The 56,387-nt window shown below is 53.0% G+C and carries 58 protein-coding genes, 1 other RNA gene and 1 pseudogene (2 of these 60 running past the window's edge); 29 read left to right on the top strand and 31 right to left on the bottom strand.

Translation table 11 applies throughout. The features are described 5' to 3' along the window. The 4 genes in view from ubiI to ACMYSL_RS04650 are tightly spaced (at most 28 nt apart) and all read right to left on the bottom strand, a layout consistent with a single transcriptional unit that may run on beyond the window. Positions 1-595 carry the beginning of an FAD-dependent 2-octaprenylphenol hydroxylase gene (gene ubiI / locus ACMYSL_RS04665; RefSeq protein ID WP_304253523.1) on the bottom strand. Its footprint begins 608 nt before the window's first position, so the window shows 595 of its 1,203 coding nt (coding positions 1-595); its start codon is at positions 593-595; the stop codon falls past the left edge of the window. Positions 596-605: 10 nt separating this feature from the next. Beyond that, positions 606-1,784: a 2-octaprenyl-6-methoxyphenyl hydroxylase gene (gene ubiH, locus ACMYSL_RS04660; protein ID WP_434661563.1), complete on the bottom strand. Its 1,179-nt coding sequence runs from the start codon at positions 1,782-1,784 to the stop codon at positions 606-608. After that, positions 1,781-3,097, bottom strand: coding sequence for a Xaa-Pro aminopeptidase (gene pepP / locus ACMYSL_RS04655; protein ID WP_434661562.1), 1,317 nt, complete (start codon positions 3,095-3,097; stop codon positions 1,781-1,783). The genes ubiH and pepP overlap by 4 nt, the downstream gene beginning before the upstream one ends. A 28-nt stretch (positions 3,098-3,125) precedes the next feature. Then, positions 3,126-3,704: a YecA family protein gene (locus ACMYSL_RS04650; RefSeq protein WP_142670565.1), complete on the bottom strand. Its 579-nt coding sequence runs from the start codon at positions 3,702-3,704 to the stop codon at positions 3,126-3,128. Between the two features lie 163 nt (positions 3,705-3,867). Between ACMYSL_RS04650 and zapA the strand changes: the two genes are divergently transcribed. The 3 genes from zapA to ACMYSL_RS04635 all read left to right on the top strand — a co-directional run bounded on the left by zapA (position 3,868) and on the right by ACMYSL_RS04635 (position 5,130). Next, positions 3,868-4,197: a cell division protein ZapA gene (gene zapA, locus ACMYSL_RS04645; protein ID WP_110276727.1), complete on the top strand. Its 330-nt coding sequence runs from the start codon at positions 3,868-3,870 to the stop codon at positions 4,195-4,197. Between the two features lie 41 nt (positions 4,198-4,238). Continuing rightward, positions 4,239-4,422: non-coding RNA, 6S RNA (gene ssrS / locus ACMYSL_RS04640), on the top strand. A 111-nt stretch (positions 4,423-4,533) separates the two neighbouring features. Further along, positions 4,534-5,130 (top strand): 5-formyltetrahydrofolate cyclo-ligase, encoded by a 597-nt coding sequence (locus tag ACMYSL_RS04635; RefSeq protein ID WP_434661560.1) that lies wholly within the window; start codon positions 4,534-4,536, stop codon positions 5,128-5,130. Between the two features lie 378 nt (positions 5,131-5,508). On the opposite strand, the gene serA is transcribed toward ACMYSL_RS04635, so the two are convergent. Beyond that, on the bottom strand, positions 5,509-6,741 hold the full coding sequence (gene serA, locus ACMYSL_RS04630) for a phosphoglycerate dehydrogenase (RefSeq protein ID WP_112216549.1): 1,233 nt from the start codon (positions 6,739-6,741) through the stop codon (positions 5,509-5,511). A 269-nt stretch (positions 6,742-7,010) separates the two neighbouring features. Continuing rightward, a complete protein-coding gene (gene rpiA, locus ACMYSL_RS04625) occupies positions 7,011-7,670 on the bottom strand; it encodes a ribose-5-phosphate isomerase RpiA (RefSeq protein ID WP_110276730.1) in 660 nt (219 codons plus the stop codon). 168 nt (positions 7,671-7,838) lie between these two features. Between rpiA and argP the strand changes: the two genes are divergently transcribed. The 5 genes from argP to ACMYSL_RS04600 all read left to right on the top strand — a co-directional run bounded on the left by argP (position 7,839) and on the right by ACMYSL_RS04600 (position 14,338). Beyond that, positions 7,839-8,732 (top strand): DNA-binding transcriptional regulator ArgP, encoded by an 894-nt coding sequence (argP, locus tag ACMYSL_RS04620; RefSeq protein ID WP_110276731.1) that lies wholly within the window; start codon positions 7,839-7,841, stop codon positions 8,730-8,732. 200 nt (positions 8,733-8,932) lie between these two features. Beyond that, positions 8,933-11,077 carry a methylmalonyl-CoA mutase gene (gene scpA, locus ACMYSL_RS04615; protein WP_434661559.1) on the top strand — a complete coding sequence of 715 codons (2,145 nt, stop codon included), beginning with the start codon at positions 8,933-8,935 and terminating at the stop codon, positions 11,075-11,077. After that, on the top strand, positions 11,070-12,062 hold the full coding sequence (gene meaB / locus ACMYSL_RS04610; protein ID WP_434661557.1) for a methylmalonyl Co-A mutase-associated GTPase MeaB: 993 nt from the start codon (positions 11,070-11,072) through the stop codon (positions 12,060-12,062). Before scpA ends, meaB begins: the two co-directional genes overlap by 8 nt. A 13-nt stretch (positions 12,063-12,075) precedes the next feature. Continuing rightward, complete coding sequence (scpB, locus tag ACMYSL_RS04605; protein ID WP_434661556.1) at positions 12,076-12,861, top strand: methylmalonyl-CoA decarboxylase; 786 nt, start codon at positions 12,076-12,078, stop codon at positions 12,859-12,861. A gap of 10 nt (positions 12,862-12,871) precedes the next feature. Continuing rightward, positions 12,872-14,338 carry an acetyl-CoA hydrolase/transferase family protein gene (locus ACMYSL_RS04600; RefSeq protein WP_434661555.1) on the top strand — a complete coding sequence of 489 codons (1,467 nt, stop codon included), beginning with the start codon at positions 12,872-12,874 and terminating at the stop codon, positions 14,336-14,338. On the opposite strand, the gene srsR is transcribed toward ACMYSL_RS04600, so the two are convergent. The 7 genes from srsR to epd form a co-directional block, all read right to left on the bottom strand. Then, positions 14,335-15,231 (bottom strand): LysR family transcriptional regulator SrsR, encoded by an 897-nt coding sequence (gene srsR, locus ACMYSL_RS04595; protein ID WP_142512828.1) that lies wholly within the window; start codon positions 15,229-15,231, stop codon positions 14,335-14,337. The two genes, ACMYSL_RS04600 and srsR, sit on opposite strands and share 4 nt — an antisense overlap. Before the next feature lie 119 nt (positions 15,232-15,350). Continuing rightward, positions 15,351-16,118, bottom strand: a complete 768-nt coding sequence (locus ACMYSL_RS04590) for an oxidative stress defense protein (RefSeq protein WP_434661554.1) — start codon at positions 16,116-16,118, stop codon at positions 15,351-15,353. A 90-nt stretch (positions 16,119-16,208) separates the two neighbouring features. Continuing rightward, positions 16,209-16,844: an arginine exporter ArgO gene (argO, locus tag ACMYSL_RS04585; RefSeq protein WP_181484914.1), complete on the bottom strand. Its 636-nt coding sequence runs from the start codon at positions 16,842-16,844 to the stop codon at positions 16,209-16,211. Between the two features lie 189 nt (positions 16,845-17,033). Beyond that, positions 17,034-17,891, bottom strand: coding sequence for a small-conductance mechanosensitive channel MscS (gene mscS, locus ACMYSL_RS04580; protein ID WP_110276739.1), 858 nt, complete (start codon positions 17,889-17,891; stop codon positions 17,034-17,036). Positions 17,892-18,078: 187 nt separating this feature from the next. Continuing rightward, on the bottom strand, positions 18,079-19,158 hold the full coding sequence (gene fbaA, locus ACMYSL_RS04575; protein WP_112216558.1) for a class II fructose-bisphosphate aldolase: 1,080 nt from the start codon (positions 19,156-19,158) through the stop codon (positions 18,079-18,081). A gap of 97 nt (positions 19,159-19,255) precedes the next feature. After that, entirely contained in the window at positions 19,256-20,419 is a 1,164-nt protein-coding gene (gene pgk, locus ACMYSL_RS04570) for a phosphoglycerate kinase (protein ID WP_110276741.1), read from the bottom strand. A gap of 51 nt (positions 20,420-20,470) precedes the next feature. Next, positions 20,471-21,490: an erythrose-4-phosphate dehydrogenase gene (gene epd / locus ACMYSL_RS04565; RefSeq protein ID WP_182234900.1), complete on the bottom strand. Its 1,020-nt coding sequence runs from the start codon at positions 21,488-21,490 to the stop codon at positions 20,471-20,473. A gap of 274 nt (positions 21,491-21,764) precedes the next feature. Here epd and ACMYSL_RS04560 point away from each other — a divergent pair. Continuing rightward, positions 21,765-21,854 (top strand): annotated as a pseudogene (locus tag ACMYSL_RS04560) (prohibitin family protein); the annotation flags it as partial. Between the two features lie 47 nt (positions 21,855-21,901). Here ACMYSL_RS04560 and ACMYSL_RS04555 read toward each other — a convergent pair. The 7 genes from ACMYSL_RS04555 to tkt form a co-directional block, all read right to left on the bottom strand. Further along, on the bottom strand, positions 21,902-22,618 hold the full coding sequence (locus ACMYSL_RS04555) for a nucleoside/nucleotide kinase family protein (RefSeq protein WP_434661552.1): 717 nt from the start codon (positions 22,616-22,618) through the stop codon (positions 21,902-21,904). Next, on the bottom strand, positions 22,615-23,124 hold the full coding sequence (locus ACMYSL_RS04550; RefSeq protein ID WP_110276744.1) for an MltR family transcriptional regulator: 510 nt from the start codon (positions 23,122-23,124) through the stop codon (positions 22,615-22,617). Before ACMYSL_RS04550 ends, ACMYSL_RS04555 begins: the two co-directional genes overlap by 4 nt. Before the next feature lie 15 nt (positions 23,125-23,139). Continuing rightward, entirely contained in the window at positions 23,140-24,111 is a 972-nt protein-coding gene (glpX, locus tag ACMYSL_RS04545; RefSeq protein ID WP_182234903.1) for a class II fructose-bisphosphatase, read from the bottom strand. Then, positions 24,108-25,385, bottom strand: a complete 1,278-nt coding sequence (locus ACMYSL_RS04540) for a zinc-binding dehydrogenase (RefSeq protein WP_434661551.1) — start codon at positions 25,383-25,385, stop codon at positions 24,108-24,110. Before ACMYSL_RS04540 ends, glpX begins: the two co-directional genes overlap by 4 nt. 25 nt (positions 25,386-25,410) lie before the next feature. Next, positions 25,411-26,787: a PTS mannitol transporter subunit IICB gene (locus tag ACMYSL_RS04535; protein WP_304253542.1), complete on the bottom strand. Its 1,377-nt coding sequence runs from the start codon at positions 26,785-26,787 to the stop codon at positions 25,411-25,413. Between the two features lie 27 nt (positions 26,788-26,814). After that, positions 26,815-27,258: a PTS mannitol transporter subunit IIA gene (cmtB, locus tag ACMYSL_RS04530; RefSeq protein ID WP_304253544.1), complete on the bottom strand. Its 444-nt coding sequence runs from the start codon at positions 27,256-27,258 to the stop codon at positions 26,815-26,817. Positions 27,259-27,586: 328 nt separating this feature from the next. Continuing rightward, positions 27,587-29,578 (bottom strand): transketolase, encoded by a 1,992-nt coding sequence (tkt, locus tag ACMYSL_RS04525; protein ID WP_182234907.1) that lies wholly within the window; start codon positions 29,576-29,578, stop codon positions 27,587-27,589. 278 nt (positions 29,579-29,856) lie between these two features. On the opposite strand from tkt, the gene ACMYSL_RS04520 reads away from it, so the two are divergent. Then, on the top strand, positions 29,857-30,615 hold the full coding sequence (locus ACMYSL_RS04520; RefSeq protein WP_181484898.1) for a M48 family metallopeptidase: 759 nt from the start codon (positions 29,857-29,859) through the stop codon (positions 30,613-30,615). A 220-nt stretch (positions 30,616-30,835) separates the two neighbouring features. On the opposite strand, the gene speB is transcribed toward ACMYSL_RS04520, so the two are convergent. The 5 genes from speB to ACMYSL_RS04495 form a co-directional block, all read right to left on the bottom strand. Beyond that, entirely contained in the window at positions 30,836-31,756 is a 921-nt protein-coding gene (speB, locus tag ACMYSL_RS04515; protein ID WP_434661548.1) for an agmatinase, read from the bottom strand. 152 nt (positions 31,757-31,908) lie between these two features. Continuing rightward, positions 31,909-32,640, bottom strand: coding sequence for a hypothetical protein (locus ACMYSL_RS04510; RefSeq protein WP_434661547.1), 732 nt, complete (start codon positions 32,638-32,640; stop codon positions 31,909-31,911). Between the two features lie 151 nt (positions 32,641-32,791). Next, a complete protein-coding gene (speA, locus tag ACMYSL_RS04505; protein WP_181484896.1) occupies positions 32,792-34,768 on the bottom strand; it encodes a biosynthetic arginine decarboxylase in 1,977 nt (658 codons plus the stop codon). After that, entirely contained in the window at positions 34,761-34,907 is a 147-nt protein-coding gene (gene yqgB, locus ACMYSL_RS04500) for an acid stress response protein YqgB (RefSeq protein WP_130624344.1), read from the bottom strand. The genes speA and yqgB overlap by 8 nt, the downstream gene beginning before the upstream one ends. Before the next feature lie 85 nt (positions 34,908-34,992). After that, the gene (locus ACMYSL_RS04495) at positions 34,993-35,142 is read right to left on the bottom strand and encodes a hypothetical protein (protein WP_434661544.1); all 150 of its coding nucleotides are present in this window, start codon (positions 35,140-35,142) and stop codon (positions 34,993-34,995) included. A 466-nt stretch (positions 35,143-35,608) separates the two neighbouring features. Between ACMYSL_RS04495 and metK the strand changes: the two genes are divergently transcribed. The 8 genes from metK (at position 35,609) to ruvX (ending at position 42,853) form a co-directional block, all read left to right on the top strand. Then, positions 35,609-36,763 (top strand): methionine adenosyltransferase, encoded by a 1,155-nt coding sequence (gene metK / locus ACMYSL_RS04490; RefSeq protein WP_110273091.1) that lies wholly within the window; start codon positions 35,609-35,611, stop codon positions 36,761-36,763. A gap of 388 nt (positions 36,764-37,151) precedes the next feature. After that, complete coding sequence (locus tag ACMYSL_RS04485; RefSeq protein ID WP_434661542.1) at positions 37,152-38,546, top strand: sugar porter family MFS transporter; 1,395 nt, start codon at positions 37,152-37,154, stop codon at positions 38,544-38,546. 75 nt (positions 38,547-38,621) lie between these two features. Then, entirely contained in the window at positions 38,622-39,122 is a 501-nt protein-coding gene (locus ACMYSL_RS04480) for a SprT family zinc-dependent metalloprotease (protein WP_434661540.1), read from the top strand. 94 nt (positions 39,123-39,216) lie between these two features. Then, on the top strand, positions 39,217-39,924 hold the full coding sequence (gene endA, locus ACMYSL_RS04475) for a deoxyribonuclease I (protein WP_434661538.1): 708 nt from the start codon (positions 39,217-39,219) through the stop codon (positions 39,922-39,924). A gap of 91 nt (positions 39,925-40,015) precedes the next feature. Then, a complete protein-coding gene (rsmE, locus tag ACMYSL_RS04470) occupies positions 40,016-40,747 on the top strand; it encodes a 16S rRNA (uracil(1498)-N(3))-methyltransferase (RefSeq protein ID WP_434661536.1) in 732 nt (243 codons plus the stop codon). Between the two features lie 20 nt (positions 40,748-40,767). After that, positions 40,768-41,715 carry a glutathione synthase gene (gshB, locus tag ACMYSL_RS04465; RefSeq protein WP_434661534.1) on the top strand — a complete coding sequence of 316 codons (948 nt, stop codon included), beginning with the start codon at positions 40,768-40,770 and terminating at the stop codon, positions 41,713-41,715. 158 nt (positions 41,716-41,873) lie between these two features. Beyond that, positions 41,874-42,437, top strand: a complete 564-nt coding sequence (locus tag ACMYSL_RS04460) for a YqgE/AlgH family protein (RefSeq protein WP_112217183.1) — start codon at positions 41,874-41,876, stop codon at positions 42,435-42,437. Continuing rightward, on the top strand, positions 42,437-42,853 hold the full coding sequence (ruvX, locus tag ACMYSL_RS04455) for a Holliday junction resolvase RuvX (RefSeq protein ID WP_112217182.1): 417 nt from the start codon (positions 42,437-42,439) through the stop codon (positions 42,851-42,853). The genes ACMYSL_RS04460 and ruvX overlap by 1 nt, the downstream gene beginning before the upstream one ends. Before the next feature lie 55 nt (positions 42,854-42,908). On the opposite strand, the gene ACMYSL_RS04450 is transcribed toward ruvX, so the two are convergent. Further along, positions 42,909-43,562, bottom strand: coding sequence for a LuxR C-terminal-related transcriptional regulator (locus ACMYSL_RS04450; protein ID WP_181484887.1), 654 nt, complete (start codon positions 43,560-43,562; stop codon positions 42,909-42,911). A gap of 348 nt (positions 43,563-43,910) precedes the next feature. After that, positions 43,911-44,891 carry a type IV pilus twitching motility protein PilT gene (locus ACMYSL_RS04445; RefSeq protein ID WP_434661531.1) on the bottom strand — a complete coding sequence of 327 codons (981 nt, stop codon included), beginning with the start codon at positions 44,889-44,891 and terminating at the stop codon, positions 43,911-43,913. Between the two features lie 16 nt (positions 44,892-44,907). Between ACMYSL_RS04445 and ACMYSL_RS04440 the strand changes: the two genes are divergently transcribed. The 8 genes from ACMYSL_RS04440 (at position 44,908) to ACMYSL_RS04405 (ending at position 51,363) form a co-directional block, all read left to right on the top strand. After that, positions 44,908-45,612 carry a YggS family pyridoxal phosphate-dependent enzyme gene (locus ACMYSL_RS04440; protein ID WP_182234917.1) on the top strand — a complete coding sequence of 235 codons (705 nt, stop codon included), beginning with the start codon at positions 44,908-44,910 and terminating at the stop codon, positions 45,610-45,612. 17 nt (positions 45,613-45,629) lie between these two features. Continuing rightward, positions 45,630-46,196 carry a YggT family protein gene (locus ACMYSL_RS04435; RefSeq protein ID WP_434661528.1) on the top strand — a complete coding sequence of 189 codons (567 nt, stop codon included), beginning with the start codon at positions 45,630-45,632 and terminating at the stop codon, positions 46,194-46,196. Next, positions 46,193-46,483 (top strand): DUF167 family protein YggU, encoded by a 291-nt coding sequence (yggU, locus tag ACMYSL_RS04430; protein ID WP_110273080.1) that lies wholly within the window; start codon positions 46,193-46,195, stop codon positions 46,481-46,483. The genes ACMYSL_RS04435 and yggU overlap by 4 nt, the downstream gene beginning before the upstream one ends. 12 nt (positions 46,484-46,495) lie before the next feature. Continuing rightward, on the top strand, positions 46,496-47,089 hold the full coding sequence (locus tag ACMYSL_RS04425; RefSeq protein ID WP_434661526.1) for an XTP/dITP diphosphatase: 594 nt from the start codon (positions 46,496-46,498) through the stop codon (positions 47,087-47,089). Next, positions 47,082-48,218 (top strand): radical SAM family heme chaperone HemW, encoded by a 1,137-nt coding sequence (gene hemW, locus ACMYSL_RS04420; RefSeq protein ID WP_434661524.1) that lies wholly within the window; start codon positions 47,082-47,084, stop codon positions 48,216-48,218. Before ACMYSL_RS04425 ends, hemW begins: the two co-directional genes overlap by 8 nt. Positions 48,219-48,524: 306 nt before the next feature. After that, positions 48,525-49,511 carry a TRAP transporter substrate-binding protein gene (locus tag ACMYSL_RS04415; RefSeq protein WP_181484881.1) on the top strand — a complete coding sequence of 329 codons (987 nt, stop codon included), beginning with the start codon at positions 48,525-48,527 and terminating at the stop codon, positions 49,509-49,511. A gap of 47 nt (positions 49,512-49,558) precedes the next feature. Then, on the top strand, positions 49,559-50,062 hold the full coding sequence (locus ACMYSL_RS04410) for a TRAP transporter small permease (RefSeq protein ID WP_110273076.1): 504 nt from the start codon (positions 49,559-49,561) through the stop codon (positions 50,060-50,062). Continuing rightward, entirely contained in the window at positions 50,062-51,363 is a 1,302-nt protein-coding gene (locus ACMYSL_RS04405) for a TRAP transporter large permease (protein ID WP_434661522.1), read from the top strand. The genes ACMYSL_RS04410 and ACMYSL_RS04405 overlap by 1 nt, the downstream gene beginning before the upstream one ends. Positions 51,364-51,445: 82 nt before the next feature. Here ACMYSL_RS04405 and ACMYSL_RS04400 read toward each other — a convergent pair whose 3' ends face one another. From ACMYSL_RS04400 to trmB, 4 genes are all read right to left on the bottom strand, one after another. Then, on the bottom strand, positions 51,446-52,450 hold the full coding sequence (locus ACMYSL_RS04400; protein ID WP_434661520.1) for a DUF1202 family protein: 1,005 nt from the start codon (positions 52,448-52,450) through the stop codon (positions 51,446-51,448). 306 nt (positions 52,451-52,756) lie between these two features. Then, a complete protein-coding gene (locus ACMYSL_RS04395) occupies positions 52,757-53,476 on the bottom strand; it encodes a DUF2884 domain-containing protein (protein ID WP_434661518.1) in 720 nt (239 codons plus the stop codon). A 50-nt stretch (positions 53,477-53,526) separates the two neighbouring features. Next, positions 53,527-53,853 carry a YggL family protein gene (locus ACMYSL_RS04390; protein ID WP_110273073.1) on the bottom strand — a complete coding sequence of 109 codons (327 nt, stop codon included), beginning with the start codon at positions 53,851-53,853 and terminating at the stop codon, positions 53,527-53,529. Then, positions 53,853-54,572, bottom strand: coding sequence for a tRNA (guanosine(46)-N7)-methyltransferase TrmB (gene trmB / locus ACMYSL_RS04385; RefSeq protein WP_110273072.1), 720 nt, complete (start codon positions 54,570-54,572; stop codon positions 53,853-53,855). Before trmB ends, ACMYSL_RS04390 begins: the two co-directional genes overlap by 1 nt. A 136-nt stretch (positions 54,573-54,708) precedes the next feature. Here trmB and mutY point away from each other — a divergent pair, with 136 nt between their 5' ends. The 3 genes in view from mutY to mltC are tightly spaced (at most 48 nt apart) and all read left to right on the top strand, a layout consistent with a single transcriptional unit that may run on beyond the window. Continuing rightward, on the top strand, positions 54,709-55,767 hold the full coding sequence (gene mutY, locus ACMYSL_RS04380) for an A/G-specific adenine glycosylase (protein ID WP_434661515.1): 1,059 nt from the start codon (positions 54,709-54,711) through the stop codon (positions 55,765-55,767). A 27-nt stretch (positions 55,768-55,794) separates the two neighbouring features. Continuing rightward, the gene (locus tag ACMYSL_RS04375; RefSeq protein WP_182234923.1) at positions 55,795-56,070 is read left to right on the top strand and encodes an oxidative damage protection protein; all 276 of its coding nucleotides are present in this window, start codon (positions 55,795-55,797) and stop codon (positions 56,068-56,070) included. Between the two features lie 48 nt (positions 56,071-56,118). Continuing rightward, on the top strand, positions 56,119-56,387 hold the 5' portion of the coding sequence (mltC, locus tag ACMYSL_RS04370; RefSeq protein WP_167492723.1) for a membrane-bound lytic murein transglycosylase MltC. 817 nt of this gene lie beyond the right edge of the window; the window shows 269 of its 1,086 coding nt (coding positions 1-269); its start codon is at positions 56,119-56,121; its stop codon lies beyond the right edge, outside the window.

Here is a 56,387-nt window from a genome sequence, read left to right as displayed (position 1 = left end):
CGTGCGGCTCTGCGGTACGAATAGTGGCAACCAGCGCATGATGATGATAATCCCAGTAAGTCAGAGGAATATCGGCTTTGTTGCGCAACCATGAATTGGCACCGTCAGCGCCAACCACCAGCCGGGCGGTTAACATGCTGCCGTCCTGCAGGCTCAGAAAAGCCTCGTTCTCGCCCCATGCGACCTGCTGCAGTTGAGCCGGGGCCAGCAGGGTGACATCGGAACAGCGCTGAGCTTTCTGCCACAGGGCATGGTGCACCACAGCGTTTTCGATAATATGCCCGAGGTGGCTGAATCCCATGCTCTGGTCATCAAAGCTGATGCGACCAAAACTGTCTTTGTCCCACACTTCCATACCGTGGTAGCGGCTGGCGCGCTGGGCGACAATATCCTGCCAGACATCCAGTTTGCTCAGCAGCTTCTCGCTGGCGGCGTTAATCGCCGATACCCGCAACGCCGGCGGCGCATCCATATCCAGCGGCTGAGGAGTTGCCTGTTCCAGCACCGCCACGCGCAGCCCGCTCCCCTGCAAACCGCAGGCAACCGCCAGGCCCACCATCCCACCGCCAACAATGGCGACATCAACACTTTGCACGTTTAACTCCTTAACGGGGGACCCAACCGAGGGTACGCTGCGCCAGCGCATCTCGCGCCGGGGTAAATAATTCCATCGCCATCAGGCCCAGGTTACGCCCCGCGACCAGCGGCGCCCAGCGATTGGCGAACAGATGCACCAGCCCGTCAGTCACACCAATGGTGGCAGCTTTATCATCGGCACGCCGCGCCTGATAGCGACTCAGAAGTGAATAATCACCCGAGTCCTGACCAGCGGCCTGCGCCTGCGCCAGCATTTCCGCCAGGCTCATCACATCGCGCAGACCGAGATTAAAACCCTGTCCGGCAATAGGATGTAACGTTTGTGCCGCATTGCCGACCAGCGCCAGACGATGCGCAACCGTGCGGGTGGCCGAAGTCAGCGATAGCGGATAAACGCTGCGCTTTCCGGCATGGGTAATTTGACCGAGTCGCCAGCCAAACGCTTGCTGAAGCTCATGGCAAAAACGTTCGTCAGACCAGCTCAGTACCTCTTCTTGCCGCGACTGCGGATGACACCACACCAGCGAGCAGCGCCCCTGCGACATCGGCAGCATCGCCAGCGGGCCGTGTTGGGTAAAGCGTTCGAAGGCGCGGCCGTTGTGAGGCAGGGCGGTGCTAACGTTGGCAATAATTGCCAACTGTTCATAGGGTTGCTGCTGCCAGCTAATGCCACAACGAGCCCCCAGAGTGGAGCGAGAGCCGTCGGCCGCCACCAGCAGTTTACCGTGGAGAACCTCGCCGCTGTCCTGGGTCAGGCTTACGCCCTCCTCGCAGCGGCTGACGTCTTCAACTTTTGCCGGGCAGTGCAACGTAATGCCCGGCGCTTTGCGCAGTTGCGCAAACAAGCGCTGGCCCACATCGTGCAGCTCAACCACCTGGCCTAATGCCGCCAGGCCATACTCCTGAGCATCGAGCGTCACAAAGCCCGCATGACCGCGATCGCTGACGTGGACACGCTGAATAGGCGTAGCGCAGTCGGCAATCTCTTGCCAGATACCCACCCGAGCCAGTTGTTGGCAGGTGCCGGCGGCCAGGGCGATTGCGCGGGCATCAAAGCCCGAATGCTGCGCGGATTCCGGCGCTGTCGCTTCCACCAAATGCACCGGCAACGTGCCGCTGGTGAAGCGAGAAATGGCTAACGCCAGCGTCGCGCCGGTCATTCCGCCGCCAACGATCAGCACGCTCATAGCTCGCGCGCCGCCGCCATCAGCGCCTCAATATCATCGGCTTTTTTCACGACGCCTGCGGTGAGATTTTCATTGCCGTCTTCGGTGATAACAATGTCATCTTCGATACGAATGCCGATACCGCGATACTGAGCCGGCACATCGGCATCCATCGCAATATAGAGTCCCGGTTCGATGGTCAGCACCATCCCCGGTTCGAGGATGCGCGAACGGTCTACGTCATAGTTGCCGACATCATGCACGTCGAGGCCAAGCCAGTGGCTCAGACCATGCATAAAGAAAGGACGATGGGCGTTGTTGGCAATCAGCTCGTCGATATCCCCTTTGAGGATCCCCAGACGCGCCAGGCCAGTAATCATAATCCGCACGACCTGCTGATTAACCTCGTGAATTGAGGTGCCGGGACGATAGAGCTTCAGCGAGGTTTCCAGCGATTCGAGGACGATATCGTAAATCTCGCGCTGCGCCGGGCTGAACTTGCCGTTAACCGGGAAAGTTCGGGTGATGTCGCCCGCGTAGCCACGATATTCACAGCCTGCATCGATCAATACCAGATCGCCGTCGTGCAGTTCACATTCGTTTTCAGTGTAGTGCAGGATGCAGCCATTTTCGCCGCCACCAACGATGGTGTTGTAGGAAGGGAAGCGCGCGCCGTGGCGGTTGAATTCGTGAAGGATTTCGCCTTCAAGGTGATACTCAAACATGCCCGGGCGACATTTTTCCATGGCGCGGGTGTGGGCCAGCGCGGAAATCTCACCAGCTCGCCGCATCACCTCAAGCTCTTCCGCCGACTTAAACAGGCGCATTTCATGCACCATCGGCCGCCAGTCAATCACCGAGTTCGGCGCTTGCAGATTCTGACGCACGCCTTTGCGCAGTTTTTCCAGCGCGTTGAACACGATTTCGTCTGCGTAAGCGTATTCACCCTGTGCAAAATAAATAGCATCAAGGCCGTTAAGTATCTGGAATAGTTGCTGATTGATTTCACTAAATGCCAGGGCGCGATCGACGCCGAGTTTTTCCGGCGCAGCGTCCTGACCAAGACGACGACCAAACCAAATTTCCGCCGTCAGATCGCGGACACGGTTAAACAATACGCTGTGATTATGCGTTTCGTCGCTTTTAATCAAGATAAGGAGCGCTTCTGGCTCGTTAAAGCCGGTGAAGTACCAAAAGTCGCTGCTTTGCCGGTAGGGATATTCCGAATCTGCGCTGCGTACCGCTTCCGGTGCTGCGAAAATTAGCGCTGCGCTGCCTGGCTGCATCTGTGCCAGCAGAGCCTGGCGACGAGAGAGAAATTCCTGCTGAGTCATGACGCCCCCTGAACGATTTAATCAATGATTAGTGTAATGTCGGCTTTTGAACTTCCGGCGCAGTAGGCTTTTGCGTAGAGAAGGTATCGTGGCACAGCAGCGCGGCAACGCGTACGTACTCGATAATCTCTTCGAGGGACATTTCCAGTTCTTCCTGGTCTTCATCCTCGTCGTAGCCTAACTGGGCAATGTTGCGCAGATCGTCGATGGCTTCGCCGGTTTCATCTTTGACCTTATCTAACTTAGGCTGCGTCACGCCCAACCCGAGCAGAAAATGGTTCACCCAACCCGCCAGCGCATCGGCGCGATCGAAAACGCTCACCGCGTCTCCATCCGGCAAATAGAGCTGGAACAGAAAGCCGTCATCTTCCAGCGCATCGCTGGTGGCGGAATGCATGTTACGCAGCGCCTGTGCCAGCTCATGACCAAAAGCAAGACCTTCGTTGGTCAAGTCATGTACCAACGGCTGCCAACTGCTGTCTTTATTGCCACCGCACAGGATCCCGCTGATCAAACCGTGCATTTCGGCAGGGGTTAATCCCACCCCTTGTTGGTTCAGTAACTGGTCTACGTCGTTGTAACCAGGCATTTCGTTCTGTATAGACATGCGCATTCGTCATCGTTGGGAGGAATTCATGATATGCTACCACTTTGGACCCTGGTGAACCAGAATGGGGCTTGTATCTTCATTCCAGGGTAGCTATAGTGTCGCCCCTTCGCAGACCCGGGCAGGGCGTGAAGGCAGCGCAGTCAATCAGCAGGAAGGTGGCATGTCTGCACAACCCGTAGATCTCCAAATTTTTGGCCGTTCACTACGAGTGAATTGCCCGCCTGAACAAAGGGATGCCTTAAACCAGGCAGCTGACGACCTGAATCAGCGGTTGCAAGATTTAAAAGAACGCACTAGAGTCACAAATACTGAGCAGCTGGTTTTCATCGCCGCGTTGAACATCAGCTACGAATTGGCTCAGGAAAAAGCGAAAACCCGCGACTACGCCGCCAGCATGGAACAGCGTATTCGGATGCTTCAGCAGACCATCGAACAAGCGTTGCTTGAGCAAGGTCGCATAAGCGAAAGACCCGGGCAGAAGTTTGAATAACACTTTGCATTTAACTGTGTTAGAGTAATCGCAAGAACAAAATTTCTCTGAGATGTTTGCAAGCGGGCCAGTCCCCTGAGCCGATATTTCATACCACAAGAATGTGGCGCTCCACGGTTGGTGAGCATGCTCGGTTCGTCCGAGAAGCCTTAAGACTGTGACGACACATTCACCTTGAACCAAGGGTTCAAGGGTTACAGCCTGCGGCGGCATCTCGGAGATTCCCTTCTTTATCGTTCCATCCCCCCAGTTTCATTTTCGGCTTTTGCCGCCTGGTGTATTACACTTGCTTCGTTCGTCTCCTTTGTTCTCGTAACGCTTTTCAGGCTGCCCGGTATGACTCAAATTTCAGATATCCCACTAAGCCGACAACAAATTCGCCAGCAGACTCGCCTGCGCCGACGTGCATTAACGCCAGAGCAGCAAACGCAGTTTGCGCTTCAGGCCGCTGACCGAATGATGGCCTATCCACCGGTTTTACTGGCGCATACCGTGGCAGTGTTTCTCTCATTTGATGGAGAACTGGATACACAACCGCTGATTGATCAGCTGTGGCGGGCGGGTAAACGGGTTTATCTTCCGGTGCTCCACCCTTTCAGCCCGGGTAATCTTCTGTTTCTGCACTACCATCCGAGCAGCAACCTGGTAGTGAATCGCTTGAAAATCCGCGAGCCAAAGCTTGATGTGCGCGACGTCCTCCCCCTTAGCCAACTGGATGTGCTGATTACGCCGCTGGTGGCGTTTGATGCCGTCGGACAGCGACTGGGTATGGGCGGTGGATTTTATGACCGGACGCTGCAAAACTGGCGGCAGCATCATCTACAGCCGGTCGGCTACGCCCACGACTGCCAGCAGGTCGAAGCGTTACCAACGGAGCAGTGGGATATCCCGCTGCCCGCAGTGGTTACGCCAGCAAAAACCTGGCTCTGGTAGAGCGTCGGTCCCATTGACATTGCTTTTTTTTTAACCTAAATTCTCGGGTAAAGGGTGAGGGAGGCGAACCTCCCTCCTGCTTCCTCTCTGTTAATATACCGGCCAGGCAATGATTAACAAGATAAGCAACATGATGAATAGTCTCATCATCGTCCCTTTCCTTTTAGAGCCCCTGCTTCGGTAGGGGCTTTCCCGTTTCAGCCTCATGCTGCGCCCTTATCGTAATTCCCTTTCTTTCAGGCACAACGACATCTATCGGCTTTAATCGCCGTTTACGGCAAGCCTCGCAAAGAGTTTGTAGGAGCGCGGGAAATTTCAGAAATGAGGAGTTCGGAAAGGAAAAGGGGCAGGTCAAAACCTGCCCGCTGACAAAAATGATTAGAACAACAGACGTGCGCGAATCGTACCTGGAATAGCTTTCATTGCCTGCAGCGCCTGCTGCGCGACATCTTCTTCCGCTTCAATATCAATAACCACATAGCCCATCTGCGGGGTGGTTTGCAGATACTGGGCCGCGATGTTAATGCTCTGAGCAGCAAAAATCTGGTTGAGAGCAGTCAGTACGCCCGGACGGTTTTCATGGATGTGCAGCAGACGGCGACCGCCGTGCAGCGGCAGCGACACTTCCGGGAAGTTAACCGCAGAAAGCGTTGAACCGTTATCGGAGTACTTCGCCAGCTTGCCAGCCACTTCCAGGCCGATATTTTCCTGTGCTTCCTGGGTTGATCCGCCAATGTGCGGAGTCAGGATCACGTTGTCGAATTCGCACAGCGGCGAATTGAACGGGTCGGTATTGGTCGCCGGTTCAGTCGGGAATACGTCAATCGCTGCGCCCGCCAGGTGTTTGCTTGCCAGTACATCGCACAGCGCCGGGATATCAACCACGGTACCGCGAGAGGCGTTAATCAGCAGTGCGCCCGGTTTCATCAGCGCCAGTTCTTCTGCGCCAATCATGTTCTTGGTGGAGGCGTTTTCCGGCACGTGCAGGCTCACCACATCGCTCATATTCAATAGATCAGAGAGATGCTGAACCTGAGTGGCATTACCTAATGGCAGTTTGCTTTCAATATCATAGAAATAAACGTGCATTCCCAGCGATTCTGCCAGAATACCCAGCTGGGTACCGATATGACCATAGCCGATAATACCCAGTTTTTTGCCGCGCGCTTCAAAGCTGCCGACAGCCAACTTGTTCCAGACACCACGGTGCGCTTTGGCGTTTGCCGCCGGTACGCCACGCAGCATCAGCAGCAGTTCGCCGATCACCAGTTCAGCAACAGAGCGAGTATTTGAGAACGGCGCGTTAAACACCGGAATACCGCGTTTTGCCGCCGCATTCAAATCAACCTGATTGGTACCGATACAGAAACAACCGACCGCAACCAGCTTTTCCGCCGCCGCGAAGATCTCTTCAGTCAGGTGAGTACGGGAACGCAGGCCGATGAAATGGGCATCACGGATCGACGCTTTCAGCTCTTCGCTGTCCAGCGCGCCTTTGTGAAATTCGATGTTGGTGTAGCCTGCTGCGCGGAGGTTATCCACCGCTTTTTGATGCACACCTTCAACCAGTAGAAATTTAATCTTGTCTTTTTCCAGTGATACCTTAGCCATTTCCCCGTCCTGTTTTTGTCTTATCTGATGTCGTGCGGAACGAAAGTTCTTCTCAGCAACATATCAAAAAAAACTATTGCGGCAATATGAACGTTTGCGTCGACGACCTGAAGAAATATCACACAGAGGGAAATGACAGGACAAAACACCAGAAAGTAAAAGAAAGGTAGATTGTTAATGACACCAGCCGCATAAATGTGACAGAAGTCACCAAAATCGTCCTGACAAAAAAATATTTACGAGGGAGCCATTCACTCCCCCTGATCAGACTATTTAGTGATAGTTTTTACACCATCGGCGGTTCCGATCAACGCCACGTCAGCGCCACGATTGGCGAACAAACCAACGGTAACGACGCCTGGAATGCCGTTAATCGCATTTTCCAGCGCGATAGCATCCAGAATCTCCAGGCCAAATACATCGAGGATCACGTTGCCGTTATCGGTCACCACGCCCTGACGATATTCCGGACGACCACCAAGCTTAACCAGTTCACGCGCGACGGCACTACGCGCCATCGGAATCACTTCAACCGGCAGCGGGAATTTGCCCAAAATATCGACCTGTTTAGACGCATCAGCGATACAAATAAACTTATCCGCGACCGAGGCGATAATCTTCTCACGCGTCAGCGCTGCGCCACCGCCTTTGATCATCTGCATATGGCCGTTGATTTCATCAGCACCGTCAACGTAAACGCCAAGACTATCCACTTCGTTGAGATCAAACACATGGATGCCGAGGCCTTTCAGTTTTTCAGTCGAAGCATCAGAGCTGGAAACCGCGCCTTCAATCTGCCCTTTCATGGTGCCCAGCGCATCAATAAAATGCGCCGCCGTGGAGCCAGTGCCGACTCCAACAATGGTGCCAGGTTGTACATACTGCAATGCCGCCCAGCCTACCGCTTTTTTCAGTTCATCTTGCGTCATGATTATGGTCCGAGATGTGAATTCCTGTGGCGCATTATAGAACATCAAGGGTGCCATTGTCCCTGCGACGGGGATCACACAACTGAGTAGATCATTTTTCGTCTTCATCAAAAACAAATTTATGTCATAGTGCAAGTTAACGAAAAGTACTAGGGGTACGCCAGATCAATGAAACGACCGGACTACAGAACACTACAAGCGCTGGACGCGGTAATCAGGGAACGAGGGTTTGAGCGCGCCGCGCAGAAGCTTTGTATTACACAGTCCGCCGTCTCTCAGCGTATCAAACAGCTGGAAAATATGTTTGGGCAGCCGCTGCTGGTGCGTACCGTCCCGCCGCGTCCGACCGAACAAGGGCAAAAGCTATTGGCCCTGCTGCGCCAGGTTGAGCTGCTGGAAGAAGAGTGGTTGGGCGATGAGCAGACCGGTGCTACGCCGCTGCTGCTGTCATTAGCGGTCAACGCCGACAGCCTGGCGACCTGGCTGCTGCCCGCGCTTTCCAGCGTACTTTCCGACTCGCCTATTCGTCTGAACCTGCAGGTCGAAGATGAAACCCGGACCCAGGAACGCCTGCGCCGTGGCGAAGTGGTTGGTGCAGTCAGTATCCAGCCGCAGGCGCTGCCAAGCTGTCTGGTCGATCAGCTCGGGGCTCTGGACTACCTGTTCGTCGCCTCCAAAGAATTTGCACAACGCTATTTCCCGAACGGCGTGACCCGCTCGGCGCTGCTCAAAGCCCCGGTAGTCGCATTCGATCATCTTGATGATATGCATCAGGCCTTTTTGCAACAGAACTTCGACTTACCACCGGGTAGCGTACCCTGCCATATCGTTAACTCCTCTGAGGCCTTTGTGCAACTGGCCCGTCAGGGGACAACCTGCTGTATGATCCCGCACTTGCAGATTGAGAAAGAGCTGAACAGCGGCGAACTTATTAACCTCACCCCTGGCCTGTTCCAGCGCCGGATGCTCTACTGGCACCGTTTCGCGCCAGAAAGCCGCATGATGCGCCGGGTCACCGATGCGCTGATCGCTTACGGCCACAAAGTGTTAAGACAAGATTAAGCCTCGCCAGCAGGCCGGATCCATCCGGCCTGCATGACCCACCATCTCCACATCACGTCTTTGAAATACATCACAAAATAAAATATTCCATGCGGCAAAAAACGACGCATTGATGGCTATTTTTTGCTGGCGACAAGGATCGTTAAAAAGCTCACCGTATTCGCAATACCTTATTTTAATTGTGGAATACGGAGCACAAAATGTCAGACTTGCAGGAGTGGCGGACACTCGCCAATAAGGAACTGAGTCGACGGGAAAAAACCGTTGAGTCTTTGGTAAAACAGACGGCAGAAGGGATTGCCATCAAACCACTGTATACCGAAGCCGACCTCGATAATCTGGAGGTCACTGGCACGCTTCCCGGCCTGGCACCTTACGTTCGCGGCCCGCGAGCTACCATGTATACCGCCCAGCCGTGGACCATCCGTCAGTACGCCGGTTTCTCCACCGCCAAAGAGTCCAACGCCTTTTACCGCCGCAACCTCGCCGCCGGGCAAAAAGGGCTTTCCGTCGCTTTCGATCTCGCCACCCATCGCGGCTATGACTCCGACAACCCGCGCGTGGCAGGCGACGTCGGTAAAGCGGGCGTCGCCATTGATACCGTCGAAGATATGAAGGTGCTGTTCGACCAGATCCCGCTGGATAAAATGTCGGTATCGATGACCATGAACGGCGCGGTGCTGCCGGTGCTGGCGTTTTACATCGTGGCGGCGCAGGAGCAGGGCGTGGCGCCGGAACTGCTTACCGGGACGATCCAGAACGATATTCTGAAAGAGTACCTGTGCCGCAACACCTATATTTACCCGCCGAAGCCGTCGATGCGCATTATCGCCGACATTATCGCCTGGTGTTCAGACAACATGCCGCGCTTTAACACCATCAGCATCAGCGGCTATCACATGGGCGAAGCTGGCGCTAACTGCGTGCAGCAGGTGGCGTTCACCCTCGCCGACGGCATCGAGTACATCAGGGCCGCACTCTCCGCCGGGCTGAAAATCGACGATTTCGCCCCGCGCCTGTCGTTCTTCTTCGGCATCGGCATGGATCTGTTTATGAACGTCGCCATGCTGCGCGCCGCACGCTATCTGTGGAGCGAGGCGGTCAGCGGTTTTGGCGCGACCAATCCAAAGTCGCTGGCGCTGCGCACCCACTGCCAGACCTCCGGCTGGAGCCTGACCGAGCAGGATCCGTACAACAACGTGATCCGCACCACCATCGAAGCGCTCGGCGCTACGCTCGGCGGCACTCAGTCGCTGCACACCAACGCCTTCGACGAGGCGCTCGGTTTGCCCACCGACTTTTCCGCCCGCATCGCACGCAATACGCAGATCATCATTCAGGAGGAGTCGGAGATCTGCCGCACCGTCGATCCGCTGGCCGGTTCTTACTACGTGGAGTCGCTGACCGATCACATCGTCAAGCAGGCGCGGGCCATCATCGAAAAGATCGACGAAGCAGGCGGAATGGCAAAGGCCATCGAAGCGGGCCTGCCGAAGCGGATGATCGAAGAAGCGTCCGCCCGCGAGCAGTCGCTGATCGACCAGGGCAAGCGCGTTATCGTCGGCGTCAACAAGTACAAGCTGGAGAAAGAGGACGAAACGGCGGTACTGGAAATCGACAACGTTAAAGTGCGCAACGAGCAAATCGCCTCGCTGGAACGTATCCGCGCCACCCGTGACGATACGGCAGTAAAATCCGCGCTGAGCGCCCTCACCCACGCCGCCCAGCATAATGAAAACCTGCTCGCCGCCGCCGTTAACGCCGCCCGCGTTCGCGCCACGCTCGGTGAGATTTCCGACGCGCTGGAAGCCGCATTTGACCGTTATCTGGTGCCCAGCCAGTGCGTCACCGGAGTCATTGCGCAAAGCTACCATCAGTCCGACAAATCCGCTGGCGAGTTTGACGCCATTGTTGCGCAAACTGACCAGTTCCTGGCAGAGAACGGCCGCCGTCCGCGTATTCTGATCGCCAAGATGGGCCAGGATGGCCACGATCGCGGAGCCAAAGTGATCGCCAGCGCCTATTCCGATCTTGGCTTCGATGTCGATCTCAGCCCGATGTTCTCCACGCCCGATGAGATCGCCCGTCTGGCGGTGGAAAACGATGTGCACGTGGTTGGCGCGTCGTCGCTGGCGGCGGGCCACAAAACGTTGATTCCTGAACTGGTTACGGCACTGAAAAAATGGGGTCGTGATGATATCTGCGTCATCGCCGGCGGCGTGATCCCGCCGCAGGATTACGCCTTCTTGCACGAGCATGGTGTGGCAGCAATTTACGGCCCCGGCACGCCGATGCTGGAGAGCGTGCGCGACGTGTTGACGCGGATTAGCCAGCATCATGATTAACGAATCCACCCTTGCTGATGCCATCCGTCGGCTGCGGCTGGGGGAGCGCACCACGCTCGCCCAGGCCATGACGCTGGTAGAGAGCCAGCATCCCCGTCATCAGGCGCTGAGTACGCAATTGCTGGACGCCATTATGCCGTTCACCGGTAACGCCCTGCGTTTGGGCATCACCGGTACGCCGGGAGCCGGAAAAAGCACCTTTCTGGAAACCTTTGGCATGTTGCTAATCCGTGAGGGGTTAAAGGTGGCGGTAATTGCCGTTGACCCCAGCAGTCCGGTTAGCGGCGGCAGCATTCTCGGCGATAAAACCCGAATGGTCGAGCTATCGCGCTCAGACAGCGCGTTTATTCGGCCGGTTCCCTCAAGCGGGCACCTTGGCGGCACAAGCCAGCGCGCTCGAGAACTAATGCTGTTGTGCGAAGCGGCGGGTTACGACGTGGTGATCGTCGAAACCGTCGGCGTCGGGCAGTCAGAGACGGAGGTCGCCCGCCTGGTGGACTGCTTTATCTCGCTGCAAATCGCCGGTGGCGGCGACGACCTCCAGGGCATCAAAAAAGGGATCATGGAGATGGCGGATCTGGTGGTCATTAACAAAGACGACGGTGATAACCGCGCCAGCGTCGCCATCGCCCGCCATATGTACGAATCCGCGCTACATATATTGCGCCGCAAATACGCTGAGTGGCAGCCGCGCGTTCTGAGCTGTAGCGCGCTGGAAAAACGCGGTATAGAAGAAATCTGGCTCGCCATCCTCGACTTCAGAACGGCACTGACCGCCAACGGCAGTCTGGAAAAACTGCGTCAACAACAGGCGGTGGAGTGGCTGCAAAAGCAGACGGAAACGGAAGCGCTGCACCAGCTCTTTGCCCGTACCGACTTCGAGCACTACTTCCAGCAGACGCTACAGGCCGTCAAAAATAACAGCCTCTCGCCGCGCACCGGACTGCGGCAGATCAGCGAATTTCTCCAGAATCATTACTTTTAATGCAAGGATATTTATGTCTTACCAATATGTTAATGTGGAAATCATCCAGAAAGTTGCGGTCATTGAGTTCAACTATACGCGCAAGCTCAATGCCCTGAGCAAGGTGTTTATCGACGATCTGATGCAGGCGCTAAGCGATCTCAACAAGCCGGAAATTCGCTGCGTTATTTTACGTGCCCCGAGCGGAGCAAAGGTATTCTCCGCAGGCCATGATATCCATGAGTTGCCCGCCGGTCGGCGCGATCCGCTTTCGTATGACGATCCGCTACGCCAAATCACCCGCATGATCCAAAAATACCCGAAGCCAGTGATCTCAATGGTTGAAGGCAGCGTCTGGGGCGGTGCGTTTGAGATGATCATGAGTTCCGATCTGATTATTTCTGCCAGCACCTCAACCTTCTCAATGACCCCGGTCAACCTCGGCGTACCGTACAACCTGGTCGGCATCCACAACCTTACCCGCGACGCAGGTTTCCATATCGTTAAAGAGCTTATTTTCACCGCCCTGCCGATTACCGCCCAGCGCGCGCTGGCGGTCGGCATTCTCAACCACGTCGTAGAGGTTGAAGACCTGGAAGATTTCACCCTCCAGATGGCGCACCACATCTCGGAAAAAGCGCCGCTGGCCATTGCGGTAATAAAGGAAGAGCTGCGCGTGCTTGGCGAAGCGCACACCATGAATTCCGATGAGTTTGAGCGTATTCAGGGGATGCGCCGCGCCGTTTACGACAGTGAGGATTATCAGGAAGGCATGAGCGCGTTTATGGAAAAACGTAAACCTAATTTCATCGGCCATTAAGGAGAGCAAAATGAAACGGATGAGCGCCGATGAAGCAGCGGAGATTATCCAGCACGACCAGATGGTTGCGTTCAGCGGGTTCACGCCCGCCGGTTCGCCCAAGGCCCTGCCTGCTGCCATTGCCCGCCGCGCCAGCGAACTGCATCAGGCGCAACAGCCTTTTCAGATTCGTTTGCTAACCGGGGCGTCAATTAGTGCAGCGGCGGATGATGCCTTATCAGAAGCCGACGCCGTCTCGTGGCGCGCTCCGTATCAGACCGCCTCCGGCCTGCGGCAAAAAATCAATCAGGGGAGAGTGAAATTTGTCGACCTGCACCTGAGCGAAGTGGCGCAGATGGTCAACTACGGCTTCTTTGGCGATATTGACGTTGCGGTGATCGAGGCTTCAGCCATTGCGCCGGATGGACGAGTCTGGCTCTCCAGCGGGATCGGCAACGCGCCAACCTGGCTGCTGCGGGCGAAAAAAGTGATCATTGAGCTAAATCACTACCACAGCCCGCGAGTTGCTGAGTTGGCTGATATCGTGATCCCCGGCGCGCCGCCGCGTCGCAATAGCGTCTCTATTTTTCACACCATGGATCGCGTAGGCAGCCAGTACGTACAGATCGATCCGAAAAAGATTGTTGCGGTGGTGGAGACCGAGTTGCCCGATGCAGGTAACGCACTAGAGAAGAACAACCCTTTCTGCCAGCAAATCGCCGATAATGTAGTGACATTTTTGCTCAATGAGATGGCGCAGGGACGGATCCCGCCTGAGTTTCTGCCGCTACAAAGCGGGGTTGGCAATATCAACAACGCGGTGATGGCGCGGCTTGGCGAAAACCCGGATATTCCGCCGTTTACGATGTATTCAGAGGTTTTGCAGGAGTCGGTGGTACATCTGCTGGAAAGCGGAAAAATCACCGGGGCCAGCGCCTCAAGCCTGACGGTCTCCGCCGATTCGCTACGTAAGATTTACGACAATATGGACTTCTTCTCCAGCCGCATCGTACTGCGCCCGCAGGAGATCTCCAATAATCCGGAGATCATCCGCCGTTTGGGGGTTATCGCGCTGAACGTTGGGCTGGAATTTGATATCTACGGCCACGCCAACTCCACCCACGTGGCCGGGGTGAATCTGATGAACGGCATCGGCGGCAGCGGCGATTTCGAGCGCAACGCGTATCTCTCCATTTTCATGGCGCCGTCAATTGCCAGAGACGGGAAGATCTCGACGATTGTACCGATGTGCAGCCATGTCGATCACAGCGAGCACAGTGTGAAAGTCATCATCACCGAGCAAGGGATCGCCGATCTGCGCGGGCTATCGCCGCTACAGCGGGCGCACACGATTATCGAAAATTGCGCGCATCCACTCTATCGAAACTATCTGCATCGCTATCTGGAAAATGCACCGGGCGGGCATATCCATCACGACCTCCGTCACGCGTTCGATCTGCACCATAACTTAATCGAATACGGCTCAATGCTCGGTTAATTCGCCGTGCCGTCACGATCTTCAGTAATGTGTTGAAGCATCGTGGCGGTATAGCGATGGTTTTTCAGCGAGTAGAGATACTCCTGCATATACATTGGGCTACCGGGCGCGTCGAAGTACTTCAGCTTCGCCGGGTTCACCAGACGCCAGGCAAAATGCGGGATCACCGTCAGAAACTGTCCGCGCTCCACGGCGCTGATCTTGGCCATAAAGCTGTAAGGCCGATAGATGACCGTGGGATTAATTCCGCATGGGCGCATATAAGCATCCAGCATCGCCTCAAAATTCGCCCGGTTCTGGAAGCGCATTTGCAACCAGGGTAGCTCACGCAAAAGCTCTTGCGGTGGCTTATCTTCGTAACGACGGGAAACAAGAAACCCTAGCCGCAAAGGTGCAAGCTCGGTGATGGTCAGATTTTCCAGCTCCTGAACGCGAGCAGAAACGTGCTGTGGCGAGATAATAAAATCGAGCTGATGGTCAAACAGATTATCAATCACCCCATTTTCGCTGAACTCCACCGCCTGTGCGGTGACGCCATCGTATTTGTCGCCGAGGCTTATCAACTGATCAAAAATAATGGTGGGATACGTGTTGTCGATACCGATGACAATATTGCGCGAACGGTGCGTCGAGTGATGGATTTCGTTATCAATTGCTGATAAGCGCTGATAAATCGGAAACAGCTTCTGATAAAGCTCCTGCCCTGCCTTATTCAGGCTGATGCTGTTATCTTTACGGGTAAACAACGTATAGCCAATTTGATCCTCCAGCGCGGCGATGCTTTTGCCAAAGGGGGAAGCGGTCATATGTATTTTTTCCGCCGCTCTGGCGATGTTATTGGTCTGCGCCAACAGAATAAAATTGCGCATTTTTTTCGAAATAAAGATATCCATGTTTACCTCATCAAGGGACAGGGATATATCCTCACTTCATCAGGGGAAAGACTTTTGTCGTGCTCCCATTTTTACAGATGGTCACAGAAAAAACCCGGCACGAATGCCGGGTAACGGAATTACTGTGCCGCTTTTGGCTCTTCAGCAGGTTTCGCTAGCGCAGCGGATGCTGGCGTAGGCTGGGTCGGTTGCAGTTCAAACACCACATCAACCTGGTCATCAAACTGAATCGTCGCCTGCTCATAGGTTTCCTGGGCAGAAACCGGTGCTGCATCGGCCTTCATCATCCGCACCATCGGGCTTGGCTGATAGTTAGAGACATGATAACGCACGCTATAGACTGGCCCCAGTTTACCGTGGAAGCCTGTCGCCAACTCTTGCGCCTGATGAATGGCATCATCAATCGCCGCTTTACGCGCTTTGTCTTTGTAAGCATCCGGCTGCGCAACGCCCAACGACACGGAGCGAATTTCATTCAGACCGGCTTTTAACGCCCCATCCAACAGGCCGTTTAGCTTATCTAACTGACGCAGCGTGACCTCAACGGTACGCACTGCGCGATAGCCCTTGAGAATGCTTTTGCCATTCTGATAATCATAATCAGGCTGGGTGCGCAGGTTGGCCGAGTTAATATCTTTTTTTCCAATGCCGCTCTTTTCCAGGAAGGAAAGATACTGAGCCACGCGCTCATCGGCCTGTTTCTTTGCCGATGCCGCGTCTTTCGCGGAAACGTTGACTTCAATCGCCAGGGTTGCGATATCAGGAACCGCAGCGACGCTGGCGGTGCCTGAAGTAACAATATGTGGGCCGTTTGGCAATTCATTTGCCTGAACTGCCATTGCGCTAAATCCGAGTGCCGCCGCCAGGGCCATGACTTTTAACTTCACTGTCGTTTCTCCATCTTACATTGGTCGTCCATACACAGACGCATGCCTGCAAGCTTAGCGCGTACGCGCGGAAAGTCCATCGGACAAGACTTAGTTAAGCAGCATCTGCACATGCGCCAGGCCGTCTTTCGCCAGCTGTAGCGCAATCACCCACATCACCAGACCAACCAGCACGTTAATAATGCGCTGTGCCTTTGCCGTGCGCAGACGCGGGGCCAGCCAGGCAGCCAGCAGAGCCAGACCAAAAAACCATAAGAATGAAGCACTGATAGTGCCTAACGCGAACCAGCGCTTTGGCTCCATCGCTAACTGTCCGCCCAGGCTGCCGAGCACCACGAAAGTATCAAGATAAACGTGCGGGTTGAGCCAGGTCACCGCCAGCATTGTGACGATGATTTTCCAGCGCCCCTGCTTCATGACTTCCGCACTGGCCAGTTCCAGATTGCTGCTAAAAGCCGTTTTCAACGCACCGAAACCGTACCACAATAAAAAGGCCACACCGCCCCAGGTTACCAACGCTAACAGCCACGGAGACTGCATCAACAGCGCGCTACCACCAAATATACCGGCACAGATTAGCAGCAGATCGCTGATAGCGCATAGCAGCGCAATCATCAGATGGTACTGGCGGCGAATGCCCTGATTCATCACAAACGCATTTTGGGGTCCGAGAGGCAAAATCATTGCCGCCCCCAGGGCAAGCCCCTGAAAGTAATAAGATAACATGTTGAATTTTTCCGCTGAGGTCGTTAATGCGGCTGACTATAGCGCGATATCATTATTAGCGGAAATTGATATTATTAATCATTAATTAGAAAGGCTAATGATCAGGGATTTTCCAGGATTTTACTCTACAAACTAAAAAGGCTCACCATCAGGGACGGCGAGCCTTAATCGCTAAACCTGGCGTGAAAATTACTCCGCCGGGTCTTTTACCTGCTTCAAATTCACATCCATCTGCGGATACGGAAAGCTGATACCGTTAGCGTCGAAGTCACGCTTAATACGCTCCAGAACATCCCAATACACGTTTTGCAGATCGCTGCTTTTACTCCATACACGAATCACATAGTTTACCGATGAAGCGCCCAGTTCATTCAGGCGCACGGTCATTTCGCGATCTTTAAGGATACGCTCATCTGATTCAATGATAGCCGTAATCAGTTGCTTCACTTTATCGATATCGGCATCGTAAGCCACGCCAATAATAAACTCGTTGCGACGTACTGGCTCGCGGGAGAAGTTAATGATATTCCCGGCAATGATTTTACCGTTCGGAACCACCACAATCTTGCCATCCGCGCTACGAAGTGTTGTGGAGAAAATCTGCACGTTCAGCACGGTACCCGCGATACCGCCAAGGTCAACGTATTCACCCGCACGGAATGGGCGGAATACGACCAGCAGAACACCAGCAGCAAGGTTAGACAGAGAGCCTTGTAGCGCCAGGCCGACGGCCAAACCGGCAGCACCGAGAACTGCGATGACTGAGGCAGTTTGCACGCCGACGCGACCCAAAGCAGCAATCAGCGTAAAGGCAATAACGGCGTAACGTACCAGCGCAGAAAGAAAATCGGCAACGGTGGCGTCAATATGTCGCGCCCGCATCAGGCGATTCACCGTATTGGACACAATCCGCGCCACGATCATACCAACAATGATAATCGCGATAGCCGCTACGATGTTGACGGCATAGCTCAGCAGTAATTCCTGATTGCGCACCAGCCACGAACTGGCGTTATTTATGCTATCGACAACGTTCAAATCTTCCATTTAACATTCCTTATGGATACCCGTACGGGAAATAAAAAACCAAACCTGAAATAACAGGTAGGTTAAGGGTAAACAAAAAGTGTACGTTTTGCCAAACTGATCACATTTATTTAGCAACATTTCATGTCGTTCAGATAATAAAAAAGCCCGCATTTCTGCGGGCTTCAGAGTAAGAAACAGCGTTTTCTTACAGAACGTCGATCGCGTTCAGTTCTTTAAATGCCTGCTCCAGACGTGCCACCATGGTCACCTGAGCAGCACGCAGCCATGCGCGCGGATCGTAGTATTTTTTGTTCGGCTGGTCTTCGCCTTTCGGGTTACCCAGCTGGCCCTGCAGATAAGCTTCGTTCGTTTTGTAGTAGCCCAGAATACCTTCCCAGGTCGCCCATTGGGTGTCGGTATCGATGTTCATTTTCACTACGCCGTAGCTTACGGAGTCTTTGATTTCCTGAGCAGAAGAACCGGAACCGCCGTGGAAGACGAAGTTCAGGCTGTTGTGCGGCAGGTTATGTTTCTTAGAAACATAGTCCTGAGAATCGCGCAGGATAGTCGGGGTCAGTACCACGTTACCCGGCTTATAAACGCCGTGTACGTTACCGAAGGAAGCCGCGATGGTGAAACGCGGGCTGATTTTGCTCAGCTCGGTGTAAGCGTAATCAACGTCTTCCGGCTGGGTGTACAGTGCAGAAGCGTCCATGTGGCTGTTATCCACACCGTCTTCTTCGCCACCGGTGCAACCCAGTTCGATTTCCAGAGTCATGTCCATTTTGGCCATACGAGCCAGGTATTTAGAACAGATCTCAATGTTTTCGTGCAGAGTTTCTTCAGACAGGTCAATCATGTGAGAAGAGAACAGCGGTTTGCCTGTAGCTGCGAAGTGTTTTTCACCCGCGTCCAGCAGACCGTCGATCCACGGCAGCAGTTTCTTAGCGCAGTGGTCAGTGTGCAGGATAACTGGAACACCGTAGTGCTCTGCCATCTGATGTACGTGATGCGCACCAGAGATAGCACCCAGGATTGCTGCGCCCTGAGGAACGTCAGTTTTCACGCCTTTGCCCGCGATGAACGCTGCGCCGCCGTTAGAGAACTGAACGATAACCGGAGAACGAACTTTTGCAGCAGCTTCCAGAACGGCGTTGATGGAATCAGTACCCACGCAGTTTACTGCTGGCAGAGCAAAGTTGTTTTCTTTAGCTACCTGGAACACTTTCTGAACGTCGTCGCCAGTGATGACGCCCGGTTTTACGAAATCAAAAATTTTAGACATGTTACGTAGTCCTGTATCTGTATCTTCGACCGTTGAAGAAGGTTCGCGAGCGTTTAAGCGCGCTGAAAAACAGGCGGGTCACCCCGCCTGAACTGAATTACTTCTTAGCGCGCTCTTCGAGCATAGCTACTGCTGGCAGGACTTTGCCTTCCACGAATTCGAGGAATGCGCCGCCGCCAGTGGAGATGTAGGAGATTTTGTCAGCAATGCCAAACAGGTCGATTGCTGCCAGGGTATCGCCGCCGCCTGCGATGGAGAAGGCTTCGCTATCAGCGATAGCGTTCGCAACGATTTCAGTACCTTTGCGGAAGTTCGGGAATTCAAACACGCCAACCGGACCATTCCACAGAATAGTTTTGGCATTTTTCAGGATTTCAGCCAGCTGCTGTGCAGAAGCGTCGCCCAGGTCCAGAATCTGTTCGTCATCTTTGATGTCGTTAACAGATTTCAGGGTTGCTGCTGCGGTTTCTGAGAACTCGGTTGCCACGCGCACATCAGTCGGGACCGGGATGTCGCAGGTTGTCAGCAGGCGCTTAGCTTCGTCAACCAGGTCTGCTTCGTACAGGGATTTACCGACATTGTGGCCTTGAGCGGCAACGAAGGTGTTAGCGATACCGCCACCCACGATCAACTGGTCAGCGATTTTTGACAGGGAATCCAGAACGGTCAGTTTAGTGGAAACTTTAGAACCACCAACGATAGCGACCATCGGGCGAGCTGGTTCTTTCAGCGCTTTGCCCAATGCGTCCAGCTCTTCAGCCAGCAGCGGACCTGCGCAAGCCACGTCAGCAAATTTACCGATGCCGTGAGTAGAAGCCTGTGCACGGTGAGCGGTACCGAATGCATCCATTACGAATACGTCACACAGCGCAGCGTATTTTTTAGACAGCGCTTCGTCGTCTTTCTTTTCGCCTTTGTTGAAGCGAACGTTTTCCAGAACAACCAGTTCACCAGCGGCCACTTCAACGCCGTCCAGGTAATCTTTAACCAGACGTACCGGGTTAGACAGTTTGTCTTTCAGGTAGTTAACAACCGGCAGCAGAGAGAATTCTTCGTTGTACTCGCCTTCGGTAGGACGACCCAGGTGGGAAGTTACCATCACTTTCGCACCCTGTTTCAGGGCCAGTTCGATGGTCGGCAGAGAGGCACGGATACGCGCATCGCTGGTTACTTTCCCTTCTTTAACTGGTACGTTCAGATCCGCACGGATAAAAACGCGTTTACCAGCAAGATCCAGATCGGTCATCTTAATTACAGACATGGTGAATCCTCTCGTTGATTCTTGATAAAGTTTTGCAAGCGCTTACGCGCCTTACCTGAAACCTTGTGCGGCCATCGCTAACGTGGTGTCGAGCATCCGGTTAGCAAAGCCCCATTCGTTATCGCACCAGACCAGCGTTTTGATCAAATGCGCGCCGCTTACCCGCGTTTGCGTACCATCAACAATGGCGCTATGCGGATCGTGGTTGAAATCTATCGAGACTAACGGTAATTCCGTATAGTCAACTATACCATGAAATGTACCCTGTGCTGCTTTTTGCAGCAACTGGTTGACTTCACTTGCTTTTACTGGTTTCTTCACCGTCACGCTGAGGTCGATAGCCGTCACATTAATGGTCGGCACACGCACCGCAATCGCTTCGAAACGATCGTTAAACTGGGGGAAAAAACGCGTAATCCCCGCAGCAAGCTTAGTATCAACCGGGATAATCGACTGACTGGCTGCTCGAGTACGACGCAAATCCGGATGCCAGGAATCAATGACCTGCTGATCGTTCATTGATGAGTGGATCGTCGTTACCGTTCCTGACTCTATGCCGTAGGCATCATCTAACAGTTTAATGACCGGAATAATGCAGTTGGTCGTGCAGGAGGCGTTGGAGACGATACGGTGCTCGGCTCGCAGTTCATCATGATTGACGCCAAAAACAACCGTCGCGTCGAGATCGTTGCCGCCAGGATGTGAAAAGAGCACTTTCTTCGCGCCAGCCTGAAGATGGGCTTCGCCATGTTCACGGCTGCCGTAAACGCCCGTACAATCAAGCACCACATCCACCGCCAGCTCACGCCAGGGCAACGCCTCAAGGGAAGATTCATGCAGCAGGCGAATAGCATCATCGCCGACAAACAGTTGCTCTCTCTCCTGGCGTACATCCCAGGCAAAGCGCCCATGGCTGGTGTCATATTTCAACAAATGAGCGATGCCGGCAGCATCCGCCAGTTCATTGATTGCCACCACGGTGATTTCCGCACGACGCCCGGATTCATACAAAGCACGAACCACGTTACGCCCGATGCGACCGAAGCCATTAATCGCAATGCGTATGGTCATAGGTCTCCTGCAAGGCTGTCCATGAAATGAGGTGGCTGACAGAGTAATGCAGCTACGCTCTAAGGGAAACCTTACCTGTCGCAAACTGCGACTGATTGATTAATTGTCGAACATTTAGACGACTGAAACGCTTCAGCTAGAATAAGCGAAACAAGGAATAAAAGGAATGACTGTCCAGTTGAAGAAGCCATTTATCTGACTTACGTCACATTTTAAAAGGAATAGTTGCAACGCGAGTAACGAATAGCAAAGACGATGCGAGCAGACTTCTTGTCTTGTCGCTCTGACCACAGCGGAGCGTTGGGATGGTAAATTGCCGGAGACCATGATTCCTGGCGGCACTGTTCCCTTTATCTCAACTAAATACAAACAGGGCCGTTATCGCGGCCCTTTTTGCAACACTCGCCTGAGTCAAGGGCAGGCAATCTTATATGCACCGTCAGCCGTCATCTCTAACGTCAGGTTTGCAGCCCGGCTGTTTTCGAGCACACGGCGAACGTTCGGACCATCGGTACGCTCGTAAAACGCCTCGGCTTCAGCTTGCGACAGGCCTCCGGCCAGCTTGCGTCCAACCAGCCTATCCCGCAAAGCGTTGGCTGGCGCTTTAATAAACAGTGAAAAATCGCAAAACTCCGCGAGTACACGCCACTGCTCATCATCCAGCAGCAGCCAGTTGCCCTCAACGATAACAACGGGGGCATTTACATTAATGGCAGCTTCTACCGGGTCGTGTTTTTGCCGATCGTATTGCGGCCAGTCGCCCTCACCCTCGCGAATCTGGCGAAGATTTTTCGCCAGCTTGGTCACATCGAACGTTTCCGGTGCGCCTTTCGAGCTACGTAACCCATGCTCTTCAAGCCAAGTGTTATAGCGGTGAAAACCGTCCATCGGTAGCGTCTGGATGGGTGTCAAATGCGAGTCCTGACGCGCTAAAAACTCCCAAAACGTCGTAAGCGTCGATTTCCCTGTCCCTGGCGGCGCACTGAGGAAAATAATGGTCCGCCGGTTCGGCGTTAAAGCATGTAATCGGGTAAAACGGTGCAGTAAAGGTTTATGGACGTTCTCAATTTCGTCATCACTGTACCGGGCATCAACATTCAGCCCATTAATACTCAGCGTTATATTCACGGCGTTAATTCCTTTAATATCGTCGTTATCGCCAACGCCAGCGCGGTTTTCACCATATTAATGAAGCGAATTTCTGACCACGAAGAGAAATCAGCAAACTTCATTGATTTCAACGCGCCATATAATGCGGTGTTATTCGTAATGCTATTTACATTACAAATAAAATCCCAGGTCAACTCGTCCGCAAATCCGGGAAGATCGCATTGTTCAGTCAGATACTGATAAAACTGCGAAAAGTGGGTGATATCGGCATAGAGCCATTTGTCCATTTTCCCCAGCGCATATATCAGTCGTAACGCCACATCAATATCGTCAAGCGGGCCGCTTTGCGCGAGTAACGGCTTCACTGCATATTCCACGATCTCTTCATCATTATTAACGAACAACGAGGGCAGAAAACGCTTGATGGCCTGCAACAAGAGGGTATTTGCAGTCGCCATAAAGGAGAGTAAATCTTGCTGAGCGTCCAATTGCTCCAGCACGTCATCTTCTGTTAGCGTCGTCATTCGTTTCTCGATAAATCACCAGGAATGCAGAGAGTCTACTATATTACACGTTTGGTCTATGCCACTGATTAGGATTGTTTGTGTGCGAATTCCGCCCGCGCTGCGTTGAATTCCACGCAGCAGGTCTCCACCCGTGACGCCGGTTGCAGCGAACAGAACATCGCGGTGGCTCACGATATCATCAAGCCGGTACACATGGTTGACCTTAACGCCCATCTCATCGCAACGGCTGCGCTCTTTCAGCGCTATCTGCTGGTGCTCAGGCGAGTCGCCTTTCGCCTCACAAAAGTCGATAAGTTCCGCCTGCATATCCCCACCCAGAGCGGTCACCGCGCATGCAGATATCACCCCTTCCGGCGCGCCGCCAATGGTGAACATCACATCGTAAGCATTGTCCGCCATGCAGGTCTGCACGCTGGCGGCGACATCACCATCCGGCAAAGCAAAAACTTTCACCCCAAGGCTTCTTGCTTCATCAATAGCGGGCCGTAATCGCGGTTTATCCAAAGTGACCATGCGCAACGCCGTCAGCGGCTTGTCCAGCGCCTTTGCCACGCTATATAAGTTCTCGCTTAACGAATGCCGCAGATTAATCGCCCCTTTCGCCCGGCGGCCCACAACCATCTTTTTCATATACATATCAGGTGCATGCAGCAGCGAACCCGCTGGCGCAAAAGCCATGACCGCCAGCGCATTACTTTGCCCCATCGCAACCATTCGGGTTCCTTCTATTGGATCGACGGCAATATCAGTAGCCAACCCCTCGCCACGTCCAACCTGCTCGCCAATCCACAACATGGGAGCATGGTCGATTTCCCCCTCTCCGATGACGATCCGCCCCTGAAAATTAAGCTCATTGAGCGCCTGCCGCATTGCGCTTACCGCCAGGCCATCAATTTTGTTTTTATCCCCGCACCCCGTTTCGGGCCAGGCAGCAAGCGCTGCCTGTTCCGTAGTGCGTAGCAGCGGCCACGCCAGTGACATCATTCCGTCACCTCGCCAATATCAACGCCAAAGTGCGCCAGAAGATACTTCTCGGCCCGCTCATTCCAGATCCCGTGCGTCTCTTCTACCAGTTTCGCCAGCTGCTTAAACAGCGGGTCGGTTTTACCTTTCTCAGCAAAATCAGTAATCGCCGTTAGCGGCATCGTCACGCCGTTATAAATCAGCTTTTTGCCGCCAGGTATGTTGGGCAGATTAAGCACCGTGTCCGGCACCGCATCCAGGCCGCCAATATGCGTCACCATAAATGAAGGCTGTAGTTGTCCAGTTGCGCTCAGGGCGATCGCTTCAAGCATGTCATCCGTTGAGCCGCCGGAGGTCCCCACGACATGGGTGCTGTTGTAATGCACGTTGTAGAAGTTAAACGGGACTTTAAAGTTTTTATCCGTAGGACCGGCAAAGAAGTTCAGGCATCCATCTTCTGCCAGCAGATCGTCCGCCATTTCCACGATAGCGGGAACGGCAGCATAGACGAAGACATCGTCAAATCCTTCGTCATTCGTCAGCGCCCGCAGCGCCTGTACCGGATCCGCAACATCCCGCGTATTGACGTAAACCAGTTCAATTCCTTTACTGGCAGCCAGTTCTACCGGCAGGAGTTTTTGCGCCTGCGCCAGGCGCTTTTCATCAATATCAACCACTACCACCCGCGCCGGGGCAATGTTGCCGTTGATAGCATAATCTATCGCGCCAATGCCCATCGGCCCGGCACATGCCAGCAGCGCCAGATTGCCGCCAGGCTTAATTCCCATCCGATGCTCATAGACATAAGGCGTGGTATGGAAATTGGCGTTATATGCACCAATAATGCAACACATAGGTTCAGCCAGCGACGCGGCGGCAAAATAAGAACCGTGATATGGCAGTACACATCCCAGATTAATAGCCACCTCAGGGATAATCATATAGGTCGCGTTACCGCCGAAGTATTCATAGCTATAACCTGCTGAATATCCGCTGGGTAGTCCCATTGCCGGTTGCAAAACAAATCGCTGTCCTTTTTTATATTTGCCAGTGAGATTTTTACCCACTTCGACAATAATTCCTGCACATTCATGACCGGTAATAACCGGATGATTTTCTAAATCATCGGGAACGCGCTTATGTTCGCTACCTAAAGTGGCGGCCTTCCAGGTGGATAAGCACACGCTATCGGAGATTACGCTCACCAACAGTTCATTATCGGTAATTTGCGGAAGTTCGAATTCACGAATACGGACATCCTGCTTGCCATAAATAGCGGCAACTTTGGTTTTCATATTAACTCCGTAAATTAATGAGCAATCAGGCGCTGAGGTTTTTAAACAACTCGTCCAGGTGCGGATCGCCGATATAGTTTTTAATCAGGATTAAAGGTTTATCACTGACGCGTTTAACACGGCCTTCCAGGCTGGCATGAGTGACGATAATATCCGCATCATCCGGTACATTTTCGATGGCATAGTGGGTAACGGTAATAGCCAGCCCCGCTTTTTCCAGACGTTTACGGAAAGTTGTTGCGCCCATCGCGCTGGAGCCCATACCCGCATCGCAAACGAAAGCGACGCGTTTAACTTGCTTGTAAGAAAACGAACCTTCGCGTTTCATCGCTTTTACCGCTTTAGCAGATTCGCTAAATGTATCTTCTTTTTCGACTTCGATGCTTTTATCCATCTTCAGAATAAAAGAAGTCATGATAAAGGTCACCAGAGCCCCCGCCGTTACGCCCGCGATGGTGGCGATAAACGACCCTTTCGGTGTTAATGCCAGGTAGGCGAAGATTGAGCCAGGACTCGGTCCGGCAACCAGGCCGCCACCTAATAAATTAAAGACCCAGGTACCGGTCATTCCACCGCCGATCATGGCAATCAGCGTTAGCGGCTTCATCAACACATAAGGGAAATAGAGCTCATGGATACCGCCAAGGAAATGGATAATCATGGCGCCCGGAGCGGACTTCTTACTCATGCCTTTACCAAAGATGGCAAACCCGAGCAGCAGGCCCAGCCCTGGGCCGGGGTTAGAGGCCACCATAAAGAAGATCGATTTTCCGGTCTCAGCAGCCTGTTGCATACCCAGCGGATAATAGACACCCTGATCGATAGCATTGTTCAGAAAGAGGATTTTTGCGGGTTCGTTGATAACCGATAACAGCGGCAGATATCCTGCATGTACCAGTGCTTCAATGCATTCCTTCACAAAATTGTTGGCGACAAGAACTGCCGGGCCGATAACCTCAAATCCCAGCAGGCACAAGATCATGCCAGCGATACCGAGAGAGAAGTTATTTATGACCATTTCGAAACCGGCAGGAATACGTTTTTCCAGCAGGCGGTCAATATGCTTAATCACCAGGCCACCGAGCGGGCCCATGATCATGGAACCAAGGAACATAGGAATATCAGCGCCAACAATCACGCCAATGGAACCAATGCCGCCCATTACCGCTCCGCGCTTGCCGCCAACCAGGTGACCACCGGTTGAGCCAATCATTACCGGTAATAAATAGGTGATCATCGGACCGACAATTTTGGCAAAATGCTCATTGGGCATCCAGCCAGTAGGAATAAATAATGCGGTAATAAACCCCCAGGCAATAAATGCGCCGATATTGGGGATGACCATGGCAGTCAAAAACCCACCAAAAGCCTGGACCTTTGCACGAGCAGACTTGTTTTCCATATTAATATCCTGAAAGGAGGGAGTAGATTATGCGCGGGAGATAATATCCGCTAATTGTTTCTCAGATTTAGCCGCCAACAATGCAGCCAGGTTTTCCTCTTCACACAATAATTCACTTAATGCCTGAATCGCACCAATATGCGAATCTGAATCGGCAGCAGACAGCCCAATTAATAATTTAATCGGCTCATTGTCCTCACCAAAGCTGACATGGTTTCGCAATAGCGTTAATGACATCCCTGTTTTTAACGCGCCGTATTCAGGACGCGCATGGGGCATTGCCACTTCGGGAGCCAGAATATAATAAGGCCCGTTAGTTAACGTAGAGTCTTTAATTGCCTGAACATATTGCGGGCTAACATAATGATTAGACAATAAAGCTGACATTGAAAAATCAACCGCTTCTTGCCAGCTTGATGCTGAATTCTTTATCGATATTGATGCTTCTGGAAAATAATCAATCAGTCGCATAGGTCATCCTTTTATTTTATTTCTAGGGTACAGCTTATCGTTAAAAACAAAATACTCGGGAGGCACAGTGAAATCAATAAGCGACAAAAGAGAGGCGAACTGGCTGAAGGTTTTTACGAAATGAACAAAAACAATAAGTTGATAATTAAAAAAATAAAATCAACTCTATGTTTGTGATTTAAATTGCAAATATGAAAAATCACTAAATTAACGTTTTGTGAAGCATGTCACTATTAATGACTTGATGACAACTAACAAAAAAAGCTAGCACTGTCTCAATCAAAAGAAACGGGCCGCCTGAGCGACCCGTTTATTATCATAAAAATGATTACAGCAGCGCTTTCGCTTTGGCGACTACGTTGTCAACGGTGAAGCCAAACTCTTCAAACAGCAGCTCAGCCGGAGCAGATTCACCGAAGGTAGTCATGCCGACGATAGCGCCGTTCAGGCCCACGTATTTGAACCAGTAGTCAGCAATACCCGCTTCAACGGCTACGCGAGCAGAGACTGCTTTCGGCAGCACCGCTTCACGGTAAGCAGCATCCTGCTTGTCGAATGCGTCAGTGGACGGCATGGAAACCACGCGCGCCTTCACGCCTTCGGCAGTCAGTTTTTCGTAAGCAGCTACCGCCAGCTCAACTTCTGAACCGGTGGCGATAAAAATCAGCTCTGGCTGGCCAGCGCAATCTTTCAGCACGTAACCACCGCGGGCGACGTTCGCCAGCTGCTCTTCGGTACGTTCCTGCTGCGCCAGGTTCTGACGGGAGAGGATCAGCGCGGTCGGGCCGTCCTGACGCTCAACGCCGTATTTCCACGCGATAGCAGATTCAACCTGGTCACACGGACGCCATGTGGACATGTTTGGCGTGACGCGCAGGGAAGCAACCTGCTCAACCGGCTGGTGAGTCGGGCCATCTTCGCCCAGACCGATGGAGTCGTGGGTATAGACCATCACCTGACGCTGCTTCATGAGAGCCGCCATACGCACCGCGTTACGGGCGTATTCCACGAACATCAGGAAGGTAGAGGTGTACGGCAGGAAGCCGCCGTGCAGCGAGATACCGTTGGCAATCGCGGTCATGCCGAACTCGCGCACACCGTAGTGGATGTAGTTACCGGCGGTGTCTTCGTTAATCGCTTTAGAGCCGGACCAGATGGTCAGGTTAGACGGTGCCAGGTCAGCGGAGCCGCCGAGGAATTCCGGCAGCAGCGGGCCGAAAGCTTCGATCGCATTCTGGGATGCTTTACGGCTGGCGATTTTCGCCGGATTCGCCTGCAGCTTAGCGATGAACTCATTCGCTTTCGCATCGAAGTCAGACGGCATATCGCCTTTCATACGACGGGTGAATTCTGCCGCTTCCTGCGGGAAGGCTTTGGCGTAGGCCGCGAACTTCTCGTTCCAGGAGGCTTCTTTCGCCTGACCGGCTTCTTTCGCATCCCACTGAGCATAGATATCAGACGGGATTTCAAAGGCCGGGTGTTTCCAGCCCAAAGCTTCGCGGGTCAGCGCGATTTCCGCGTCGCCCAGCGGCGCGCCGTGGGAGTCGTGAGTGCCCTGTTTGTTCGGCGAACCAAAACCGATGATGGTTTTGCACATCAGCAGGGACGGTTTGTCGGTAACTGCACGTGCTTCTTCCACTGCGCGTTTAATCGAGTCAGCATCGTGACCGTCCACGCCACGAACAACGTGCCAGCCGTAGGCTTCAAAACGCTTCGCGGTGTCGTCGGTAAACCAGCCTTCAACGTGACCGTCGATAGAGATGCCGTTATCGTCATAGAAAGCGACCAGCTTGCCCAGTTTCAGGGTACCGGCCAGGGAGCATACCTCGTGAGAGATACCTTCCATCATGCAGCCGTCGCCCATGAAGGCGTAAGTGAAGTGGTCAACAATGTCGTGGCCCGGACGGTTAAACTGCGCCGCCAGCGTTTTCTCCGCAATCGCCATACCCACCGCATTGGCAATACCCTGACCCAGCGGACCGGTAGTGGTTTCAACACCCGCGGTGTAACCCACTTCCGGGTGACCCGGAGTTTTAGAGTGCAGCTGGCGGAAGTTTTTCAGCTCTTCAATCGGCAGATCATAACCGGTGAGGTGCAGCAGGCTATAGATCAGCATAGAGCCGTGACCGTTGGACAGCACAAAGCGGTCGCGGTCAGCCCATAATGGGTTCTGCGGGTTATGGTTCAGGAAATCACGCCACAGGACTTCAGCAATGTCAGCCATACCCATCGGGGCACCCGGGTGACCGGATTTGGCTTTCTGTACTGCGTCCATGCTCAGCGCACGAATAGCGTTGGCAAGCTCTTTACGTGAGGACATTTTGACTCCAGATCGGATAATGAAGGCCATGCCCGCAACGACTTGACGACAGCGCGTTTTGGGCTACGCCGGAAAAAAGTGTGAACAATGTAACCTAAGCGGCAAAACATGTACATGGAGCATCCTTTTGCCGCTTAAGAAATCTCTGGAACATGTTGTGCTACACCGTAATCCTCTCGCCCGCATCCTGAGATAGTATTTATAATTTGTATAGGATACGGCAGGTCTGCTATCGCCGTTTTTTCGGATAAATAACCATAAGATTGTGGAAGATAAAAATGAAAATTCGTTCAGCTATTCTTGCCCTTGGGATCGCAGCAACGCTTACCGGATGCCAGAACATGGACTCTAACGCCCTGCTCGGCTCTGGCGCAGAAGCCTGGCAGGCTTACTCCCTCAGCGACGAGCAGGTTAAAACCTTAAGCGACAAGGCCTGCCAGGAGATGGACGCCAAAGCCACCATCGCGCCTGCCAGCAGCGAATACAGTAAGCGCCTCAGCAAAATCGCCGCCGCGCTGGGCGACAACATCAACGGCCAGCCGGTGAACTACAAGGTATACCAAACCAAAGACGTCAACGCATTTGCCATGGCCAACGGCTGTATTCGCGTCTATAGCGGGCTAATGGATTTGATGAATGATAATGAAGTTGAAGCAGTCATCGGCCATGAAATGGGTCACGTGGCGCTCGGTCATGTGAAGAAAGGGATGCAGGTCGCGCTGGGTACCAACGCGGTGCGCGCAGCGGCGGCCTCAGCTGGCGGCATTGTCGGCAGTCTCTCGCAGTCGCAACTGGGCGATCTGGGTGAAAAACTGGTGAATTCACAATTCTCCCAGCGCCAGGAATCTGAAGCAGACGACTACTCTTACGATCTGCTGCGTAAACGCGGGATTAACCCAGCGGGCCTGGCCACCAGCTTCGAAAAATTAGCCAAGCTGGAAGCCGGTCGCCAAAGCTCAATGTTTGACGATCACCCGGCATCAGAAGCGCGTGCTCAGCATATTCGCGATCGAATGGCTGCGGACGGCATTAAGTAACCGCCGCCCCATCAGCAAGCCATATCAGATATTTTTGGCAAAGCTCATCATGCAAGCCGGATAGCATTAGCGCTATCCGGCATACCTGGTGATGACAAACCCGTTTTAGACATTGCGCCCGGATTCATGCCGGGTGGCGGCTAACGCCTTACCCAGCCTACAAGATCCGCGATTATCTGTAGGCCCGTGCAAGCGCAGCGCCGCCGGGCGATTCCTGTGATTATTCGCCTTTCTTCGCCGCCTGGATATACAGCATCTCCAGCGCCAGAGTCGCCGCCGCCAGCGCAGTGATTTCGGACTGATCGTAAGCCGGAGCCACTTCCACCACGTCCATGCCGACAATATTCAGGTCCTTCAGGCCGCGCACCAGTTTGATCGCGCGATCTGAAGTCAGGCCACCGATCACTGGCGTACCGGTACCCGGTGCGAATGCCGGATCCAGGCAGTCGATATCAAAGGTCAGATAGACCGGCATATCGCCGACGATCTGCTTAACCTGGGCAATCACATCGTCAGCGGTCCGATCATTAACCTGACCCGCATCCAGCACCGTGAAGCCGTTATCTTTATCAAACTCGGTACGAATGCCGATCTGCACCGCATGATTCGGGTCGATCAGACCTTCGTTCGGCGCAGTATAAAACATGGTGCCGTGGTCGAATTCGCAGCCGTTTGCATAGGTATCGGTGTGAGCATCGAAGTGCACCAGCGCCATTTTGCCGAAGTGCTTAGCGTGCGCGCGCAGCAGCGGCAGCGTCACGAAATGGTCACCGCCGAAGGAGAGCATGCGTTTACCCGCAGCCAGCAATCTTTCCGCGTGGGCCTGCAGCTTTTCGCTCATCTCACGCGCATCGCCGAAGGCATAAACCAGATCGCCACAGTCAACCACGTTGAGACGCTCACGCATATCAAAGTTCCACGGGAAGCGGTTGTGCTCCCACGCGAGGTTAGTCGACACCTGACGGATCGCCGCCGGACCGTGACGGCCGCCCGCGCGCCCGGAAGTCGCCATATCAAACGGGACGCCGGTAATCACCCAGTCAGCATCGCTGTCGTACGGCTGGAAGTTCAGCGGCAGACGCAGAAAACCAAATGCGTTGGATACCAGGGAGTTATCGTATTGATGACCTAAGGTGCTCATGGGTATGACCTCTTTTTTGCCGTCTTGGTAATTTGAAAAAGATATAAAAAAACCCTTCCGCGTCGTTAGGCCCGACGAGAAAGGGTTTGATTTGCATATCATGTATTGGGCGTAATTATCGCCTTAAAACTACCCAGCTTCAAGCAAAGCGTTTATTTACGGCACGGCGGTGGTGCATAACCGTTGCTGTCTGCCGGGAAAGCCTGAGCCGAGCACGGGGGCAGCGCCGAGGTTGATTTACTCTGTAGCGCAAATGCCGCAAAACCAATAACCCCGGTATTACGCACATCACCCTGCGCGGAGTTAGCCGCATAGGAATCAGAGGCATCGGAGAACTGGAACGCTGCCTCAGTATGCTTATCTTTTCTGAACCCTTTAATCGCCAGTGAATCACCAGCATTAACAATATAACCGCTATTATTCAGAGAGCCAGGTTTACCGCTCAGCACATCCAGGCCATCAACCGTCGCGACAATCTCATAATTCGTATCACGACTGAAATTACGCACGTACAGCTGATAGTTCATCCCCACGGTCGCCGGGATAATATATTGCCACTGCCCAGTGTAGGAGTCATAACGACGAGTGATTGGAATAGAATTAAAATTTGCATCACGAACAGCATATTCAAGATTACTGATACGAATGCTATAAACACGATCGTACCCCGGCTGGTATTTAGCAGAGTAATTTATCAGAATGATTTCACTGGGCTCACGCTCTGCCCGCTCAGCTGAGACGCCCGTCACCGTTGAATTTACGTCTCCCCCCCACGTGGTGCCCACTTCGGAATGCATGGATTGGTTGGACTGCATCTGTCCAGCGCACCCGCCTAAAAGCAAAAACATGCTGACCAGTAAACTCTTAATTTTAAATCCCTTCATATCCACATCCTTTGCTGTCATGAATAAATTACCCAGCAATAGTAGGGATATTTAAAAATAAAAAAAGAGGATAATTAACGATTAAGATTCTTTTCAGAATGAGATGACCGATTTATAACAATAAATCGGTCATCAAGCGGAATACTCTTAATTACTCATCTTCGAGATAAGTATATCCATATAATCCCGCTTCGAACTCTTCAAGGAACTGCTGCTGCAGCGCTTCGTCGAGGCCTGAGTTTTTCACCTGATCGCGGAACTGAGTCAGCAACGTGCTCGGGTCTAGCTGCACGTATTGCAGCATGTCCGCCACAGTATCCCCTTCATCGGACAGCTCAACTTCCACGCTACCGTCAGGGAACACAAACACGTCGACGGCTTCCGTATCACCGAACAGGTTGTGCATATTGCCGAGAATTTCCTGATAGGCACCGACCATAAAGAAACCCAGCATCGGTGGGTTATCCGGATCGTACTCCGGCATTGGCATCGTGGTTGCGATACCATCACCATCGACATAATGGTCAATTGCACCATCGGAGTCACAGGTGATATCAAGCAGCACCGCACGGCGTTCCGGCACCATATTCAGCCCTTCCAGCGGCATCACCGGGAACAGCTGATCGATACCCCAGGCATCCGGCATCGACTGGAACAGTGAGAAGTTGACGTAGATTTTATCCGCCATCCGCTCCTGCAGCTCGTCAATAATCGGACGATGCGCACGGTTGCTCGGGTCGAGCTGCTTCTGCACTTCATGACACATATTCAGATACAGCTGCTCGGCCCAGGCGCGCTCCTGAAGATTAAAGGTGCCGGAGGAGTAGCCAATGTGGATATCATGCAGGTCCATCTGGCTATCATGCAGCCATTCGCGCAGCGAGCGGCGGTTGCCGGTCTCGTGCATTTCCAGCCAGGTTTCCCACATACTTTGCAGTGGACGCGCAGCGTCTTGTGCAGGCGGAGTCGCTTCGGTGTATTCGTTACGCTCAACGCCGATAATGTTAGAGACCAGCACGGTATGATGCGCAGTCACCGCACGACCCGACTCGGTAATCACCGTCGGATGCGGCAGGCCGTTCTCTTCACAGGCATCGCCAATCGCCCAGATTATGTTGTTGGCATACTCGTTCAGGCCGTAGTTCACCGAACAATCGGACTGCGAACGGGTACCTTCATAGTCCACGCCCAGACCGCCGCCAACGTCGAAGCACTGAATGTTGACACCCAGCTTATGCAGCTCAACGTAGAAGCGCGACGACTCACGCACGCCGGTGGCAATATCACGAATATTGGCCATCTGCGAACCGAGATGGAAGTGCAACAGTTGCAGGCTGTCCAGATGCCCTGCCGTACGCAGGATCTCAACCAGTTGCAGAACCTGCGTTGCCGCAAGGCCAAATTTCGATTTTTCGCCGCCGGATGACTGCCATTTACCGGAACCCTGCGATGCCAGACGCGCACGCACGCCAAGGCGCGGCACCACGTTCAGACGCTCGGCTTCTTCCAGCACGATAGCGATTTCCGACATTTTTTCGATGACCAGATAGACCTTGTGACCCATCTTTTCACCCACCAGCGCCAGGCGGATATATTCACGGTCTTTATAACCGTTACACACAATCACGCTACGGGTCATGCCCGCGTGCGCCAGGACCGCCATCAGTTCCGCTTTTGAGCCCGCTTCCAGACCCAGTGGTTCACCGGAGTGGATCAGCGACTCAATAACCCGGCGATGCTGGTTAACCTTGATCGGATAAACCAGGAAGTAGTCACCGTTATAGCCATAGGATTCACGCGCGCGTTTAAATGCGGCATTAATCGAACGCAGGCGGTGCTGCAGAATCTGCGGAAAGCAGAACAGCGCAGGCAGGCGCTGGCCCTGTGCTTCACGCGCTTTCACCAGCTCGGCGAGGTCAACGCGCGCTTCCGGGACGTCGGGATCCGGGCAGACGCTAATATGGCCCAGTTCGTTAACGTCGTAGTAGTTATTACCCCACCAGGCAATATTATAAGTACGTAGCATCTTGCTGGCTTCCTGGGAGCTCATCGCAACCTCCTGCATGGAACGTAGTACACCGTGTTCGCCTGCTGACGAAGGCGAAAACAAAGACATGTCGTCAGACATAGCGAACCTCAAATTTAGTAACAAGTGTAAAACAGTTGACTACTATCGCAATCCGAAGAAGCGATAACAACCCATGAACAGTCCTAAATCCCAGCAGATAGTGCTGGTCTCGCGACTGCGCGACCGGTTTCTTATTCATATCATCGTAAAACACGTACCCGAACGGAGTATGACAGTTCGGAGAAACCACGAGAAAACCCTTGCGATAGCAAGAGCGCCCTTGTTCAGTTTTCCAATCGCCTACCGGCCCTGGAATCCTGAGAAGCGCCGAGATGGGTAGAGCATCGGCTGGTTTGCATGAGAGAGATGCAGCTTGCGGGATAGTGACGCGCGACGGAACGACGCGACGAATCAGGCAAAAAACGTGGGTTCATTATTAAGGATCACCTCCACACTGCCCCGACATGGGCCAGCGACAAGCCAAAGCTAGACATTCCGAACAGCCAGCGCAAACGCTGCTGCGGGACTCTGTAAACACAGACTGCTTAACCCGGCTGGAAGTGGCGTCACGAGAAGAGTGCTCGTGCGCTTTTTAATGAGCCGCGCGCGGCGTTTTATACCGAGAAGCGGGGTAAAAAGCAAAATAAAAATATGTGCGTTGCCGGGGTTTGTCAGGAAAAATTGCCACCACTGTTTTCCCATAAATGCGACGAATATCAAAAAAGGCTGGAAATGGGGTCAACAACTGCCCTAAAATAGCCATCCAGAAGTTAATCCATCTATACTGATTAACACTCAGACTGCTCGTGTCACTACCTGCAAGCTTTGGTAGGGTCATCCGTCAAAGCCTCTCTACACAACAGTATGAGCTACCCGAATCGTCCACAGGTGAAATAAAACATGGCAAAACACCTCTTTACGTCCGAGTCCGTATCAGAAGGGCATCCAGACAAAATTGCTGACCAAATCTCCGACGCCGTACTGGACGCGATCCTCGAGCAGGATCCGAAAGCACGCGTAGCATGTGAAACCTACGTCAAGACCGGCATGGTTCTGGTTGGCGGTGAAATCACCACCAGCGCATGGGTTGATATCGAAGAGATCACCCGTAACACGGTCCGTGAAATTGGCTACGTGCATTCCGATATGGGCTTTGATGCCAACTCCTGCGCGGTACTGAGCGCTATCGGCAAACAGTCTCCGGACATCAACCAGGGTGTTGACCGTGCCGATCCGCTGGAACAAGGCGCGGGCGACCAGGGCCTGATGTTTGGCTACGCGACTAACGAAACTGACGTGCTGATGCCAGCGCCGATCACCTATGCTCACCGCCTGGTGCAGCGTCAGGCCGAAGTGCGTAAAAATGGCACCCTGCCGTGGCTGCGCCCGGATGCGAAAAGCCAGGTCACCTTCCAGTATGACGACGGCAAAATCGTCGGCATCGATGCCGTGGTTCTGTCGACTCAGCATGCGGAAAATATTGACCAGAAATCACTGCAAGAAGCGGTGATGGAAGAGATCATCAAGCCGGTCCTGCCGACCGAATGGCTGAGCAGCGCAACAAAATTCTTTATCAACCCAACAGGTCGTTTTGTCATCGGCGGCCCGATGGGCGACTGTGGCCTGACCGGGCGTAAAATCATCGTTGATACCTACGGCGGCATGGCTCGTCACGGCGGCGGCGCATTCTCCGGTAAAGATCCATCAAAAGTGGACCGTTCTGCAGCCTACGCTGCACGCTATGTTGCGAAAAACATCGTGGCGGCTGGTCTGGCTGACCGTTGCGAAATTCAGGTTTCCTACGCTATCGGCGTTGCAGAACCGACTTCCATCATGGTTGAAACCTTCGGCACTGAGAAAATCGCTTCTGAACAACTGACTCTGCTGGTTCGCGAGTTCTTCGATCTCCGTCCGTACGGACTGATTCAGATGCTGGATCTGCTGCACCCGATCTACAAAGAAACCGCAGCATACGGACACTTTGGCCGCGAACATTTCCCTTGGGAAAAAACCGACAAAGCCGCTCAACTGCGCGAAGCCGCTGGCCTCAAGTAAACCATGCCCTTCTGCTTTTAAGGCCAGCCTCGCGCTGGCCTTTTCGTTTCTAATACTCCCCGTTAGCGATTTCCCGCAGACACGTATCGACCCCTATCGCAAAAAATGAAAGCGATTACATTAGGCACAGAGCAAATCATTAATTAACTCACGCTCTTAATGCACTAAAACATCACAGTGTTACACAATATTTCAGTTTTCTCTGATTAGTGCTTTTAATTTCTTAAGCTAGAATCAATTAATATGTTGATTTAAATAATTTTAATTCAATTACGTTTCTTTACTTTAGTGTAACCGATTACACAGTCGTGATTGACATCACATTTTTTTACTACGTACTTCCCTACCCTAACCATCGATAGAATCAATAACTCAACTGGAGGGCGTTATGCCTGACAACAAAAAACATGGGCGCTCGAACAAGACGATGACGTTCTTTGTCTGCTTCCTCGCCGCACTGGCTGGCCTGCTGTTCGGCCTTGATATCGGTGTTATTGCGGGTGCCTTACCCTTTATTGCCAACGAGTTTCAGATAAGCGCTCATACCCAGGAATGGGTGGTGAGCTCCATGATGTTCGGCGCCGCCGTTGGCGCAGTGGGCAGCGGCTGGCTCTCTTTCAAACTCGGACGCAAAAAAAGCCTGATGATTGGCGCCATCCTGTTCGTTGCCGGTTCGCTGTGCTCTGCTGCTGCTCCGAACGTTGAAGTGCTGCTGATTTCCCGCGTGCTGCTCGGTCTGGCCGTAGGCGTCGCCTCCTATACTGCCCCGCTTTATTTGTCGGAAATCGCCCCGGAAAAAATTCGCGGCAGCATGATTTCGATGTATCAGCTGATGATCACCATTGGTATTCTCGGCGCTTATCTTTCCGATACGGCGTTTAGCTATAGCGGCGCGTGGCGCTGGATGCTCGGCGTTATTATCATCCCGGCGATCCTGTTGTTGATTGGCGTTATCTTCCTGCCGGACAGCCCGCGCTGGTTTGCCGCTAAGCGCCGCTTTGTTGATGCAGAACGCGTTCTGCTGCGCCTGCGCGATACCAGCGCAGAAGCAAAACGCGAGCTGGATGAAATCCGCGAAAGCCTGAAGGTAAAACAGTCCGGCTGGTCGCTATTTAAAGAAAACAGCAACTTCCGTCGCGCGGTGTTCCTTGGCGTTCTACTGCAGGTGATGCAGCAGTTCACCGGCATGAACGTCATCATGTACTACGCACCGAAGATTTTTGAACTGGCAGGCTATGCCAATACCACTGAACAAATGTGGGGGACAGTCATCGTCGGTCTGACTAACGTTCTGGCAACCTTTATTGCTATCGGCCTGGTTGACCGCTGGGGTCGTAAACCGACGCTGATCCTTGGCTTTATCGTGATGGCCGTCGGCATGGGCGTACTGGGCAGCATGATGCATATTGGCATCCATTCAGCCACCGCGCAGTACTTTGCCGTGCTGATGCTGCTGATGTTTATCGTCGGCTTTGCGATGAGCGCCGGTCCGCTGATTTGGGTACTGTGTTCAGAAATCCAGCCGCTGAAAGGACGTGATTTTGGTATCACCTGCTCAACAGCAACCAACTGGATTGCCAACATGATCGTCGGCGCCACCTTCCTGACCATGCTGAACTCGCTGGGCAGCGCCAACACCTTCTGGGTCTATGGCGGTCTGAACGTGTTGTTCATCTTCCTGACGCTGTGGTTAATTCCGGAAACGAAAAACGTCTCGCTGGAACACATCGAACGTAACCTGATGAAAGGTCGTAAACTGCGCGAAATCGGCGCTCGCGATTAACCCGACAGGCTTCCTCCCGCCCGGGAGGAAGCTTCTTCTTGCTCTCCCCTCTCTGCCGCACTATCCTCTGGCGCTATGAAAACACCCCGAATTCCCATTGCCCTTCAACAGGCCGTCATGCGCAGCCTGCGCGAGAATCTGGCCAAAGCTAACGCCAAACTGGGACAACATTACCCTGAACCGATACTGGTCTATCAGCAACGTGGCACTTCCGCCGGCACCGCCTGGCTGGAAAAAAACGAAATCCGCCTCAACCCGGTGCTGCTGCTGGAAAACCAACAAGCATTTATCGACGAGGTCGTACCGCATGAGCTGGCTCATCTGCTGGTGTGGAAGCACTTTGGTCGCGTCGCACCGCACGGCAGAGAGTGGAAATGGATGATGGAAAACGTACTCGGCGTTCCGGCCCTGCGCACCCATCGTTTTGAACTCGACTCGGTGCGCAAAAACACCTTCTCCTACCGCTGCCAGTGTCAGCAGCACCAGTTAACCGTCCGCCGTCACAATCGCGTGGTGCGCGGGGAAGCCACTTATCGCTGCGTTCGCTGCGGCGACGTTCTGGTAGCGGAAAAGTAATCTCCGGAAATAATTGGAAGTTTTCTGATCTGGCTGATTGCATCCGGCAATCGCATTCGTTACGTTGCGGGCTCGTTTTGACACGGAGTTCACGATGTCCCGCATTCATATTTTTACTGTCGCGTTTCTCAGCGTGACGGCGTGTGGCCCGCTTGCGGCCGAAGGAATCAACAGTTTTTCTCAAGCCAAGGCTGCAGGCGTGAAAGTCAACGCCGATGTCCCAGGCGATTTTTACTGCGGTTGTAAAATCAACTGGCAGGGGAAAAAAGGCGTTATCGACCTGGAATCTTGTGGCTATAAAGTGCGTAAAAATGAAAACCGCGCCAGCCGGGTTGAGTGGGAGCATGTGGTTCCGGCCTGGCAGTTCGGCCACCAGCGTCAATGCTGGCAGGATGGCGGACGGAAAAACTGTGCCAAAGACCCGGAATATCGCAAGATGGAAAGCGACATGCATAACCTGCAGCCAGCGGTCGGTGAGGTCAATGGCGATCGCGCCAACTTTATGTACAGCCAGTGGAACGGCGGCGAAGGCCAATATGGTCAGTGCGACATAAAGGTCGATTTCAAAGACAAAGTCGCCGAGCCACCGGCTCGTGCCCGCGGTTCTATCGCCCGCACCTACTTCTATATGCGCGACCGCTATCAACTAAATCTTTCCCGCCAGCAAACTCAGCTATTTACCGCCTGGGACAAGCAGTATCCGGTGACGACCTGGGAGTGTCAGCGCGACGAGCGCATTGCGAAAGTCCAGGGTAACCATAATCCTTACGTCCTGCAGGCTTGCCAGGCGCAAAAGAGCTAACCTACACTAGCGGCAATTGTTAATTTGCAGCGTCACTCTTCTCTTCTTTACGAGGGAAGAGGATATCTGCACACAGAACGGAATATCAAGCATGCGCACTCCTCGCATCCATCACCCGGAATCCATCACCACGGGCACCCAGATTGCCCTCTCCGACGACGCGGCCAACCATGTCGGCCGCGTTTTACGCATGGGTAAAGGTCAGGCAATCGAGCTTTTTGACGGTAGCAATCAGGTCTTCGAAGCGGTAATTGTCGAGGCCGGTAAGAAAAATGTTCTGGTTGAAGTGCAGAGCAGCAAAATCGATGACCGCGAATCCCCACTGCATATCCATTTGGGTCAGGTAATGTCCCGTGGCGAAAAAATGGAATTCACCATCCAGAAATCGATCGAACTTGGTGTAAGCCTCATAACGCCACTGTTTTCCGAGCGCTGTGGCGTTAAACTGGATGCCGAACGTTTGCAGAAGAAGATCCAGCAGTGGCAAAAAATCGCCATTGCCGCCTGCGAGCAGAGCGGTCGCAACGTGGTGCCGGAGATCCGCCCGGCAATGCAGCTTGAAGCCTGGTGCGCGGAACAGGACGAGGGCCTGAAGCTCAATCTGCATCCCCGGGCCAGCGCCAGCATTAACACGCTGCCGTTGCCGGTCGAGCGTGTTCGCCTGCTGATTGGCCCGGAAGGCGGCCTGTCGGCGGAAGAAATAGCGATGACCGCTCGCTACCAGTTTACTGATATCCTGTTGGGACCGCGCGTTCTGCGTACAGAGACAACTGCGCTCACTGCCATCACCGCCCTGCAGGTGCGTTTTGGCGACTTAGGTTGAGGCGTTAACGGAGAAGAATAATGATTAAGCTCGGCATCGTGATGGACCCCATCGCAACCATCAACATCAAGAAAGACACCAGCTTCGCCATGTTGCTGGAAGCGCAGCGTCGCGGCTATGAACTCCATTATATGGAGATGAACGATCTGTACTTAATCAACGGTGAAGCCCGCGCCCGTACGCGCACGCTGAGCGTCGAGCAAAACTACGATAAATGGTATGAATTCAACAGCGAGCAGGATCTGCCGCTCGCGGATCTCGACGTAATTCTGATGCGTAAGGATCCGCCGTTCGATACTGAGTTTATCTACGCGACCTATATTCTTGAGCGTGCTGAAGAAAAAGGAACGCTTATCGTCAACAAGCCGCAAAGCCTGCGCGACTGTAACGAAAAGCTATTTACCGCCTGGTTCTCCGAATTAACCCCGGAAACGCTGGTCACCCGTAATAAAGCTCAGTTAAAAGCCTTCTGGGAAAAACATGGCGATATCATCCTCAAGCCGCTGGACGGCATGGGTGGCGCATCGATTTTCCGCGTTAAAGAAGGCGACCCTAACCTTGGCGTGATCACCGAGACATTAACCGAACTCGGCAGCCGTTACTGCATGGCGCAGAACTATCTGCCAGCCATTAAAGATGGCGATAAGCGCGTGCTGGTGGTTGATGGCGAACCCGTTCCTTACTGCCTGGCCCGTATACCGCAGGGTGGCGAAACTCGTGGTAACCTTGCAGCAGGTGGTCGCGGTGAAGCGCGCCCGCTGACTGAAAGCGACTGGGCTATCGCCCGCCGCGTCGGCCCAACGCTAAAAGCTAAAGGGTTAATTTTTGTGGGTCTAGATATCATTGGCGATCGCCTGACGGAAATTAACGTCACCAGCCCGACCTGCGTACGTGAAATCGAAGCCGCATTCCCGATTTCCATTACCGGCATGCTGATGGACGCCATCGAGAAGCGCATCAATAAATAAGCGCTGCTTCAGGCTACGGGCCCGCGCCTGTAGCCTGAAAGACCACTCAAGTTGATTCAACGCCCCTGTAACCTGAAAGATAAAGTTGAATCGACAGCCTTGCACGTTACCCGCATACTGGGTGCTGCTTTTTTGAACCAGGAACAGAACCTCTGACAATGAATTTACAGCATCACTTTCTAATTGCCATGCCTGCTCTCCAGGACCCGATTTTCCGTCGCTCCGTAGTCTATATCTGCGAGTATAACGATGACGGTGCCATGGGCATTATTATCAATAAACCGATGGAAAATCTGCTGGTTGAAGGGATCCTGGAGAAGTTAAAAATCGCGCCCGATCCGCGTAACCCTGATATCCGCCTGGATAAACCGGTTATGCTCGGTGGGCCTCTGGCTGAAGACCGGGGCTTTATCCTGCATTCACCACCGTCCGATTTCTCATCCAGCATCCGTATCTCTGATAATACGGTGATAACCACCTCCCGCGACGTGCTGGAAACACTGGGTACGGACAAGCAGCCAGGTAATGTGCTGGTCGCGCTGGGATATGCTTCCTGGGAGAAAGGCCAACTGGAACAAGAGATACTGGATAACGCCTGGTTAACCGCTCCGGCCGATCAGAATATTTTGTTTAAAACGCCGATAGCTGACCGCTGGCGCGATGCAGCGAAGCTTATTGGTATCGATATCGTGACAATGCCAGCCGAAGCGGGACATGCATAATGAGCGGAACCTTACTGGGTTTTGATTTTGGCACCAAAAGTATTGGCGTCGCAGTCGGGCAGCGCATCACCGGGACTGCTCGCCCTCTTCCCGCACTTAAAGCACAGGACGGCAAGCCGGACTGGAACATTATCGAAAAATTACTGAAAGAGTGGCAACCTGAGGCCGTTATTGTCGGTCTGCCGCTTAATATGGACGGTACTGAACAGCCTCTTACCGCACGTGCACGCAACTTCGCCAATAAAATACATGGCCGCTTTGGGGTGCAAATAACGTTGCATGACGAACGTCTAAGCACCGTTGAAGCCAGAGCCGGATTATTTGAACACGGCGGATTTCGCGCGCTAAATAAAGGCAGCATCGATTCCGCTTCAGCGGTTATTATTCTGGAAAGCTATTTCGAACAAGGCTTCTAAGCCTGACAAATGGCGCCATAGCCTGTAGCTGGCGCCACTTCCCTGACTCAACCCGTTAGTGACGCAGATGTTCGTTCGCCCAGCTTACCGCCTGGGTACGATTCTTCACGCTCAGCTTACGAAACACGTTATACAGGTGAGTGCGGACCGTATTTTCGCTGATAAATAGCGCGCGAGCTATATCCATATTGGTCGCACCACAGCGCAGTTCATTAAGAATTTCACATTCGCGTTCAGTCAACGGAGAACTTTCCGCAGGTGCCGATGCATGATCCGCAGCATACATCGCCGGGTGCATCACGCTCAATTCAGCCGTCTGTTCACCGTTCAATACGGCTTTAACGCCCTCAATTAAGCGCGATTCATCATCGTCATGGCGAAAGACACCATAAAGCGCAGGCCACTGTGCCATTTCGTAGAGTTCATACTTTTGTGCGCTATTGATAATCAGCAGACGAGGATTGTCTGCTTGTAAGCGAATAATGTCACGCCATACGCTGTTCAACTTTTTATTTGAAACAGCAATATCAAATAATATTACAGAATCTTTCAAAAGACGTTGTACAAGGGGCTTATTAATATTTTGCAAAATGACAGAAACAGATAACGTATCAGCCAGATACGTTGCAAATGCTTTGCTTTGAATCGATGGGTGAGTAATAAAAGTAACCTGGCGAGAACGAATGAAATCCTCAGAAAAATTAATCACTTAAAACTCTCCTTAGTTGATACCCGCCTTCATAGCGGTTAAATGAATTAAAAAGAATACGATCGCGAGTGTATTTATAAGTCCAAACCATATTTACACATTGAAACAATATTCCATGGGAATTTTCCTATCCCTGCAAACAGCATAAATCGAATGCCTTAAGAGAGTCAAAAGATTATCAAACTTTTTTCCTGGTTATGGGAAGTTTATGTCAATTCGTTTTTCATAGCGTACATTATTCGTCTTAATTTCACGTACTTATCTGTAATATAAAATTATGATACCGAACATTAATAAAACATTGTCATAACAAGCCATTGGTAAGATGTCTGAATATAAAAAATACAGCTATAAACGACCCGCCGCCGTACGTTGCTGAAAGCTTTGCGTAAATGTTTGCATGCCCGATTGCTGCCCGGTTTGCATCACGCCGGGCAGCTGATGCGTTTTTCCCTCTCGGATCAAATTCGCCACCGCTGGGGTATTAACTAAAAGCTCGTATAGCGCAACTCTTCCACCAGCAGTATCCGGAAACAATTTTTGTGCCAGCACAGCGCACAAACTCCCTGCCAGCTGACTGCGGACCTGCTCTTTCTCCTGCGCCGGAAAAACATCTACCAGCCTCTCGACCGCCTGCGCCGCGCCACGCGTATGCAACGTCGCCATCACCAGATGTCCGGTCTCCGCCGCGGTTAATGCAAGGCGGATCGTTTCACTATCACGCAGTTCCCCTAACAAAATGACGTCAGGGTCCTGACGCAGCGCGACGCGCAATGCCGATGCAAAGGAGGGACAGTGGCGGCCAACTTCCCGCTGTTGAATCAGGCAACGCTCGCTGTGATGGATAAACTCAACCGGGTCTTCCAGCGTCAGAATATGACCATCGAGACGCTGGTTAAGATAACCAACCATCGCCGCCAGGGTGGTTGATTTGCCGCTTCCGGTCGCCCCCGTGACCAGAATAAGCCCACTCTCTTCATTGAGCAGTTCCGGTAAGGCGGCAGGAGCACCCAGTTCCTCCAGTAAAGGACAAGTTTCTGCCAGCAGGCGTAATGCCAGCGACAGGCCACGAGTATGGGCAAACGCGCTGGCACGAAGGCGCGGCCCGCCTGCCGGCGCAAGGGCAAAATCAACCTGCCCGCAGGCCTGCCACTGCGCTAACTGCTCTTCGTTGAGCCAGTCATTGAGAATTTTACCGATATCCGGCGAGGTAAAAGGCGCAGGTTCCAGCTTTCCCTGGCGACGCCAGCGCGGCGCTGACGCATTGCACAGGTGTAGATCGGAGACATTATGCTTTACACTAAGGGCCACTATTTCTTCCAGCTCCATAACTCATCCTCGGAATATGAACGATATTGCGCATAACCTGGCACAGGTCCGGGACAAAATCTCAGCCGCTGCCGCACGCTGCGGCCGTGCTCCAGAAGAAGTTACGTTGCTTGCAGTGAGTAAAACGAAACCTGCGAGCGCTATCGAAGAAGCGGTGGCTGCAGGCCAGGTGGCTTTTGGCGAAAACTACGTTCAGGAAGGGGTGGAAAAAATTCGCCACTTTCAGGAAGTGGGCGCAACCGGTCTACAGTGGCACTTTATTGGTCCACTGCAGTCCAACAAAAGCCGCCTGGTGGCCGAGCATTTTGACTGGTGCCATACCGTCGATCGGCTCAAAATCGCCGCCCGCCTTAGCGAGCAACGACCAGCCCATTTGCCACCGCTCAACGTACTGATTCAAATCAATATCAGCGATGAGCACAGCAAATCAGGTATTCCGCTTGAAGCCCTGGACGCGCTGGCGGCAGACATCGCCGAGCTGCCTAACCTACAGCTACGCGGCTTGATGGCGATTCCCGCGCCAGAGTCAGAATATGTAAGGCAGTTTGCCGTCGCCCAACAAATGGCGGTAGCATTTGCGCGATTAAAAACACGCTATCCTACGGTCGATACGTTGTCGCTGGGAATGTCGGATGATATGGAAGCCGCCATCGCGGCGGGAAGCACTATGGTGCGCATCGGAACCGCAATTTTCGGCGCGCGCGACTACAGCAAAAAATAAGGAATCTGAGGAACGCCATGAAGACGTTGACTTTCCTGCTCTCAACGGTCATTGAGCTCTACACAATGGTCGTGTTATTACGCGTCTGGATGCAGTGTGCGCGCTGCGACTTTTATAACCCGTTTTCGCAGTTCGTCGTGAAAGCGACGCAGCCTGTCGTTGGGCCGCTACGCCGCATTATCCCGGCAATGGGGCCGCTCGATAGCGCCTCCCTGCTGGTCGCCTTTATTCTTTGCGTTGTGAAAGCCATCGTCCTGTTTATGGTCGTCACTTTCCAGCCAATTATCTGGATCTCCGCGTTCCTGATCCTCATCAAAACCATGGGCTCATTGATTTTCTGGGTTCTGCTGTTGATGGCGATTATGAGCTGGGTTAGCCAGGGCCGTAGCCCGGTAGAATACGTCCTGATGCAGCTGGCTGACCCGCTGCTGCGTCCGATTCGCAAAATGCTGCCATCAATGGGCGGGATTGATTTCTCGCCGATGGTGCTGGTGCTGCTGTTGTACGTTATCAATATGGGCATTGCCGAGCTCTTACAGGCAACAGGCAACGTTCTGCTTCCGGGGCTGTGGATGGCGCTATGAGTGCCGTCGAAGCCTGCGCTGACGGGTTAGTCTTGCGGCTGTATATTCAGCCCAAGGCCAGCCGCGACAGCATCGTTGGTTTACATGGCGACGAACTTAAAGTCGCCATTACCGCCCCGCCCGTTGATGGTCAGGCCAACGCCCATCTGGTTAAATTCCTCGCCAAACAGTTCCGCGTAGCGAAAAGCCAGGTCCTTATTGAAAAAGGTGAACTGGGCCGCCACAAGCAGGTAAAAATCATTCATCCGCAGCAGATCCCGACCGGGGTCGCTGCGCTGACAGAATAAACAGGACTCATAATGCAAAAAGTTGTTCTCGCCACCGGCAACCCAGGTAAAGTGCGCGAGCTGGCCTCGCTGCTGGCTGATTTCGGCCTCGATATTGTCGCTCAAACCGAACTGGGTGTGGATTCAGCCGAGGAAACCGGTCTGACGTTTATTGAAAACGCCATTCTAAAAGCGCGCCATGCCGCGCAGGTCACCGGGTTACCGGCCATTGCCGATGACTCCGGCCTGGCAGTCGATGCGTTAGTCGGCGCACCGGGTATCTATTCCGCCCGCTATTCCGGCGAAGGCGCTACCGACCAGCGCAATCTGGAAAAGCTGCTCGAAACCCTGAAGGACGTTCCAGACGATAAACGTCAGGCACAATTCCACTGCGTACTGGTTTATCTGCGCCATGCAGAAGATCCGACACCGTTGGTCTGCCACGGCAGTTGGCCAGGCCTGATCGCCCGCGAATCCGCAGGTAACGGCGGTTTTGGCTACGACCCGATTTTCTTTGTTCCGACAGAGGGAAAAACAGCAGCAGAGCTGACTCGCGAAGAAAAAAGTGCTATCTCCCACCGTGGACGCGCGCTGAAACTGTTACTGGAAGCCTTACGTAATGGCTAATTTGCCACCCCTGAGCCTCTATATTCACATTCCATGGTGCGTGCAAAAATGCCCGTACTGCGATTTTAACTCGCATGCGCTGAAGGGGGAGGTACCGCACGACGACTACGTTCAACATCTGCTGAACGATTTGCGGGCCGACGCCCCCTATGCACAGGGACGTGAGATTGTGACTATTTTCATCGGTGGCGGTACGCCGAGTCTGCTTTCAGGCCCGGCGATGCAAACTCTGCTCGATGGCGTGCGCAAGTGTCTGCCGCTGGCGGCAGATGCAGAGATTACCATGGAAGCCAACCCTGGCACCGTGGAAGCGGATCGTTTCGTCGAGTATCAGCGTGCGGGTATCAACCGCATCTCCATCGGCGTGCAGAGCTTTAGCGAACAGAAGCTCCAGCGCCTTGGACGCATTCATGGCCCACAAGAGGCGAAGCGCGCGGCGAACCTGGCAAGCGGACTGGGGCTGCGCAGTTTTAATCTCGATTTAATGCACGGCCTGCCGGATCAATCTCTGGAAGAGGCGCTGGACGATCTACGTCAGGCGATTGCGCTCAACCCGCCGCATCTCTCGTGGTATCAGTTGACCATCGAACCTAACACCCTATTCGGTTCACGTCCTCCGGTGCTGCCGGATGATGACGCGCTGTGGGATATTTACGAGCAGGGGCACCGTTTACTTAGCGCTGCGGGCTATCAGCAATATGAAACCTCCGCCTACGCTAAACCTGGCTATCAGTGTCAGCACAACCTGAACTACTGGCGCTTTGGTGACTACCTTGGCGTTGGCTGCGGTGCGCACGGCAAAGTGACGTTCCCGGATGGGCGCATTCTGCGAACGGCGAAAACCCGCCATCCGCGCGGCTATATGGAAGGCCGCTACCTCGAACGTCAGCATGATGTGGAAACCGCCGATAAACCGTTCGAGTTCTTTATGAACCGTTTCCGCCTGCTGGAAGCGGCGCCACGTGATGAATTCAGCCGCTACACAGGCCTTGAGGAGCGCTCGATCCGCCCGCAAATCGAGGCGGCGATTGCCCAGGGTTATCTGACGGAAGATGAGCATGACTGGCAAATTACCGAGCACGGTAAGCTGTTTTTAAATTCCCTTCTCGAGTTATTCCTTAGCGAATAAGCATCTCAATTCATATCCCGTTATTAAAAGATAACGGGATAATTCATAGCTCGCTTTTACCGAAATGTTTGCAAGGTTATTTCCGAGCAATCCATTGACCACATTCAAAATAAAAATAAACTCATCTTCATTTATTAAAAATAAACATAACCCAGCGCACAAAATCCCTCATTTCATTATGTCATTGAGAAAAAATGTGAGTCAGACGGCTTAAAGATGTCGGACAACCAGGATAATATGTCATACAGAAATACAGAATCACTCTCTAGATATTGACCAATTAACCCAAGTGCATGGAGCCGACTCATGAAAAAATTCTCTTTTTCTCGTTCTCTGGTGTGTGTATCACTGCTTGCCCTGCTCTCTTCAGGCGCTAGCGCAGCTGAAAAAGTTACGTTAAAACTGGCACATAACCTCGAACGTAGCCACGTTGTTCACCAGGCATTTGAGGAGATGTCGAAAGAGGTTAACCAACTTTCCGGCGGTAATATGAAGATTCGTATTTACCCCAGCAGCCAGATGGGCAGCGCGCGTGAAACCATGGAGTTATTGCAAAACGGCGCCCTCGATATGACTAAGGGCTCCGCCAGCGATTTGGAGTCATTCGATAACGTCTACGCAATATATAATTTGCCGTTCTTATTTAACGATCAGAATCATTTCAATAAAGTCGTCTTTGGTGAAGTGGGCAAAGAAATAATGGAATCCACTAAAGATAAAGGATTCTTTGCGCTTTCTGCTTATGTTGCCGGTACCCGCAGCTTTTATGCCAAGAAACCCATCACTAAGCCGGAAGATTTAAAAGGGCTGAAGATCCGCGTCCAGGCCAGCCCGACCACGCTTAAAATGATTGAATTAATGGGTGGTTCGCCAACGCCGATTTCCTTTGGCGAAGTTTATACCGCCATGCAGCAGGGCGTCGTGGACGGCGCGGAGAATAACGTCCCTTCCTGGGTACAGACCCGTCATATCGAAATCGCTAAGGTTTTCTCTGAAGATGAACATGCTTCAATCCCGGACTTCCTCGTTATCTCCAGCAAAACCTGGGACAAGCTCACGCCGGAACAGCAGCAAATCCTGATCAAGGCCGCTAAAGCGTCCGAAGTTTATCAGCAGAAGCTGTGGGAGAAGATCGACGCCGACACCCGCGCCCAGGCCAAAGCCATGGGTGGCGAAATCGTTAAAGTCGATAAAGCTCCGTTCCGCGCCGCTGTACAGCCGCTGTTTGATGACTTCAAAAAAGATCCTAAACAGGCCGCTCTGCTGGCCAAATTCGAAGCCGCTGCTGAATAAATCTCTAGCGGGCCAGCTTCTGGCCCGTTTTTACCAGGAAATTAATGATGATACTTAACCGCATAAAACTGGCGGTGGACCGCGTGATCGCCGCATTCTCCGTCGCCGTGATGGTGGCGCTGGTTGTCTGCGTCGTCTGGCAGGTGTTCAGCCGCTACGTGTTAAACCAGCCAAGTACTCTGACCGACGAACTGGCGCGCTTTTTGATGATCTGGGTTGGCCTGTTGGGTGCGGCTTACACGGTCGGCGCTCAACGTCATCTGGCTATCGATTTACTCGCAATGACGCTGAAGCCAAACAAACAGGCGCTTCTCAGCGTCATCATTAACCTGCTGATCTTTATTTTTGCTGGCTCAGTCATTGTTACCGGCGGCGTGAAGCTGATTGAAAAAACGCTGTCGACCGCTCAGGTCTCCGCAGCGATGCAGATCCCAATGGGCTATGTGTACCTCATCCTGCCGCTTACCGGCGTCATTATGATGTTTTACGCGCTGTGCTTTATCAGCAACGGTTTGAAAAACATGAAGCACTCTGAAGCAGGAGCAAACTAATGGAAGGCTATATCGCACTGACGCTATTCGGCTCTTTCTTTATTCTGGTTTTTATTGGCGTACCGATCTCTTTTTCCATTGGTATCGCTACCGTGGGTTCGATGCTGCTGATGTTCCCCTGGGATATCGCAGTGATTACCGTTTCTCAACGCCTGGCGAACGGCCTGGATAACTTCGCCCTGTTGGCTATTCCGTTCTTTATTTTTGCCGGTACGCTGATGAACAGCGGCGGGATTGCCATACGCTTAATAAACCTGGCGCAGGTCATGGTCGGCCGGGTACCGGGCTCGATGGGCCACGTTAACGTGCTGGCGAACATGATGTTCGGTTCCATTTCTGGTTCCGCGGTCGCCGCTGCCGCGGCGGTAGGCGGAACCTTACACCCTATCCAGACGCAGAAAGGCTACGATCCGGCTTTCTCCACGGCGGTTAACGTCTCCTCCTGTATCACGGGCCTGTTAATTCCGCCATCAAACGTGCTGATTGTCTTTTCTTTAACCGCAGGTGGCGTCTCGGTAGCATCACTGTTTATGGCCGGCTACCTGCCGGGTATCCTGATGGGCCTGTCCATCATGATAGTTTGCGCCATCATCGCTAAACGACGCGGCTACCCGGTTTCTGAACGTCCGACCTGCGCTCAGGCGGCAAAAGCCTTCTTCGACGCGCTGCCCAGCCTGCTGCTGGTCATCATCGTCATGGGCGGGATCCTCGGCGGCATCTTCACCGCCACCGAAGCCTCTGCTATTGCCGTGGTCTACACCTTTATTCTCTCAGTACTGATTTATCGCGAAGTGAAATGGCGGGACCTGCCGAAGCTAATTCTTGAATCGGTGGTGATGACCTCTATCGTGCTGTTGTTGATTGGCTTCTCTGTTGGCATGTCGTGGGCGATGACCAACGCCGATATTCCTTACATGATTAGCGATACGCTGATGGGAATTTCCGAGAACCCGGTAGTGATTCTGCTGCTGATTAATATCGTGCTGCTGATCGTCGGGATCTTTATGGATATGACCCCTGCGGTGCTGATCTTCACCCCTATCTTCCTGCCGATCGCCGAGGACTTGGGTATGGATCCGGTGCACTTCGGTATCATGATGGTCGCCAACCTGTGTATCGGGCTGTTGACGCCGCCTGTGGGCAGCGCGCTGTTCGTCGGTTGCTCCATCTCCGGCGTTAAGATTCAGCAGCTAATCAAACCGCTGCTGCCGTTCTATGCCGCACTGCTGATCGCACTGATGATGATTGTCTATATCCCGCAGATCTCGCTGTTTGTTCCGCAGATGCTGGGGCTGATGTAACATACTGTTAAAGGGAGGTTCGCCTCCCTGATGACAAATCGGCTTTAAATATCGGCGGCTTCTGAAGGGGGCTTTTACTTTGCTAATTGATAACCCCTTCACGACGCATTCTCTCAAGCCCCTCTTGCCAGAATTTATAGTCGCGCTCCAGTTCCCGGTAGCGAGTCCTCAGGTCCATTGACTGAACGTTGAGTTCTCCTTTTTTCTTCTGCAAAGGCTCAACCTTTTTGTCCCGCGCAGCCATCTCGGTTTTAATATTTTCACTCATCTCTTTGTGCTGGCGATAATAACTCGCCTTCTGCTCATTGAGCACAGCATCGCGCTCGGCGCGCAGTGGTGCAGCGTCGCAAACCGCTTTTTTCTGACAGGCTGCAAGCGCGGGCTCATATACGGTTTTGTAGTAGTTATTCTCGAACTTAAGCGGATCGTTCTGCCGGTCGACCACGTACATTTTTTCCAGCATCGCCTGCTGTACGGCGCTGCGGTCAAGCGGCTTGCCATTGGCATCCGTTCCCCAGGAATGGTTAATTCGCTCATCTAACGCCGTCATCTCGGTTTTCAGCGCGTCTTGTTGCTTTTGCAATTTCTGCATCGTGACTTTGCTTGCGGCGAAGCTGGCGTCAATTTTTGCAAATTGCGCCATAAAGCTGCTGTCATTGACGATCAACGATTTGCTCAGATCTTCTGTCTCCCGGAATGGCCTTCCGCCATTTTTCGCCGCCATCTGCATCGAGAAGAATTCGGTTTTCCAACCGGAATCTTTCGTTCCTACGGCGGTCATCATGGCGGAAAACTTTACCGGACGCCCTTTGGCCCAGGCTCTTTCATAAAAAAAGTAATCCCCGGCAATGCCAACCCGAATATAGAGATCGTCCGTGGCGGCCATATCCCCTTCCAGCATATACGTCGCCTGATTGCCCACAGCGTCAAGCTGCTTCAGAGTCACGCTTGTCAGGCGCATGATTCCACCTGATTGTTTGGCAAACTGTTGTTTAACCACCTCATCCGTTGGCGTATTAGCATCGGCCAGCACGTGAAAAGGGGAAGCAATAAGCAAGAGGGCGATCGTTTTCCAGGCATGTTTCATCAGCAAATTCCTTTTTTATGGGCACAGGATGCATCATAAGGAGTTGCCGACAGCAGGAAGGATAAACAGAATCTGATTTTGCTACCTGCGGGCGCAGGTAGCGGAATATACCCTAAATAATTCGAGTTGCAGGAAGGCGGCAAGCGAGAGACAAATTCGTCGGGAACGAATTTGACCAGCCGAAGGCTGGCCTCCGGTGAGAGGCAGGAGCCTCTCATTAATCCCCAGGAGCTTACAGGAGTAAGTGACTGGGGTGAACGAGCGTGGCCAACGCACAAGCAACTTGAAGTATGACGGGTATAAAACTTATTTTAACGAACCCACCAACGCTTTGCGGCTATCCTCAAGGGAAACCACGCGGCTACAGACATCTTTACCAAACTTCTGGAAGTCTGCTTCCTGATTTTTCCATTCATTCTGAATGGCCGTTTGCAGGCCACCGAGGCTGCCGAGGATCCCTTCCAGCGGGTTACCGCCACCTTTGAGGACCGCTTTCGCCCCCATCTCATTGATGCTGTCCTGCAGGATCCCGCCCATCGCCTGATTCACCAGCTGCTGACCGTCGGCCCGTACCTGATCGATGGCTTTATAGTGGAAAGTCAGCCCATCGTTGCGATGCTCGATAATGCGGGCCATCTGCGTTTTCAGTTGTGCATCAAGCTTAGTCAGGCGGCTATGCATGCTGCTGCTGGCACCCACCTGTTCGGTAATAATTTTATCCAGCGCGGCGCGGCCTTTTTCTACCCGCGTACGTGCGCCTTCATCAATCCACGGCAGGCTACTGCGCAGACCGGCCTGGTAATCCTGGGCCTGCTCGCGCTGTGCAGCGCTCAGGGAATACGCTTTTCCGTTGTAAGTCAGGCTGCCATCCGGCTGAATCACCAGATCGCCGTTTTCGCCCTGCACCTGCACCTGCTGCGGGCTGAGGATGACATCGTCACGCGGCGTGACGCTACACTGGTAATCTGCATGTGCAGACAAAGCGGTGACGGAAAGCGCCACTGCTAACAGCGTTTTGCGCATCATTTAACTCCCTTAAGACAAAACGGGCCGGCAGTTGCCGACCCTTGTCAAACTTAGTCCCACCAGATATCAAAAAGTTCGCTGGTGCGCACATCGGTAAGCCCACGCTCTTCCAGCCATTTACGCACGATGGCCTGGTGCTCCTCGGTACATTTGCCGATTTCCTGCAAGCAGATCAGACCTTCCCAGGAGAGATAACCACTGCCGTCAAACGCCAGCTTATTCGGCTCAATCACTTCATTAATCAGATCGTTGACGGTCTGGTCAATCTGCTCTTCGCTGGTTCCTTCCGCAAAACGCCACGCGACGGAAAAACCGACTTCCTGAAATTCGTCGATATGCATTTTTTTACGCAGACGACGGCTACGATTCGTTGCCATTATTTCACCCTCTCGAACATTAAGTCCCATACGCCGTGGCCAAGACGATGACCACGCTGTTCAAATTTGGTTACCGGGCGCGATTCCGGGCGCGGTACATAGTCGTTGCTCTCAGAGCGGTTGCGATACCCTTCAAGGGAAGACATCACTTCCAGCATATGCTCCGCATATTGCTCCCAGTCGGTCGCCATATGGAAGACGCCGCCCAGCTTCAGCTTGCTTTTCACCAGCTCGGCAAAAGGCGCCTGAACGATACGGCGTTTATTATGCCGTGCTTTATGCCATGGGTCAGGGAAAAATAGCTGCACCATATTAAGGGAGTTATCCGGGATCATGGTGTGCAGCACTTCGACCGCATCGTGACACATCACGCGCAGATTTTGCACACCCTCTTCTTCAGCAGAAGCCAGGCAAGCGCCGACGCCGGGAGAGTGCACTTCAATACCGAGGAAATTCTGCTCCGGTTTCTCTTTCGCCATCGCCACCAGCGAAGCGCCCATACCAAAACCGATCTCCAGCGTGACCGGCGCTTCACGGCCAAACAGCGCGGCGAAATCAAGCGGCGCATCGTTGAACTCAACGCCCATCACCGGCCAAATATTATCCAGCGCGTGCTGCTGCCCTTTAGTCAGGCGGCCCTGACGACGGACGAAGCTACGAATACGGCGCAGCGGGCGACCGTTTTCATCGAATTCCGGAGATATGACGTCGTTTTTCATAAAAGTTAAGTCTGCTTGTGAGAGTGTTCGGAAAACGGGCATTATCCAAAGTTACCCGGCGGATGCAAGGGTTTACAGCCTCTCGCCCTTGTGCTGCAATCTGCCACCTTATAATAACTATCCCGGAGCCGTCGCTTTGACTTTTCTCGCCGCGCAATTTTCAGCCCAGGTACTGGACTGGTACGACAAATACGGACGTAAAACCCTGCCCTGGCAAATCGCTAAGACGCCCTACAAAGTATGGCTCTCCGAAGTGATGTTGCAACAAACGCAAGTGGCGACGGTCATCCCCTATTTTGAACGTTTTATGGCGCGCTTCCCAACGGTTACCGACCTGGCGAACGCCCCTCTTGATGAAGTGCTGCATCTGTGGACCGGACTAGGTTATTACGCCCGCGCGCGCAATTTACATAAAGCAGCGCAGCAGGTCGCCTCCCTGCATGGCGGCAAATTCCCGCAAACCTTTGATGAGGTTGCCGCACTGCCGGGCGTGGGTCGCTCCACGGCGGGGGCGATTTTGTCCCTTTCTCTCGGTCAGCATTATCCGATTCTCGACGGCAACGTAAAACGCGTACTCGCACGCTGCTATGCTGTCAGCGGTTGGCCGGGAAAAAAAGAGGTTGAGAAACGCCTGTGGGATATCAGCGAGGACGTCACGCCAGCAAAAGGTGTGGAGCGTTTCAACCAGGCGATGATGGACCTCGGGGCGATAGTGTGTACGCGCTCAAAGCCAAAATGCGAGCTTTGTCCGTTGAATAACGGCTGCGTGGCTTACGCCAATCATTCATGGACTCAATATCCGGGCAAAAAACCGAAGCAGACGATCCCCGAGCGAACCGGCTACTTCCTGCTGATGCAGCATGGCGACGAGGTGTTTCTTTCCCAGCGTCCACCGGTGGGTCTGTGGGGAGGATTGTTCTGCTTCCCGCAGTTTGAGGATGAAACTGCGCTACGTGAGTGGCTGGCGCAGCGCCAGATTAAGGCAGATAATCTGACGCAATTAACCGCGTTCCGCCACACTTTCAGCCATTTCCATCTGGATATTGTGCCGATGTGGCTTACAGTGCACTCATCCGGCGCATGCATGGATGAAGGCGGCGCACTCTGGTATAACTTAGCGCAGCCGCCGTCCGTTGGCCTGGCGGCCCCCGTGGAGCGCTTGTTGCAACAGCTGAAGGCCGGAGCACCGGTTTAACTTTCAGGCGATTAAAGAGGATTAAGAATGAGCAGAACGATTTTTTGTACTTTCCTGCAGCGTGAAGCAGATGGCCAGGATTTCCAGCTGTATCCTGGCGAGCTGGGCAAACGTATCTATAACGAAATTTCCAAAGACGCCTGGGCCCAGTGGCAGCATAAACAGACGATGCTGATTAACGAGAAAAAACTCAGCATGATGAACCCAGAGCACCGCAAACTGCTGGAGCAGGAGATGGTCCAGTTCCTGTTTGAAGGTAAAGACGTCCATATCGAAGGCTATACGCCGCCAGAAAAACAGTAAGGGCCTGACGGGCCCTTTACCACAACAAACACAACACGCACTCCCGGAATGATGAAAAAATACTTAGCGCTAGCGCTGATTGCGCCTTTGCTCGTTTCGTGTTCCAGCTCTACCAAAAAAGGCGCCGAGTATAACGAGGCGTGGGTGAAGGACACTAACGGCTTTGACATTCTGATGGGCCAGTTCGCCCATAATATCGAGAACATTTGGGGTTATAACGAAGTCCTGCTCGCCGGGCCGAAAGACTACGTTAAATATACCGATCAGTATCAGACCCGCAGCCACATCAACTTTGATGAAGGTACGATTACTGTCGA

The organism is Klebsiella sp. MISC125 (assembly GCF_051131775.1).
Taxonomy (GTDB): Bacteria; Pseudomonadota; Gammaproteobacteria; order Enterobacterales; family Enterobacteriaceae; genus Klebsiella.
Note: the sequence above shows the minus strand (reverse complement) of the source record. Positions and strands in the feature narration are given on the sequence as shown.

What these genes read in the sequence shown, in the direction of transcription:
- ubiH (WP_434661563.1), bottom strand. Translation starts at nt 1,784, where the DNA reads ATGAGCGTGCTGATCGTTGGCGGCGGAATGACCGGCGCGACGCTGGCG.
- pepP (WP_434661562.1), bottom strand. Translation starts at nt 3,097, where the DNA reads ATGACTCAGCAGGAATTTCTCTCTCGTCGCCAGGCTCTGCTGGCACAG.
- ACMYSL_RS04650 (WP_142670565.1), bottom strand. Translation starts at nt 3,704, where the DNA reads ATGTCTATACAGAACGAAATGCCTGGTTACAACGACGTAGACCAGTTA.
- zapA (WP_110276727.1), top strand. Translation starts at nt 3,868, where the DNA reads ATGTCTGCACAACCCGTAGATCTCCAAATTTTTGGCCGTTCACTACGA.
- ACMYSL_RS04635 (WP_434661560.1), top strand. Translation starts at nt 4,534, where the DNA reads ATGACTCAAATTTCAGATATCCCACTAAGCCGACAACAAATTCGCCAG.
- serA (WP_112216549.1), bottom strand. Translation starts at nt 6,741, where the DNA reads ATGGCTAAGGTATCACTGGAAAAAGACAAGATTAAATTTCTACTGGTT.
- rpiA (WP_110276730.1), bottom strand. Translation starts at nt 7,670, where the DNA reads ATGACGCAAGATGAACTGAAAAAAGCGGTAGGCTGGGCGGCATTGCAG.
- argP (WP_110276731.1), top strand. Translation starts at nt 7,839, where the DNA reads ATGAAACGACCGGACTACAGAACACTACAAGCGCTGGACGCGGTAATC.
- scpA (WP_434661559.1), top strand. Translation starts at nt 8,933, where the DNA reads ATGTCAGACTTGCAGGAGTGGCGGACACTCGCCAATAAGGAACTGAGT.
- meaB (WP_434661557.1), top strand. Translation starts at nt 11,070, where the DNA reads ATGATTAACGAATCCACCCTTGCTGATGCCATCCGTCGGCTGCGGCTG.
- scpB (WP_434661556.1), top strand. Translation starts at nt 12,076, where the DNA reads ATGTCTTACCAATATGTTAATGTGGAAATCATCCAGAAAGTTGCGGTC.
- ACMYSL_RS04600 (WP_434661555.1), top strand. Translation starts at nt 12,872, where the DNA reads ATGAAACGGATGAGCGCCGATGAAGCAGCGGAGATTATCCAGCACGAC.
- srsR (WP_142512828.1), bottom strand. Translation starts at nt 15,231, where the DNA reads ATGGATATCTTTATTTCGAAAAAAATGCGCAATTTTATTCTGTTGGCG.
- argO (WP_181484914.1), bottom strand. Translation starts at nt 16,844, where the DNA reads ATGTTATCTTATTACTTTCAGGGGCTTGCCCTGGGGGCGGCAATGATT.
- mscS (WP_110276739.1), bottom strand. Translation starts at nt 17,891, where the DNA reads ATGGAAGATTTGAACGTTGTCGATAGCATAAATAACGCCAGTTCGTGG.
- fbaA (WP_112216558.1), bottom strand. Translation starts at nt 19,158, where the DNA reads ATGTCTAAAATTTTTGATTTCGTAAAACCGGGCGTCATCACTGGCGAC.
- pgk (WP_110276741.1), bottom strand. Translation starts at nt 20,419, where the DNA reads ATGTCTGTAATTAAGATGACCGATCTGGATCTTGCTGGTAAACGCGTT.
- epd (WP_182234900.1), bottom strand. Translation starts at nt 21,490, where the DNA reads ATGACCATACGCATTGCGATTAATGGCTTCGGTCGCATCGGGCGTAAC.
- ACMYSL_RS04550 (WP_110276744.1), bottom strand. Translation starts at nt 23,124, where the DNA reads ATGACGACGCTAACAGAAGATGACGTGCTGGAGCAATTGGACGCTCAG.
- glpX (WP_182234903.1), bottom strand. Translation starts at nt 24,111, where the DNA reads ATGATGTCACTGGCGTGGCCGCTGCTACGCACTACGGAACAGGCAGCG.
- ACMYSL_RS04540 (WP_434661551.1), bottom strand. Translation starts at nt 25,385, where the DNA reads ATGAAAACCAAAGTTGCCGCTATTTATGGCAAGCAGGATGTCCGTATT.
- ACMYSL_RS04535 (WP_304253542.1), bottom strand. Translation starts at nt 26,787, where the DNA reads ATGGAAAACAAGTCTGCTCGTGCAAAGGTCCAGGCTTTTGGTGGGTTT.
- cmtB (WP_304253544.1), bottom strand. Translation starts at nt 27,258, where the DNA reads ATGCGACTGATTGATTATTTTCCAGAAGCATCAATATCGATAAAGAAT.
- tkt (WP_182234907.1), bottom strand. Translation starts at nt 29,578, where the DNA reads ATGTCCTCACGTAAAGAGCTTGCCAACGCTATTCGTGCGCTGAGCATG.
- ACMYSL_RS04520 (WP_181484898.1), top strand. Translation starts at nt 29,857, where the DNA reads ATGAAAATTCGTTCAGCTATTCTTGCCCTTGGGATCGCAGCAACGCTT.
- speB (WP_434661548.1), bottom strand. Translation starts at nt 31,756, where the DNA reads ATGAGCACCTTAGGTCATCAATACGATAACTCCCTGGTATCCAACGCA.
- ACMYSL_RS04510 (WP_434661547.1), bottom strand. Translation starts at nt 32,640, where the DNA reads ATGAAGGGATTTAAAATTAAGAGTTTACTGGTCAGCATGTTTTTGCTT.
- speA (WP_181484896.1), bottom strand. Translation starts at nt 34,768, where the DNA reads ATGTCTGACGACATGTCTTTGTTTTCGCCTTCGTCAGCAGGCGAACAC.
- yqgB (WP_130624344.1), bottom strand. Translation starts at nt 34,907, where the DNA reads ATGAATAAGAAACCGGTCGCGCAGTCGCGAGACCAGCACTATCTGCTG.
- ACMYSL_RS04495 (WP_434661544.1), bottom strand. Translation starts at nt 35,142, where the DNA reads ATGAACCCACGTTTTTTGCCTGATTCGTCGCGTCGTTCCGTCGCGCGT.
- metK (WP_110273091.1), top strand. Translation starts at nt 35,609, where the DNA reads ATGGCAAAACACCTCTTTACGTCCGAGTCCGTATCAGAAGGGCATCCA.
- ACMYSL_RS04485 (WP_434661542.1), top strand. Translation starts at nt 37,152, where the DNA reads ATGCCTGACAACAAAAAACATGGGCGCTCGAACAAGACGATGACGTTC.
- ACMYSL_RS04480 (WP_434661540.1), top strand. Translation starts at nt 38,622, where the DNA reads ATGAAAACACCCCGAATTCCCATTGCCCTTCAACAGGCCGTCATGCGC.
- endA (WP_434661538.1), top strand. Translation starts at nt 39,217, where the DNA reads ATGTCCCGCATTCATATTTTTACTGTCGCGTTTCTCAGCGTGACGGCG.
- rsmE (WP_434661536.1), top strand. Translation starts at nt 40,016, where the DNA reads ATGCGCACTCCTCGCATCCATCACCCGGAATCCATCACCACGGGCACC.
- gshB (WP_434661534.1), top strand. Translation starts at nt 40,768, where the DNA reads ATGATTAAGCTCGGCATCGTGATGGACCCCATCGCAACCATCAACATC.
- ACMYSL_RS04460 (WP_112217183.1), top strand. Translation starts at nt 41,874, where the DNA reads ATGAATTTACAGCATCACTTTCTAATTGCCATGCCTGCTCTCCAGGAC.
- ruvX (WP_112217182.1), top strand. Translation starts at nt 42,437, where the DNA reads ATGAGCGGAACCTTACTGGGTTTTGATTTTGGCACCAAAAGTATTGGC.
- ACMYSL_RS04445 (WP_434661531.1), bottom strand. Translation starts at nt 44,891, where the DNA reads ATGGAGCTGGAAGAAATAGTGGCCCTTAGTGTAAAGCATAATGTCTCC.
- ACMYSL_RS04440 (WP_182234917.1), top strand. Translation starts at nt 44,908, where the DNA reads ATGAACGATATTGCGCATAACCTGGCACAGGTCCGGGACAAAATCTCA.
- ACMYSL_RS04435 (WP_434661528.1), top strand. Translation starts at nt 45,630, where the DNA reads ATGAAGACGTTGACTTTCCTGCTCTCAACGGTCATTGAGCTCTACACA.
- yggU (WP_110273080.1), top strand. Translation starts at nt 46,193, where the DNA reads ATGAGTGCCGTCGAAGCCTGCGCTGACGGGTTAGTCTTGCGGCTGTAT.
- ACMYSL_RS04425 (WP_434661526.1), top strand. Translation starts at nt 46,496, where the DNA reads ATGCAAAAAGTTGTTCTCGCCACCGGCAACCCAGGTAAAGTGCGCGAG.
- hemW (WP_434661524.1), top strand. Translation starts at nt 47,082, where the DNA reads ATGGCTAATTTGCCACCCCTGAGCCTCTATATTCACATTCCATGGTGC.
- ACMYSL_RS04415 (WP_181484881.1), top strand. Translation starts at nt 48,525, where the DNA reads ATGAAAAAATTCTCTTTTTCTCGTTCTCTGGTGTGTGTATCACTGCTT.
- ACMYSL_RS04410 (WP_110273076.1), top strand. Translation starts at nt 49,559, where the DNA reads ATGATACTTAACCGCATAAAACTGGCGGTGGACCGCGTGATCGCCGCA.
- ACMYSL_RS04405 (WP_434661522.1), top strand. Translation starts at nt 50,062, where the DNA reads ATGGAAGGCTATATCGCACTGACGCTATTCGGCTCTTTCTTTATTCTG.
- ACMYSL_RS04400 (WP_434661520.1), bottom strand. Translation starts at nt 52,450, where the DNA reads ATGAAACATGCCTGGAAAACGATCGCCCTCTTGCTTATTGCTTCCCCT.
- ACMYSL_RS04395 (WP_434661518.1), bottom strand. Translation starts at nt 53,476, where the DNA reads ATGATGCGCAAAACGCTGTTAGCAGTGGCGCTTTCCGTCACCGCTTTG.
- ACMYSL_RS04390 (WP_110273073.1), bottom strand. Translation starts at nt 53,853, where the DNA reads ATGGCAACGAATCGTAGCCGTCGTCTGCGTAAAAAAATGCATATCGAC.
- trmB (WP_110273072.1), bottom strand. Translation starts at nt 54,572, where the DNA reads ATGAAAAACGACGTCATATCTCCGGAATTCGATGAAAACGGTCGCCCG.
- ACMYSL_RS04375 (WP_182234923.1), top strand. Translation starts at nt 55,795, where the DNA reads ATGAGCAGAACGATTTTTTGTACTTTCCTGCAGCGTGAAGCAGATGGC.